General features: G+C 45.5%; 43 protein-coding genes (1 of these 43 cut by a window edge). 20 read left to right on the top strand and 23 right to left on the bottom strand.

Going from position 1 to position 57671, the window contains the following annotated elements; all coding sequences use genetic code 11:
- The first annotated feature begins 3 nt into the window (after positions 1-3).
- The 7 genes from recG (at position 4) to O9X84_RS05195 (ending at position 8226) form a co-directional block, all read left to right on the top strand.
- Positions 4-2076, top strand: a complete 2073-nt coding sequence (gene recG, locus O9X84_RS05225; protein WP_269518564.1) for an ATP-dependent DNA helicase RecG — start codon at positions 4-6, stop codon at positions 2074-2076.
- A complete protein-coding gene (locus tag O9X84_RS05220) occupies positions 2069-2905 on the top strand; it encodes a class I SAM-dependent methyltransferase (protein ID WP_442864508.1) in 837 nt (278 codons plus the stop codon). Before recG ends, O9X84_RS05220 begins: the two co-directional genes overlap by 8 nt.
- A 9-nt stretch (positions 2906-2914) precedes the next feature.
- Positions 2915-3388, top strand: a complete 474-nt coding sequence (locus O9X84_RS05215) for a peroxiredoxin (RefSeq protein ID WP_269518562.1) — start codon at positions 2915-2917, stop codon at positions 3386-3388.
- Positions 3389-3815: 427 nt separating this feature from the next.
- Positions 3816-4625: a hypothetical protein gene (locus tag O9X84_RS05210; protein WP_269518561.1), complete on the top strand. Its 810-nt coding sequence runs from the start codon at positions 3816-3818 to the stop codon at positions 4623-4625.
- Positions 4626-4634: 9 nt separating this feature from the next.
- On the top strand, positions 4635-5669 hold the full coding sequence (locus O9X84_RS05205) for an extracellular solute-binding protein (protein ID WP_269518560.1): 1035 nt from the start codon (positions 4635-4637) through the stop codon (positions 5667-5669).
- Positions 5666-7186 (top strand): ABC transporter permease, encoded by a 1521-nt coding sequence (locus tag O9X84_RS05200; protein ID WP_269518559.1) that lies wholly within the window; start codon positions 5666-5668, stop codon positions 7184-7186. The genes O9X84_RS05205 and O9X84_RS05200 overlap by 4 nt, the downstream gene beginning before the upstream one ends.
- Positions 7186-8226 carry an ABC transporter ATP-binding protein gene (locus tag O9X84_RS05195; RefSeq protein ID WP_269518557.1) on the top strand — a complete coding sequence of 347 codons (1041 nt, stop codon included), beginning with the start codon at positions 7186-7188 and terminating at the stop codon, positions 8224-8226. Before O9X84_RS05200 ends, O9X84_RS05195 begins: the two co-directional genes overlap by 1 nt.
- A 138-nt stretch (positions 8227-8364) precedes the next feature.
- On the opposite strand, the gene O9X84_RS05190 is transcribed toward O9X84_RS05195, so the two are convergent.
- Together O9X84_RS05190 and O9X84_RS05185 are read right to left on the bottom strand one after the other, a co-directional pair.
- Positions 8365-10269, bottom strand: coding sequence for a putative bifunctional diguanylate cyclase/phosphodiesterase (locus tag O9X84_RS05190; RefSeq protein ID WP_269518556.1), 1905 nt, complete (start codon positions 10267-10269; stop codon positions 8365-8367).
- 28 nt (positions 10270-10297) lie between these two features.
- Positions 10298-10510 (bottom strand): YgaP family membrane protein, encoded by a 213-nt coding sequence (locus O9X84_RS05185; RefSeq protein ID WP_269518555.1) that lies wholly within the window; start codon positions 10508-10510, stop codon positions 10298-10300.
- 265 nt (positions 10511-10775) lie between these two features.
- Between O9X84_RS05185 and O9X84_RS05180 the strand changes: the two genes are divergently transcribed.
- Positions 10776-11957: an NAD(P)/FAD-dependent oxidoreductase gene (locus O9X84_RS05180; protein WP_269518554.1), complete on the top strand. Its 1182-nt coding sequence runs from the start codon at positions 10776-10778 to the stop codon at positions 11955-11957.
- Between the two features lie 62 nt (positions 11958-12019).
- On the opposite strand, the gene O9X84_RS05175 is transcribed toward O9X84_RS05180, so the two are convergent.
- Together O9X84_RS05175 and O9X84_RS05170 are read right to left on the bottom strand one after the other, a co-directional pair.
- Positions 12020-12652 carry an MCP four helix bundle domain-containing protein gene (locus tag O9X84_RS05175; RefSeq protein ID WP_269518553.1) on the bottom strand — a complete coding sequence of 211 codons (633 nt, stop codon included), beginning with the start codon at positions 12650-12652 and terminating at the stop codon, positions 12020-12022.
- A gap of 211 nt (positions 12653-12863) precedes the next feature.
- The gene (locus O9X84_RS05170) at positions 12864-13091 is read right to left on the bottom strand and encodes a hypothetical protein (protein WP_269518552.1); all 228 of its coding nucleotides are present in this window, start codon (positions 13089-13091) and stop codon (positions 12864-12866) included.
- 210 nt (positions 13092-13301) lie between these two features.
- Here O9X84_RS05170 and O9X84_RS05165 point away from each other — a divergent pair, with 210 nt between their 5' ends.
- Both O9X84_RS05165 and O9X84_RS05160 read left to right on the top strand, forming a co-directional pair.
- A complete protein-coding gene (locus tag O9X84_RS05165) occupies positions 13302-14768 on the top strand; it encodes a RimK family protein (RefSeq protein ID WP_269518551.1) in 1467 nt (488 codons plus the stop codon).
- On the top strand, positions 14758-16014 hold the full coding sequence (locus O9X84_RS05160; protein ID WP_269518550.1) for a peptidase C39 family protein: 1257 nt from the start codon (positions 14758-14760) through the stop codon (positions 16012-16014). The genes O9X84_RS05165 and O9X84_RS05160 overlap by 11 nt, the downstream gene beginning before the upstream one ends.
- 122 nt (positions 16015-16136) lie before the next feature.
- Here the strand turns inward: O9X84_RS05160 and O9X84_RS05155 are convergent, their stop codons facing one another.
- The 9 genes from O9X84_RS05155 to O9X84_RS05115 form a co-directional block, all read right to left on the bottom strand.
- Positions 16137-16739: a PEP-CTERM sorting domain-containing protein gene (locus tag O9X84_RS05155; protein WP_269518549.1), complete on the bottom strand. Its 603-nt coding sequence runs from the start codon at positions 16737-16739 to the stop codon at positions 16137-16139.
- A gap of 18 nt (positions 16740-16757) precedes the next feature.
- Positions 16758-20786 (bottom strand): ExeM/NucH family extracellular endonuclease, encoded by a 4029-nt coding sequence (locus O9X84_RS05150; protein WP_269518548.1) that lies wholly within the window; start codon positions 20784-20786, stop codon positions 16758-16760.
- A gap of 438 nt (positions 20787-21224) precedes the next feature.
- The gene (locus O9X84_RS05145) at positions 21225-21419 is read right to left on the bottom strand and encodes a hypothetical protein (RefSeq protein ID WP_269518547.1); all 195 of its coding nucleotides are present in this window, start codon (positions 21417-21419) and stop codon (positions 21225-21227) included.
- 78 nt (positions 21420-21497) lie between these two features.
- Positions 21498-21974, bottom strand: a complete 477-nt coding sequence (locus tag O9X84_RS05140) for a hypothetical protein (RefSeq protein WP_269518546.1) — start codon at positions 21972-21974, stop codon at positions 21498-21500.
- 189 nt (positions 21975-22163) lie between these two features.
- Positions 22164-25043, bottom strand: a complete 2880-nt coding sequence (locus tag O9X84_RS05135) for a M14 family metallopeptidase (RefSeq protein WP_269518545.1) — start codon at positions 25041-25043, stop codon at positions 22164-22166.
- A 299-nt stretch (positions 25044-25342) separates the two neighbouring features.
- Positions 25343-26164, bottom strand: a complete 822-nt coding sequence (locus tag O9X84_RS05130; protein ID WP_269518544.1) for an alpha/beta fold hydrolase — start codon at positions 26162-26164, stop codon at positions 25343-25345.
- 18 nt (positions 26165-26182) lie between these two features.
- A complete protein-coding gene (locus tag O9X84_RS05125; RefSeq protein ID WP_269518543.1) occupies positions 26183-26806 on the bottom strand; it encodes a chalcone isomerase family protein in 624 nt (207 codons plus the stop codon).
- Between the two features lie 134 nt (positions 26807-26940).
- On the bottom strand, positions 26941-29019 hold the full coding sequence (locus O9X84_RS05120; RefSeq protein WP_269518542.1) for a TonB-dependent receptor: 2079 nt from the start codon (positions 29017-29019) through the stop codon (positions 26941-26943).
- 238 nt (positions 29020-29257) lie between these two features.
- Positions 29258-29968 (bottom strand): DUF1499 domain-containing protein, encoded by a 711-nt coding sequence (locus tag O9X84_RS05115; protein WP_269518541.1) that lies wholly within the window; start codon positions 29966-29968, stop codon positions 29258-29260.
- 203 nt (positions 29969-30171) lie between these two features.
- On the opposite strand from O9X84_RS05115, the gene O9X84_RS05110 reads away from it, so the two are divergent.
- From O9X84_RS05110 to O9X84_RS05085, 6 genes are all read left to right on the top strand, one after another.
- On the top strand, positions 30172-30951 hold the full coding sequence (locus tag O9X84_RS05110; RefSeq protein ID WP_269518540.1) for a DNA-J related domain-containing protein: 780 nt from the start codon (positions 30172-30174) through the stop codon (positions 30949-30951).
- Between the two features lie 352 nt (positions 30952-31303).
- Positions 31304-32455 carry an efflux RND transporter periplasmic adaptor subunit gene (locus tag O9X84_RS05105; protein ID WP_269518539.1) on the top strand — a complete coding sequence of 384 codons (1152 nt, stop codon included), beginning with the start codon at positions 31304-31306 and terminating at the stop codon, positions 32453-32455.
- A gap of 21 nt (positions 32456-32476) precedes the next feature.
- Positions 32477-35578: an efflux RND transporter permease subunit gene (locus O9X84_RS05100; RefSeq protein WP_269518538.1), complete on the top strand. Its 3102-nt coding sequence runs from the start codon at positions 32477-32479 to the stop codon at positions 35576-35578.
- A 66-nt stretch (positions 35579-35644) separates the two neighbouring features.
- On the top strand, positions 35645-36145 hold the full coding sequence (locus O9X84_RS05095) for an alpha/beta hydrolase (protein WP_269518537.1): 501 nt from the start codon (positions 35645-35647) through the stop codon (positions 36143-36145).
- A gap of 213 nt (positions 36146-36358) precedes the next feature.
- Positions 36359-38200, top strand: a complete 1842-nt coding sequence (locus tag O9X84_RS05090; protein WP_269518536.1) for a bifunctional acetyl-CoA hydrolase/transferase family protein/GNAT family N-acetyltransferase — start codon at positions 36359-36361, stop codon at positions 38198-38200.
- Positions 38197-39162 carry a histone deacetylase family protein gene (locus tag O9X84_RS05085; protein ID WP_269518535.1) on the top strand — a complete coding sequence of 322 codons (966 nt, stop codon included), beginning with the start codon at positions 38197-38199 and terminating at the stop codon, positions 39160-39162. The genes O9X84_RS05090 and O9X84_RS05085 overlap by 4 nt, the downstream gene beginning before the upstream one ends.
- On the opposite strand, the gene O9X84_RS05080 is transcribed toward O9X84_RS05085, so the two are convergent.
- The 3 genes from O9X84_RS05080 to O9X84_RS05070 form a co-directional block, all read right to left on the bottom strand.
- Complete coding sequence (locus tag O9X84_RS05080) at positions 39159-39947, bottom strand: glutaredoxin (RefSeq protein ID WP_269518534.1); 789 nt, start codon at positions 39945-39947, stop codon at positions 39159-39161. The two genes, O9X84_RS05085 and O9X84_RS05080, sit on opposite strands and share 4 nt — an antisense overlap.
- A 146-nt stretch (positions 39948-40093) precedes the next feature.
- Positions 40094-40615, bottom strand: a complete 522-nt coding sequence (locus O9X84_RS05075) for a DUF6436 domain-containing protein (RefSeq protein WP_269518533.1) — start codon at positions 40613-40615, stop codon at positions 40094-40096.
- The gene (locus O9X84_RS05070; protein WP_269518532.1) at positions 40612-42096 is read right to left on the bottom strand and encodes a methyl-accepting chemotaxis protein; all 1485 of its coding nucleotides are present in this window, start codon (positions 42094-42096) and stop codon (positions 40612-40614) included. The genes O9X84_RS05075 and O9X84_RS05070 overlap by 4 nt, the downstream gene beginning before the upstream one ends.
- Before the next feature lie 192 nt (positions 42097-42288).
- On the opposite strand from O9X84_RS05070, the gene O9X84_RS05065 reads away from it, so the two are divergent.
- A complete protein-coding gene (locus tag O9X84_RS05065; protein WP_269518530.1) occupies positions 42289-43155 on the top strand; it encodes an ATP-grasp domain-containing protein in 867 nt (288 codons plus the stop codon).
- Between the two features lie 137 nt (positions 43156-43292).
- Here O9X84_RS05065 and O9X84_RS05060 read toward each other — a convergent pair whose 3' ends face one another.
- The 4 genes from O9X84_RS05060 to O9X84_RS05045 all read right to left on the bottom strand — a co-directional run bounded on the left by O9X84_RS05060 (position 43293) and on the right by O9X84_RS05045 (position 49306).
- Positions 43293-44813 carry a DUF3300 domain-containing protein gene (locus O9X84_RS05060; RefSeq protein WP_269518528.1) on the bottom strand — a complete coding sequence of 507 codons (1521 nt, stop codon included), beginning with the start codon at positions 44811-44813 and terminating at the stop codon, positions 43293-43295.
- 170 nt (positions 44814-44983) lie between these two features.
- Complete coding sequence (gene ribA, locus O9X84_RS05055) at positions 44984-45598, bottom strand: GTP cyclohydrolase II (RefSeq protein ID WP_269518527.1); 615 nt, start codon at positions 45596-45598, stop codon at positions 44984-44986.
- 315 nt (positions 45599-45913) lie between these two features.
- Positions 45914-48850: an EAL domain-containing protein gene (locus O9X84_RS05050; protein WP_269518526.1), complete on the bottom strand. Its 2937-nt coding sequence runs from the start codon at positions 48848-48850 to the stop codon at positions 45914-45916.
- Positions 48851-48973: 123 nt separating this feature from the next.
- A complete protein-coding gene (locus tag O9X84_RS05045) occupies positions 48974-49306 on the bottom strand; it encodes a hypothetical protein (RefSeq protein WP_269518525.1) in 333 nt (110 codons plus the stop codon).
- Between the two features lie 442 nt (positions 49307-49748).
- Here O9X84_RS05045 and O9X84_RS05040 point away from each other — a divergent pair, with 442 nt between their 5' ends.
- Positions 49749-50417 carry a glutathione S-transferase gene (locus tag O9X84_RS05040; protein WP_269518524.1) on the top strand — a complete coding sequence of 223 codons (669 nt, stop codon included), beginning with the start codon at positions 49749-49751 and terminating at the stop codon, positions 50415-50417.
- 12 nt (positions 50418-50429) lie between these two features.
- On the opposite strand, the gene recQ is transcribed toward O9X84_RS05040, so the two are convergent.
- Positions 50430-52268 (bottom strand): DNA helicase RecQ, encoded by a 1839-nt coding sequence (gene recQ, locus O9X84_RS05035; RefSeq protein WP_269518523.1) that lies wholly within the window; start codon positions 52266-52268, stop codon positions 50430-50432.
- 241 nt (positions 52269-52509) lie between these two features.
- Here recQ and O9X84_RS05030 point away from each other — a divergent pair, with 241 nt between their 5' ends.
- Both O9X84_RS05030 and rarD read left to right on the top strand, forming a co-directional pair.
- Entirely contained in the window at positions 52510-53847 is a 1338-nt protein-coding gene (locus O9X84_RS05030; protein WP_269518522.1) for a magnesium transporter, read from the top strand.
- A gap of 148 nt (positions 53848-53995) precedes the next feature.
- A complete protein-coding gene (rarD, locus tag O9X84_RS05025) occupies positions 53996-54976 on the top strand; it encodes an EamA family transporter RarD (protein WP_269518521.1) in 981 nt (326 codons plus the stop codon).
- Positions 54977-55046: 70 nt separating this feature from the next.
- Here the strand turns inward: rarD and O9X84_RS05020 are convergent, their stop codons facing one another.
- Entirely contained in the window at positions 55047-56309 is a 1263-nt protein-coding gene (locus tag O9X84_RS05020; RefSeq protein ID WP_269518520.1) for a GGDEF domain-containing response regulator, read from the bottom strand.
- A gap of 40 nt (positions 56310-56349) precedes the next feature.
- Positions 56350-57671, bottom strand: partial view of a DNA helicase II gene (gene uvrD / locus O9X84_RS05015; protein WP_269518519.1) — the 3' portion only. Its footprint extends 850 nt past the window's final position; the window shows 1322 of its 2172 coding nt (coding positions 851-2172); its start codon lies off the right edge, out of view — the gene reads right to left on this strand; the stop codon is at positions 56350-56352.

Genomic DNA, 57671 nt, shown 5'->3' with positions numbered 1-57671 from the left:
TGCATGCAAGCACTCGCCACCACACCTATCACTGCCCTTAAAGGGGTAGGCGCAAAGGTGGCAGAAAAACTCAACAAAATCGGCTTGTTTACGCTGCAAGATATTCTATTTCATCTTCCCCTTCGCTATGAAGACAGAACTCGCGTTTACAGTGTTGCTGAATGCCGTCCTTTCACCCATGTAAGCGTGCAGGGCGAAGTGATGAATGCCGATATTCAGTACGGCAAAAAGCGAATGCTGGTAGTCAAAATTAGTGACGGCACCGGCACAATAACACTGCGCTTTTTTCACTTTGGTGCAGTGCAGCGAACAATGATGACCCCTGGCAACGTGGTTCGCTGCTTTGGCGAAATTCGCACGGGCAAATGGGGCATCGAAATGATGCACCCCGAATTTAAAGTGGTAGATGAAGACGCGCCGCCAATTGAAGAGTCGTTAACCCCTGTTTATCCCACGACTGAGGGCATTAAACAGCTTACCCTTCGCAACTTAACCGAGCAGGCATTAGCGCTTTTAGATAAAGGCGCTTTAACAGATTTATTGCCAGAGGGTATCTACGATAATCAAGTTTCCCTTAATGAAGCCCTGCACACAGTGCATCGCCCGCCTCCAGATGCCGATGTGCATGAAATAGAAGAGGGGCTTCACCCTGCTCAATACCGCCTTATTCTTGAAGAGCTATTATCTCACAACTTAAGCGTACTTAAAGTGCGTAAGCAGTCAGACGCCCAGCCGGGCATTGCCATAAAGGTAGACGACAACCTGATTGAAAAAATGCTGGCACAGCTGCCATTCTCGCCTACCGGCGCACAGCAGCGGGTAGTGAAAGATATTCAGCAAGACATGCAGCGCGCCAGACCTATGATGAGACTGGTGCAGGGCGATGTAGGCTCAGGTAAAACCTTAGTGGCAGCCCTTGCTGCTTTATCAGCCATTGGCGCAGGTCATCAAGTGGCGTTAATGGCGCCCACTGAGCTATTAGCAGAGCAGCATGCTAACAATTTTAGAGGATGGCTAGAGCCATTAGGTATTGAGGTAGGCTGGTTAGCAGGCAAGCTTAAAGGCAAAGCTCGAAGCGAAGTACTAGCAAGGCTTGAAGCCGGTGATGTGCAAATGCTGGTGGGTACCCATGCTGTTTTCCAAGAAAGCGTAAATTACCAGCAGCTGGCATTAGTTATTGTTGATGAGCAGCACCGATTTGGCGTGCATCAGCGACTTGCACTGCGAGATAAGGGCGAGCAGCAAGGGCGCTTTCCCCATCAGCTTATTATGACGGCAACGCCCATACCTCGTACCCTTGCCATGACGGCCTACGCCGACTTAGACACATCAATTATTGATGAGCTACCGCCGGGGCGAACCCCAGTTACTACCGTTGTCTTGCCCGATACCCGTCGCGCGGATGTTATAGAGCGGGTGCGTCAAGCATGCAAAGACAACGGCAGGCAAGCGTATTGGGTGTGCACGTTAATAGATGAATCTGAAGTATTAGAATGCCAAGCCGCCGAAGAGGCTGCTATTACCCTGCGTACCGCACTGCCAGATTTACAGGTTGGTTTAGTGCATGGGCGTTTAAAGTCTGCTGAAAAAGCCCAAGTTATGGCCGACTTCAAAGAAGGAAAGCTTGATTTACTGGTTGCCACTACGGTTATTGAAGTGGGCGTAGATGTACCCAACGCCAGCATAATGATTATCGAAAATCCCGAACGCCTTGGTTTAGCACAGCTGCATCAGTTGCGCGGTCGAGTAGGGCGTGGCGCGGTGGAAAGCCAGTGTGTGCTTATGTATCAAAGCCCGCTATCTAAAACCGCCACTCAGCGACTAGGTGTATTAAGAGAAAGTAGCGATGGCTTTTATATCGCTCAGCGAGACTTAGAAATACGCGGGCCGGGTGAGTTTATGGGCACGCGGCAAACCGGCATGGCAGAGCTTAAAATAGCCGATTTAGTACGCGATGCGGCTCTCATCCCTAAAGTACAAGAAATTGCTTATACCATGTGGGATAAGTACCCCTCCCATGCGCAGGCCATTATTAATCGGTGGATTGGTCATAAGGAGCAGTATGGCAATGCCTAATAATAAAAACATTAGCGCGTCAGACCGCTCGCTCCCCACTTCCTCTGTGCTGATGCCGATAACGGTTACTACCGACACAAGCAGTAACTTATATGAAGGTGACAGACTGCTATTTAACCATGTGGCCGCAAAGTGGGCCAAGGCGATACGTATAGAAGAAAACAAACCCAATGAGGGGTTGTACTTACAGATAAAAGACAATGTGTTGGGTTTAGCCGATGCCAGTGAGAAAAAGGTACTGCCCGTAGAAGTTGATTTTGCCTCTCCTGCCAGCATGTATCGCAAGCAGCATGGCGGCGGAAGGAAAGAGCCCATAGTGAAAGCCATTGGCCTAAAAGGGAATGACAGTTGGCATGTTGTAGATGCCACACCTGGGCTTGGCCGCGATGCCTTTGTGATGGCAAGTGTGGGGTGCAAGGTTACCATGATAGAGCGTTCGCCCATCGTTGCCGCGTTATTAGAAGACGGTATTCGGCGACTAGCGATACATTTTCCAGAACTTGCTGAGAGAATTTCACTTCAACATGGAAATAGTGCAGAGGTGATGCAATACTTTGAAGGTGAGAGTGTGAATGCTATTTACTTAGACCCAATGTTCCCACATAAAAAGAAATCAGCCTTGGTGAAAAAAGAAATGCGGTTGTTTCAACAATTGCTTGGTCACGATCCAGATGCAGATGCTTTATTACCGCCGGCCCTTAAGCTTGCTACACACCGCGTGGTGGTTAAACGTCCAAACAGTGCAGATGTATTAGCAGGTGAAAAACCATCAATGGCTATCGAAAGTAAGAAACACAGATTTGATGTGTATTTGTGTCAAAATAAATAGGAGAGCAGCATGTTACGAGTTGGAAGCACTTTACCAGAGGTCGATTTTAGCCTTTTAGTTGACGGAGAAATTACCAATCCTGGTACTAACGAGCTTTTTTCTGAAAAACGCGTGGTAGTGTTTGCCGTGCCGGGAGCGTTTACGCCAACCTGTTCACAATCTCACTTGCCAGGCTACATCGCATTAGCTGATAAAATAAAAGCTAAGGGCGTAGACAGCATTATTTGCCTTTCGGTAAACGACGCATTCGTTATGGATGCGTGGGGTAAAGCAAATAATGCGGAGCATATTACTATGCTTGCCGATGGAAATGCGTTTTTCACCAGCCAAGTAGGCCTAGATATGAATACAAGCAACTTTGGCGGCGTGCGTTCGTTGCGCTACTCGATGCTTGTTGAAGACGGTGAAGTGAAACAGCTTAACGTTGAAGATCCAGGCCGCTTTGAAGTGAGTGATGCAGAGTCGATGTTAAAAAGCTTATAACCACTGCAAACACTACTTATCCATTAAAAAACCCGCTTTTTAGCGGGTTTTTGTTTTCTAGCGTATTTGTAAGAAAGAGTTAATGTACCTGAGACTCATTTTTATTAATATAACGCCACTCTCGTAATCTATCGCACAAATAAGTGCGCTAACTTACGCAAAACGCGATGACTATCAGTGCTTTTTACCGCTTGGGCAACCAGTCTGCAACGATTATGTAGCTAGGCTGCAACAAGCCTTTAAGCAGTGCGCAAGGCGGGTAAGTCACTTTGAACCTGTGTTAAAACTGACCAGTATTGAATGAGTTCATGCTCTTAAGCATAGGTATACAACCGGTAGCCGAGGTGAGTTGCCTTTACTTAGTTAATGATAATAAGTATCATTTGCGCAGATGCCAACGTTATAGAACAATGTTTTAGGAACAAGTATGACAATAACATTGAAAAAAATGAGTGCTCTTTTGGCTGTATCAGTGATGTCACTATCTATGGTGATAGGACACGCGATGGCAAATGGAGCTATAGGCGACCATGTCAATAATCTGCACGCTCATATCGGTGAATACACTGAAGAAGTAGAGTGGTTGGAAAGCAAGTTTGGCGGTGTGGTAGATGCCTACGCTAACAAAGATAAAAGCCTTAAAACAGACGTCCTAATGGAATATTGGGAAGAAGTGGATTTTCACTCGGCAATTGAAACTCAGTATGTACCTATTTATGCCTCAATTTGGCAGGGTATTTACGGCGTAAAAGTAGCCATTGATGAAGGCAAACCTGTTGATGTAGTGCGTCACGAGCAAGAGAAATTGAACCACGCCTTGTGGCAAGCGCTGGGCGCAGTTAAACTTGCGTCGCAATATCAAAAGCGCGGTCTGGTTGGTGAAGTGCAAACCACTGAAGTTGAACCTACCACCGGTCCTGCTGTTATCGACGATATTAAAACTCGACTAGATCGCGTTGTCGCCAAATATGCAGAGCAGCTTAACGAAGTGGCTACCACATTAGTTCACGATACTTACCTTCAGCGCTTTGAAGGGGTAGAAGGCGACCTAATTGCAAAAGATGCTGCATTAGTTGAGTCGTTGGAAAAAGATTTTAACGTTACATTGCCGCAAGCTATCTCCCAAGATAAAGGCGTAGACGGTGTGCGTAGCGTGGTAGAAACCATGCAAAGCAAACTAGACAAAGCGCGAGTACTGCTTGTAGAAGCAGAAAAAGGCCGTAAAGACGTATTTTAAGGAACCTAGATGCAACGAAGAACATTCTTACAAGGTTTAGCTGCCGCAGGTGTATTGGGCAGTGTACCTTTCAGTTTAGCCCAAGCCGCATCTGTAGCCGGTAGCGTTTCTGTAGAATCGCTACCCAAGTTAGAGGGCGACCTAACGCTGTATTTAGGGCGTGGGGAAGGCGGGCTTTACGAGAATGTTCTCGATGCGATTAGAAAGCGCAATCCTAAGTTAAACCTTAAAATTCGCCGCGGTGGCTCTGCCGCGTTGGCGAACACCATTGTTGCTGAGACTAAAGCAGGCGTGAAGCGGGCTGACTTATTCTGGGCGGTAGATACGGGCTCTATTGGTATGGTTACCGATTCGGGCGCAGCAAAGCCCCTTCCTGCAAGCATTACCAACCAGTTAAAGCCCGGTTTTCAATATCCTAGCTGGTCTCCGGTAACGGGCAGAGTACGTACGCTACCGTACAACACCGAGCGCGTTAAGCCCGAACAAATTCCTGATAGCGTAATGGCATTAGCCGACAGCGATTTGAAAATTGGCTGGGCGCCTGCATACTCTTCATTTCAGTCGTTCGTTACGGCAATGCGCGTGCTAGAGGGCGAAAAAGCCACTCGTATGTGGTTAAAAGGCATTAACCGCAATGCTAAGAAATATGCTGGTGAGCTTGGTGTCGTCATGGGCGTAGAGCGTGGTGAAGTGGATATTGGCTTTGCCAATCATTATTACACCTTACGCTTAAAATCGGGCAAGCCTGACGCCAATGTGGCGTTAGCCTACACCAACAACGATGCGGGCTGTTTGGTCAACGCATCGGGTATTGTAGCCTTAAGCGATGGCGATCTGCCTGTTAATTTCATTCGTTATTTACTGACCCATGAAGTGCAAAGCTACCTTGCTCGAGAAGCTTATGAAATTCCATTGGTGCAAGATGTGGCTGCACCAGAAGGGCTGGCGAGTTTGACCTCGCTGTCTCCCCCTGAACTCGATCTCCGCAAACTTGCAGACTTGCGCCCAACCCTAAATATGATGAGGGATGTTGGCGTACTGTGACAAATTGGCCAAAGTCGTATCCACTGGCACTACTCATTGCGCTGATGGCTTTATTGCCCGTCGGCGTTTTGTTTTCTCTAGCTCAAGACAGTGCGCAATTATTCGATACTCATAATTTACGAGTACTAGGCAACACGGTTGCATTAATGGTGCTGACCATTATTGGCGCGGTGCTCATTGGTGTACCGCTGGCAATGTTTACCGCCTACGTGCAGTTGCCGTTTAAACGATTCTGGCTAATTGTACTAGCCGCTCCGCTGGCGTTACCAAGCTATATTGGCGCGTTTGCCATGTACTTCTCGTTTGGTCGCGGTGGCGAAATTGAAAACGTGCTGGGTATTACCACGCCGCCTATCAGCGGCTTGTGGGGCTCGGCGCTTGTCATGAGCCTGTATACCTACCCGTTTGTTATGATGACCACGCGTTCTAGCTTACTCAGTTTAGACGCCAGTTTAGTGAATGCGGCTCGTACGCTAGGGCTTTCATTAAGTGCAAGCCTTTGGCGTGTAGTGTTGCCTCGAGTAGTAAACAGCATTGCGGCAGGGGCTTTGTTGGCCGCGCTTTATGCGCTTTCCGATTTTGGCACCCCAGCCATAATGGGCCTCGATACCTTTACCCGCGTTATTTTCGTTGAGTACAATGCGTTTGGTTTAAGCCAAGCTGCCATGTTGAGCTTACAGCTTATGGTAATTGTGGGGCTTATCCTATTTATTGAGAGTCGCATTAGTGGCGCAACAGAGCGCCCTGGCCGACACCTGTCACTTTTCCCAGCGCGTTGGAAGTGTAATTTGATGCTGCTGTCTGCCATGCCTATTGTGTTTATGGCAATTGTTTTACCTCTCGCTATATTTACCCTTTGGCTGGTGCGTGAGGGAACCGGTGGCTTCGAACTAAGCTACGCATGGAACTCTGCCCACGCGTCTTTCCTCGCGGCTCTTGTGGCGGTGCTATTGGCTATTCCCGTTGCCCATGCTGCTATTGCAGGGAAAGCAGGCCGTTTGATGGAGCGCATTACCTACTTTGGCTTTGGTGTACCTGGCATCGTTATGGGTACCGCACTGGTTTATGTTGGCCTGCAGCTTCCTGCGCTATATCAAACCCTAGGGTTATTAGTCATGGCTTACGTACTGCGCTTTTTGCCATTGGCAGTAGGCAGTGTAAGAACCACCGCCGAAAATATCGATTCAGGCTTAGTGAAAGCGGCAAGAGTACTTGGCGCAAGCCCCAGAGAAGCCTTTACACGAATTACGCTACCGCTAACCCTTCGTGGTATGATTGCCGGTGCTGCATTAGTCTTTCTAGAAGCTATGCGAGAGCTCCCGGCTACCCTTATGCTTGGGCCGACGGGGTTTGAAACACTAGCTACTTATATGTGGCGTGTTTACGAAGCAGGCTATTTTGGCCGCGCCGCTGTGCCGGGCTTGCTGCTAGTTTTATTATCAGGCGTTGGGTTAGTCCTAATGCTATCGGGCGAACGAAAAGCCCAATTTACCGTTACCGAGGATGAACGTTCGTAATGCTAAGTGTCAGTAATTTGTCAGTGAATTATGGGTCTACCCGCGTTGTCGACAAGTTAAATTTAGAACTTGGGCAAGACGAAATACTCATGTTAGTAGGGCCTACAGGCTGCGGTAAAACCACTATTTTGCAGGCGCTAGCGGGCCTAATACCTTTATCTGAAGGTGAAATTCGCCTAGGTAAGTGGACAAGCACGCCGGCTAAGCATGTTCCGCCTGAAAAGCGCAATGTAGGCATGGTGTTTCAAGACTTTGCGCTGTTTCCTCACCTTACTGTGCAGCAAAACGTATGTTTCCGTTTAAAAGACACCTCCCTTGCCGATCATTGGCTAACGCTGTTGGGGCTAGACAATTTTCGCGACGTTAAACCTGCCAGCTTATCTGGCGGTCAAAAGCAGCGCGTTGCATTGGCGAGGACCCTGGCTCACGAGCCTGCCTTTGTTTTACTTGATGAGCCTTTATCAAACCTTGATGCTGCGCTAAAAGACAGCTTGCGTTGGGAAATACGCGACGCCCTTAAAAAAGCGGGCGTACCGGCTATTTGGGTGACTCACGATCAAGAAGAAGCGCTCAGTGTGGGTGACAGAATTGGCATTTTGAACAAAGGCGTTTTAGAGCAGTTAGACACGCCAGAGTCGTGCTACTCAACCCCGAACAGCCGCTTTGTAGCGCGCTTTATGGGTGAAGCGAGTTTCTTAAAAGCCAGTTTCGACAATAGCGCGAGCAACACCGATAACACAGTGATCACCGACATTGGTCGCGTGCCGGGTACGCCGCTTCAAAACGCAAACGGCTTGGTAGACCTACTGGTTCGCCCAGACGATTTAAGTTTAGACGCTACTCATGCCTCGCCCAACGGCACGGTAGACTGGGTGCGCTATGAAGGTGAAAGCCGACTTTATGCTGTTACCCACGATAACGGCAGTCAGCTTAAAGTACGCGTAAGTCACGAAAACGCGATTAAGCCAGGTGAGCGTGCGCATATGCAGCTTATTACTACCCACCCGTTAGCAGTATTCCCAAGAGACGAAGAACGCTAACCAAACCCTACAAAGGGATTTACCCCTTACGGTGTAAAGCCTGAAAAGCAAAGAGCTGTGAAGTAAAAAGCTTTGAAGGAAAAGAGTTGAAGTGGAAGGCTGTGAAAATTTGAAATGATAAGCTTGTAGTATTGCTTTTTATAAAGCTAACGCGTCTGGCAAAATACCAGTTTCTATCAGCTGCTTCATTTCTTTTTCTGGCATGGGCTTGGCGTAATAATAGCCTTGGGCGATATGACAGCCCATTGATAGCAGCAGGTCGGCATGTTGCTTTGTTTCAACACCCTCAGCTACAACATTGCATTCGAATGACTTTGCCAGGTCAACGGCAGCAGATACTATTGCGCGGTGTCCTTTATTGGATTCTAGGTCTGAAATAAAGGTTCTATCAATTTTGATCGTGTCTGCTTTTAGCGTATCTAGATAGGCTAAAGAACTCATGCCTGTGCCAAAGTCGTCAATCGCTATTTTAATTCCTAACCGGCGTATTTTCTCGAGCGCTTCTTGAATGTAGTTAATATTTAAGCTTGTCTCATTTTCAGTCAACTCGATATGAATAAAGTGCGCAGACAGTTGAGCTTGAGTAAGAGTCTGCTCTATAAACGCGATTAAACCGGGGTCTAATAGATTATAGGGAGAGAGGTTGATAGCAATTGGTACTCTTATTCCTTCTTTTTGCCACGATGCGGCACAGCATATTGCCTGCTTAACAATATAACGTCCGAAGTCTTGAACTTTACCACTGTGTTCGATGAGGTCGATAAAGGCATAGGGCATTAAAAGACCAAGGCTAGGGTGTTCCCATCGGCATAAGCCTTCTACGCTCACTATTTCACCTGTTCTCATGTCCACTTTAGGTTGAAAATGCAGCACGAGTTCATTATTAGCAAGAGCCTCGTTCAAACCTGCCTTTAGCATAACATCGCGTTCGTTACTTAACACAATGTGCTCGTCATACACCTCCCAACCGCTTCGCTGTTTTTTCGCCTTATACATGGCAGAGTCTGCGCAGGACAAGAGTGTTTCTGGGCTAGTGGTATGGGTAGGGTAGTGAGCAAAGCCCACACTTGCGCCAGTATTAATCTCCAATCCGTTGATAGGGATGGTGGTGTCGCAAATATTCTTTAATTCTTGCGCGAGTATTTTACCCTGCGCGATAGTTAAGTCGGGAGCCCAGATAATAAATTCGTCGCCTCCTAAACGCATAAGCTCGTTTGGCGGTTGCACAACGGTTAATATTCGTTGTGACAAGGCCATGAGTAATTTATCCCCCGTACTGTGACCGAAAGAGTCGTTGACCTCTTTAAACTTATCTAGGTCAACACCGAATAAGCAGCCTTGTTGGGTATTATCTTCTTTCTTTTCAACGATAGAGCGTAGTATTTCAGTGAGATAAAGCCTATTTGGAAGTCCCGTCAGCGAATCATGGGTGGCAAGCTCTTCAAGTTTATCGTTTACTTCTTCCGCACGCTTGGCAATGATGGAAGACAATGTGAGCGCCAACCACACGGCTATCCAAAATACAATGACAGACGTTATCAAAAGGCGCTTTGCAACAAGGCGCAATGTTACATCTAGCAGTGTTGTTTCTTTTAAATAAGTTATGGTGTCTTCACCAAATGACATTCGAAGCCAGATAAAGCACCTATCATTCAGCATAATAATGGCATCGTCGTCGTCATTGCGAGAGGCCGTTATATCAAGTAATTGCTTACTCACCGAACTATCGATTCGAAAAGCGCTGGAGATACTATTTTGTGTCGACTTTACGTGTATAAATGATGCGACGTCTGTATTTACAATTTGAGATAAAACCTCTCGATCAGGAAGTGGAGAGCGTTGTTTATCAGAAAGGGGGATATTTGCTATAAATGATATAATCTGGCTCATTGCTCGACGCTCAGATTCTATATTTACATCGGCGGCCAATCGGTATGAAACAGTAACGTATATACCTGAAACCAATAGGGATACGGCAAGGCAGGCCAAAATTAAACGTGGTCTTATCGATGCCTGACGTGTAAGTTTTGGCTTGGTGAACATTCGTGTTTTATCCCGGAAGCTTTATCTATCAGCTATCTTTAGTGCTTATGCCTGCGAGCTGATAAACCGGGCACCAGCCGAATACGAGAGATATAAGATTTAATCCACCAAAAATGCCGAGTAACACTTCAATAAACACGTCATTGATAATGTCGCCATTAAATAAGGCGAAGGCAGTTACGCCAATTCCAATGAATCCACGAACTGACCGATCGAGCTTGTTGAGGTTCACTTTGAACATAGATATCTATCCTGGTGCCAATACAAAAGTGTAACGAAATAAGCCTAGTCTTGACAGTATACTTAAGACTTGTATTAAACAAGTCTGACTTCATTGTTGAGAGCTCTCTGCATAAGGTATTTGCAAATCAAATTAAATTTTTGAAAAGCGAGTGGTTACCGTTGAGCGTGTGAGGTTATTACGTATAATTCCGGCTCGTTTCAGGTATGCACGCCTACCTCAGAAATTTTTAAAACCGGTAAATTGAATAACAGGGTGAAAAATAGTGATTAAACGCGATGTGATCGTTCTTGGTGCGGGTGCTGCTGGACTTTTTTGTGCCGCGCACGCTGGTGCACGAGGGCGTAGCGTAGAGGTACTTGATCACGCCAAGAAAGTAGGCCGAAAAATACTTATGTCTGGCGGTGGGCGCTGTAATTTTACTAATATGTACGCAGGGCCAGAGAACTTTTTGTCTCAAAATCCACACTTTTGTAAGTCGGCTTTAAGCCGGTATACGCAATGGGACTTTATTTCACTCGTTGCTGAGTACGGCATTGCTTACCATGAAAAAACGTTAGGGCAGTTGTTTTGTGACGATAGCGCTAAAGATATCGTTGATTTACTGCTTAAAGAGTGTGAAAAAGCCAAAGTGACGATAACCACACGCTGCGAGATATTGTCGATAGAGAAGCGCGAAAGTAAGTACATACTATCCACTTCAAATGGTGACTACGAATGCGAATCTCTTGTGGTCGCTACTGGCGGCTTAAGTATGCCGAAACTCGGAGCAACGCCTTTTGGCTATAAAATTGCTGAGCAATTTGGGCTAGATGTGCTGCCAACGAGAGCGGCCCTGGTACCATTTACTTTGCATGACAAAGATAAAGAAACCCTTGCCGATTTAAGTGGTGTAGCGGTAGATGTTTACGCAAGCTGCAACGACACCACCTTTAAAGAGGCCATGTTGTTTACTCATCGAGGGTTAAGTGGCCCTTCTATGCTGCAAATTTCCAGCTACTGGGAAGCCGGCGATACATTAAGTATCAATACGACTCCCGATAATGACCCTCACGAGCTGATAAATAACGCCAGAGCACAAACGCCTGACGCACTGCTTGCTACCTGCTTAAATAAAATTTTTCCCAAACGCGTATCGCAAAGTTTTATTGAGCTAAATGAATGGCGCAACGTGCCGGTGAAGCAACTGTCTCACGGGGAATGCGAGAGTATCGCAAACACGTTAGAAAACTGGCATATCAAGCCAAACGGCACAGAGGGCTACCGCACAGCCGAGGTCACTATTGGCGGCGTGAATACCAATGAACTGTCGTCTAAAACTATGATGGCTAACAATGTGGAAGGGCTGTACTTTATAGGCGAAGTGGTTGATGTAACAGGCTGGTTAGGGGGCTATAACTTCCAATGGGCGTGGAGCAGCGGCTGGGCAGCCGGGCAGGCGGTGTAGTTTGTTTTGTTGGTGTTTTGCGACAATAAAGTGTGCAACCAGCTGCCCGTATAAACTGAATCTTACTCAGACACAAACTCATCTTTTTCCTTCGAAGAAGGCAGTAAAATAATGATAAAGATGAGCACTGCCGTGATGATTAAAAAGTACTTCTCCAGCGATCGGTAGGTTTCCATTGCTTCAGCGGCATTTTTACTGATTGCTAGCTTGTTCTTTCCTTCGGCTAGCTGAATATCAGATAGTTTATCTAAATCACTATTTAACGCCTTGAGGTCTAGTAGCAGTGTTGCGATGGCTGCGGTGTCAACTGGCGGCTCTTCAGCAAATGAGACTCCTTTTTCTAAAGCCGCAAGCTCATGAAAACTAGTTTCAAAATGATTTAGCGTGAAAGCTTCAATGTCAGTTAAATAGGTTTTCTTAAACGCATTAATAATGGCGAAGGCTTGCTTGTTAACCTTTTCATTTTCACTCGTGAAAAAAGTATAGTTTTGTGAAGCGAGTGCGACTTCCTTCTCATGCAAGAAACCAGCGAGTTCATAAATCATTCCGTTAACCACAAGGCGATCTTCGTAAATCTCCTCAATAGAATCTTTCACATTATTAAAGCTATTTAGGTTGGTCTCGCCCATGGCATATACCAATGCAAGCGACGTAAGAAAAACAACGGTACATAGCCCTTTACTTGCCCAGCTCATGATCCCTCCTTTCACGCTATATTACAGGCACGCTGAACACCTTTGATACTTCGTTAGCCGTTTACGGGTCTGTAAGTTTTATGTTTACTATTTGTAAAATGATAGGTGGAGCGGCGCAGAGATACAAGGTTGCTAATCGCAATGTTGTCGCTGTTATAGGAGATGCGCCTAACGTGTAGGCGCAAAGACAAGGAAAATGCAGTATATCGAATTAACGTGGAACAGACTTAACAGGTTGATAGCCCTCTATGTCTAGCTCTTCATTGATACAGCTAAGCAAATAATCGTCAAGTGATAAGCCGTCTGTGCCTTCATCTTCGGCAAGTTCTGCACAATACGCTTTATACTCAAGAACAAGTTCCTTGCTCGCAACTGGTCTTTCGTCAGCAAACGTAGTTGCAGAAAAAACTAACCCTGCCACTAACCAAATATATTTCATGTTATCTCCAAATAAGTTCATTCAGTGAACGGGTTAAGCTTAAAATTAATTGGCCAAAATACGAGCAAAATAATATGACCGTTAAGGACAAATTATTTCGTTCAAATACTGCTGTTCATCCATTGATATAGCATCAAAAAAGTCTATATTCCGCGCGATGAACTTTATGCGTTACGCAGTATGCGAATGCACTTTTTTTGGAACTAAAAAATGATAACGACATTAATTGTTGTCGACTCACTAAACGATGTTAGTCAATTGGCTATTCGCAATTGCGAAGTAGTTGATTTTGAACAGTACCTTTCACAATTTCCCAAGCGTGGGGAAGGCAAAATGCGCGTTATCAATTTGTGCGCAACCGACCGTTATTTAAGTAAGGGTTATTATTGTTCTTTGCTAGCTGAAGCGCGCACGCACAAAGTACTGCCAAGCGTGAATACCATCAATAATTTGATTATTGAAAGTGAAGAGCAGTCGCTTCAAATGAAAACCGTTACGCTGCCAAAATCGTTGAGCGATGAATCCACTGATGGCAGTCGCTGTGATGTGTTTTTTGGTACCACTAAAGCAGCATCGATGAGCGCAATCGCCAAGTTTGCCTTCGAACGTTTTCCAGCGCCCTTTTTGCGTGTGTCGGTAAGTAAACAATCAAGCGCTACGGTAATGACGGTAGGTTTTGGTGACTGGTGCACCGCTAACGTTGAAGATAAATCAACGTTAGCCAATGCGCTTCAAAGCTACGTAGAAAAAACCTGGCATCGAGGAAGTAAGCAAAAGCTTGCCCGTTGGGACATGGCGATTTTATGTAATGAAAACGAAGCGACACCGCCTAGCGACGCTAAAGCGATTAAACATTTTATTAAAGCGGCGAAGCTCGTGGGTATTAACGCCGAAGTGGTAAATGCAGCGCAGGCCGCAGCAAATATTACGCATTACGATGCGCTTTTCATTCGTGAAACTACGGCCATTAACCACCCAACCTACCACATTGCTCGTAAAGCCGAGCAGGAAGGGTTAGTGGTAATAGACGACGCGACCAGTATTTTGAAATGTTGTAATAAGGTGTATTTGCACGATGCGTTTAGCTATCACAAGGTGCCCTCGCCACGCAGTCACTTTGTGTCTGATAACACGGAATCAACGTGCCAAATGCTAGCGGATGAGTTTGGTTTTCCGATGGTACTGAAACTGCCAGAGAGCTCATTTTCAATGGGCGTATTTAAAGTAAAGGATAATGACGAGCTGAAAGGTAAGCTTGAAGCCATGCTAAACGAATCTGCACTGGTGTTAGTTCAAGAATATATCTTTACCGAATTTGATTGGCGCATTGGCGTATTAAATGGCCGGCCTATTTACGCGTGTCGATATCATATGGCTCGGGGGCACTGGCAAATATATAACCATGACGCAAAAACCAATACGTCAGGTGGGTTTGAAACACTGCCAACCTTTGAAGTGCCAAAGCCTGTGTTAGATGCAGCGATAAAAGCATGCTCAATGATTGGTAAAAGCCTGTATGGCGTTGATATTAAGCAGGCCAACGGCAAAGTGTATGTCATTGAGGTAAACGACAACCCCAGCATCGAGGCTAAGGTTGAAGACCTGTACTTAGGTAAAGAGCTTTATATGATCATTATGCAGGAGTTTGTGAACAGGTTGGAAGCCCGTGGACGCTAGCTTAAAAAGCCAGGCACAACACTGCCCATCTGTGGTTAGTTTTCGACTGGCAAAGACAGGCGATTTAGATGCCCTAGAGCACATAGAGCAGCGCTGTTTTGAAAGCGACAGACTTTCGCGCAGGCGTATGCGCTATTGGATAAAGGCTGACCATGGCATTTTACTGCTAGCTGAAAGCGGCAGCAGTATTGTGGGTTACGGCCTTGTTATTTTGCGTAAGGGCAGTCGTTCTGCTCGCCTGTATTCTCTAGCGGTACTTGCTGAAGCTCGGGGGCAGCGTATAGCGCCATCGCTTTTGCAAAAGCTTGAAGCGTTAGCGGCCGAGAAACAAAAGTTGTTTATTCGTTTAGAAGTTGCCGAAGATAACAAAGCGGCAATTAAAATGTATAAGCAGTTAGGCTATCGCAAGTTTGGTATTTATCGGCAGTACTATGCAACAGGTGCCGATGCGCTGCGCTTTCAAAAGCCCATACAGTATGCAAGCGCTATTGGCCCTCAACAACACTACCCGTGGTATAAGCAAACTACGGCGTTTACGTGTGGGCCTAGTGCCTTAATGATGGCGATGAAGCACGTGCAAGAAGATACGCGGTTTGATCAAACCACTGAAATTGCGATTTGGCGACAAGCTACCACTATTTTTATGACCTCAGGCCATGGTGGTTGCCATCCGTTGGGTTTAGCGTTAGCTGGACACCAGCGAGGGTTCGACGTTGAGGTATATTCCACACAAATAAATGATTTGTTTGTAGATGGCGTGCGCAGTGAACACAAAAAATCGATTATGCGCATTGTAGAGCAGGATTTTATTGAACGCGCTTTAAAGGCCAACATCGAGGTGCATAAAACAGACATTCAGCTGGCCGAAATTGAAGCGGCACTAAGCAAAGGTTACGGCGTTATTTGCTTAATTAGCACGTATCAGTTTCACGGGATAAAAGCGCCTCATTGGGTAGTAATAACGCATGCGGATGAACGTTGCTTGTATTTACACGACCCCGATGGAAGCGAAGGGTTTTATGATGAGGCTGGCGTGAGGCTAGATAGTACGAATCACAATAGTGGCATTGGCTTAAACGGCGCAGCTGTGAATGACGCAGATACAGCAGACAGCGAAGACATTGATTTAGATTATCAGCACCTGCCTATTCTAAAGCAAGACTTTGCATCATTGTCGGTGTTTGGCAAAACAAAGCTACGAACGTGCTTGGTGATTAAGCCTCGAGAAATTGCTTCAACACAATAGTAGAAATAAAGCCGTATTCAGCATCACTGGTACCTTTTAAAATACGAAGCAAACTAAAATAGAAAGTAGTTCTAACAAAAAAGCCCAGCAGACGCTGGGCTTTGTATTTATAGGTTTATTTCTTATGCGTTAGCACGTCGACGGGATAGCGCAAGCCCCGCGAGAGCAAGTGCTGCAAGTAGACCTGTGCTTGGCGCAGGAACTTGTGCAACCGAAAAGCTAGCATTTTGAGTTGGCACTATTGTTGGTGGTGAGAACGGATCAGAAGGGGCAGAGATTGTGCTTACCCCCATTGTTAATACCGAATCACCAATAGCATTAGCAATAAAGTTAACGGTAAATAACCCAATAGTATTTCGACCTAGCTGGCTTGCTTCAATAAAGTTAATTGAACTGGACATTACTCCAACACTACTTCCAGATTCAGTTGGGGTGAAAAATGGTTCTGCTGGGAATGGACTTAGAGCTAGATCTGGTCCATAGGGCGAGAGTGACATGGTGCTTCCAGTCATAAGCTCGAGTATGGCAGCATCAAAGGTAAACATTGTCGTATAAGCGCTAAAAAGCGTTTGCTCAGAATTAGCGTTAAACAAGTCAGAAATACTGACCGTTGCAGTTACCGTATCGCCCACGTTATAAACTGCTTTGTCAGTGGTTACGCTAATAATTGCAGCGTTTGCGTTAAAGGTTGCCATGGCAACAAGTAGTAATAATAGTTTTTTCATCGTAATACTTCCTAAAAATTAAATTGCACAACCAGCGCGAGTACACATTGCCATTAGCGCTTGAAGGTCGAAAAAGTTGACGGTGCCGTCGTTGTTGAAGTCATAGCTGCTATCAAGGGGTTGACCCGACAAGAAGGCTTGGTAAAACGCCATAATGTCGTTGTAATCCACATAGTTGTCGCCGTCTAAATCACCCACTGTCACTTCTTCTGGGAAGTTAAGCACCACTACCACAGGGTCGTGATCTGACGAGCGATATGCATCCGGCGCATAGTAGCTTGAAAGCTGCGTATCTGATTTAAACTCAACGTTGTAATCGAATACCCGAGGTTCATCGGCATTGATATGCCATACGGTAGCATCTACCACAAACTCGGTTAGCGAGGCGCTTGATAAGGCATGGTCTAAATACCCAATCTCACCACCAAAGCTGTATGAGTAAGCGCCGTCACCATCAAACTGGTTTACTAAGTTGCTGTAGCCTGCAGACTCAATGGCAAGAATAGGCTCTTCTTTTGCGTATGCGTTTAAATCACCCATTACGAGTACACGAGGCGAAAGAACATCGTTATTTTGCTCAACAAGAGATAGTAAGGCTTGAGCCGCGTCGGTACGAAGTGCATTCCAGCACCCTTGGCCATCGCCACTGTCGGCATTGTCGCCCGTTGCGCTTCCACAGCTTCCTTTAGACTTAAAGTGATTTACCGCTAAGGTGAAGTCTTCTCCATTGCCATTTACCGTAAAGCTTTGTAGCAGAGGCTGACGATTACCAAAGTCGAATGGCGCTTCAGAAGAGGTTACTGGGCTGCCACTTGGTGTGACTACTGAAGGTTTGTAGATAATACCAACCGCAATAGCATCGCCACCTAGTTGAGACCCAGAGGCAATATAGCTATACGCGTCATTGCCAAGTTCTGCATTAATGCTGGCCACCAATGAAGCAATAGCTGATTCGCTGCTGTCGCCGTCATTTTCAATTTCAACTAACCCAAGCACATCGGCGTTCATGCTTAAGATAGCAGACACGATTTTTGCTTGCTGACGGAGTAACTCAGCTTCAGAGTCTGCACCACGAGGAGTAGGAAAATCAGGACCGTTAAAGTAGTTAAGTACATTAAAGCTGGCTACTTTTACATCACCTACGGCGTTGAGTATTGGACTGGGTAGTCTTGGGCTCGTTCTTACGGTTTGCAGGTCGCTTACCGGTATTAAGTAATACGAACCAAATCCATAGTGAACTACACCTTCTAAGTTTTCTACGCTATCGCCCAAACGCAATGGGTTAGTATGCGAGAGGCCACCTACGGGGAAAGGAATATCATCGCGGTTCTGTGAATTTGCACCATCATCTACAATCAGTGAGTTGCGCGCGTTTTGCTCGGCAAGGTCAATTGCTGCTTGCGAGCCTGCAACAAACTGGTTGGTAGGGATCATGAGTCTTTCAGATGCCACGTTGAATTGTCCGAAACGCCCCAAGTTATAGTTGTCCGTTACTTTTAGCGTTTGTTCGAAACTAATCTGCATACCTTCGAGCGCTTCTAAATCAAATTCAGCTGTAAAGGGCATGGACACTGTAGTGTATGAAACACTGTCACCTGTACCTATCACTTCTACGTTCTCGGTTAATGCAAGCTCGGTTAAGCCATTAAACTCGACAACATCAGCACGCAACCGCACCGCATCGCCTGCCGTTGGCATTTCAGTAAAGGTTGTTGAGTAAGCAAAAACCCCTTCTGATGTGGCATTATTACCGTCTGAATCGCTGGCTTCCTCTTGAACAAAGAACCCATTCATTTCAGGCACTACTTTAGTGACGACCGCTTCAACTAATACCGTTGAGCCTAATAGAGGTGATGAGTCGCCTTCTCCCTGTATGGCGCTAATAAGCGTTACTTCAGTAGTAGGGTCAGTTGGGTCCACAGGGTCGGTTGGATCTGTGGGGTCTACTGGGTCAGTTGGATCTGTGGGCTCGCTAATATCGCCATTATGAGCACCGAAATACTCAAGTGTGTCTTTGGCGAAAATATCCCATTCAACACTTGCGTCAAAGTTAGCATTGCGATTTGGGTTGCCAGCAGTGACGGTTGCTTTTCTAACCAGTGTTTTGTCTTTACCCCAATTTGTTTTAACGCCAAAGGTACCTACTGCATCAATCACGCTTCCTTGATAAGTAAGCTCTATATAGTCATCACCGTTAAAGTTAATAACAAAGCTGTTTGAAGTTGTGCCTTCACCAACCATTGCTGGGTCTGCACTATTGTGAACATACGTGGCTACGTCACCAGACGCTATAACGCCTTCTAACGGAAGCTCTTTGCCATCACTATCGGCAGTGGCGCCGTTTGAGTAAAGGCGAAGGGCATAGCCAGTCAAATCTACAGACTCTGACGAACTATTGAAAAGCTCGATACCCTTATTGAAACCACCACCTTCTATATATTCTGAAATGTAGACACTGTTAGTAGACACGTCACCCGCATCGCCGCCGGTACCATCATCTGAGCCGCCGCCGGTACCATCATCAGAGCCGCCACCTGTATCGCCGCCAGTCTCTCCATCAGAGCCGCCGCTGCCATCACAGCTTTCGTTAAAAATAAGAGACGCAAGTTCGGGCTTATCAATAAACGGATTACGGTTACCTTGGAATTCATAAACACGATTGTTACGCGTGCGCTCAAATTCATCAACTGGGTCGCTTTCGTGCCACTGTAGCAGTACGCAAAGTTTGCCAAGTGCTGCTTCATCTGTAGTGGTTAAGCGGTCTAGTAATACTAAGTCGGCTTCAGCATCGCTGCTGCTTGAACCATCGTAGCGTACGTCCATATACATTAATGAGCGAGCTACATCGCCTTTAACTGCGTTGCGTGGTTCAAACGAATCGCTGTCTACACGGTTTGCTGGAGCTTCAGACAGTTCGCTATCACTGAAGTCAAAATCAAGATTGCCCCGAGAGCTATTTACTGAAATGTCTGTAGGGCGCAAGTGTAAAATATCGCTATATGCCGTAAGGCTTGAGCTAGAGAAACCATGGCTTTTCGCCCATACATGTTCTCTATTCCAGTTGTTTTGGTTAGTACTTTGTGAGCCGCTGCCGTTGGTAAATTTAGACTGTGACGTCCCTTTGTAAAAAAGAATAACGTTGTCTGTATTTGCGGGGTCTTCATCGGTATAAGTAAGTGCAGTCCACACTTCCGAATAAGACAGCTTGCGATGACCGTTTGAAATGATGTCTTGTGTAGTCGCTTTTAACGATTCAGCGCTTTCTTGATTCGATAATGCCGTATTGAGAGAGGCGTAGTAGGTAGAATCAACAAAATCATCAGCTAGGTTAATAGCCTGAAGATCAGGGCAGTTAAAGCAGGTTTCAGACAGTATTCTAAGCTCAGTAGTTGTGGAGTCATCGTCACCACCACCTGTATCGCCACCATCGTTATCAGTATTGGATGAAGTTACCGTTACGCTATCCAGGTTTAAATATTCGCTGCCTGCATTGTTTGCCATTGCAACGCGAATAACTAGGCTTGAACCTTGAGGAATAGATGCCGTCACAGTTGCTGTGCCAAAGTCGTCTTTAACCGTATTTCCATCACTATTGGCTAGAGTGACTAATTCAAAGCTTTGTCCATCTACTGAGTAAAATACGTCGATATAGTCGGCACTTTCAAGCGTACCGCTTTGGGAAAGCAGAACGTCTAAGCTAACGCTTTCCTGACTACTAATATCAATAGTCTCAGATTCCCATACTACTTCACCGTCTACGTCTCTGGCTTGAAGGGCATTCGCCGTCACTTTAAACCAGTCGCTTGTGGCGGTTAATCCAGCATTTGATACATCGATGTTCCAACGAGTCACGCCTTCCATATCAATTGTGACAGAGCTCTCGTTCACGCCTACCGCACCTTTATTTTGAAGTGCGCTTGCTTCAAAATTTTCTTGCCAAATCGTGTCGGCCATAACGTTAAAAGATAATGCGCTACCTAGTAGTGCGTTTATCATCATTGCTGACTTCATTAACGTTGGCTTTTTACTTCCACTCTGCTTCACCATCTTGTTGCCCCGGCATTTTTTATAAGAAGGTATAAATTCGTATACATAGGTATTAGCAGCAAGTACTTAAGCAAAATAATAATAAAAACGTCACATATGTTATTTTTCAGTAACTTATGGCTTTTAAATAAGTTTATTTAATGAATAACTTACCTGTACCCCTGTTCAGGTAAAGCTAAACTGTAACATTAGGCATGTTTTTGGGATTTACGGGAGTGTCGATAAAAATCACACGTACCAAAGGGGGGTATTGAAAGCAACTTTGTGCAAGGTGATAGTTGAAAGTTAATAAAGGGAAAGGGGATGGCTAGCCTTGCGTTAACATTTCTGCGTCGTGCAAGGCGCAATAACAATAGCGGTGCTAAAAAGCAAGACGGTTTGTCATGGTTAGTCGTTTAAAAACCAATTAATAAAACATTGTCGTCGATGGCGTACCTGCTAATGAATAACCGATGAGGTACTCTGCTTGCATGGCTTGACGTTGTTGTCATGGCTTAAGTCGACCGTGGCGGCATCCTCAACTAAAGCAGTCATTGCATCGATAATATCGAGAAAACGCCCAAGTTGAGCTGGAGACAGGTCTTTAGAAAGGTGTTCAATTTTATTGATGAGTTGCTTAGTGGGTAAACGCATAGTCAAATTCTCGTCGTTTTAGCTCAGGTTTAAGTTAACTAAGCATAGACTTACAATTTGCTTGCCAAGTTTTTGTTTCTAAAACGCGATGCCAAAGGCGAGGCCCGCCACAATGGCATCGTCGTGATCGTGATGGTAGTCATAATGAAGTTGTGGTGAAAGCGTAAAACCCGATAACTCAAACTCGTAAAGCAAACCCACACGCGCCACAGGAATTTCCTCGCCGTCAAAAAACTCTACACCGGGGCCGACTTGGGCAATAAAGTTATTGGTAATATGTAAATCGGCAACCGCTAAATAGGTGAACGCCTCTATATCTCCAAAGGCATATTCTGCGACTAGCCCTATTCCTAAAAAGTCATTAACGCGATATTCATAATCAACGCCTAGCGTGAATGCGTCACCGTGTTCATCGGTATTCGTTGTTGCTACTAAAAGCGACAAGTGGTGGGGAGACTGTTGCCAATGGTGATGCTCTTCATTTGCTGAGCTTGCAAATGCCAGGTTAGAGAATATCAAAGAAACAAACACAAAAAATTTAAAATCTAGACACATATTTGCGCACTCTTTACTAGTTACTAATAAACAATAGTTAAAAGTTTTCAGCTTTGCCTTATCAGTAGGGGGTTTTTTATCACTGTAGGTTGGAATGACCATCGCAGTTTGGCGTGCGCGCTAAAAAATTTACGACGTCGAGGAAAAAGAAAGGGGCCATTTTGCCCCTTTCTTTTTTTGTTACTTCTTTTACAAGCTTACGTGTTTTTGACTACCCAAGCCTGGACCATAAACAATAGCATTAAGCAGTAACCTGTTGGTACCTAATGCAGCGCCACGGAAGTTAGGTTGGCCTGAAAACAAAATAATTTGCCCTTTACCACTGCGTTCGCGAGTTAAGTAAGCCGTATTCGCAATACGCTGCTGAGCTTCTGGCCACAGTAAGCCACTCATGCGAACGTTAAGCGCTTTATCTTGTGGCAGTGTGAACCAGCGATCGGCGTTTTTCTTACTCTCACTATCCTCTTTTTTCTTGTTAGGACTTGGGCTAAATACGCCCGCTCTAACCACAGCTTCGCTATTATCTGCCGACATAAGTAGCGGTTGATTGCTGTAAAGTAATGGCAATACTTCAGGGGTGCCGGCTGTTAGCCAATGCTGTTGGTCGGTTCTGCCGGCTACCATAGCGCCACTTGGCATAAAATGGCTTAACCATTTATCGCGGCGGGTTAGCTCTTCCTCTTTAAGCGGTTTAGGTAAATCGTCCCATGGAAAGGCAAAGTCTGCATTTAAGGTATGAGACATTGCTGCCTTGGTATCTACCTTGTTTAAACTCGCCATATATTCACGGTTTAAAGAAATATCGTAATCGAGCGCCTTCTCAAAGCTATTCTCAATGATTTTCACATTGGCTATGCCATCTTTACCCGCTAACGCTGCCGCACTTCTGCCGTGAGCGATAAGCGTTCCGCCGTTGTTAACCCATTCATCTAAAAGCGCCTGCTTAGATTTATCTAGTGCTCCATAGCTGGTGGGAAGAACAATGACATTGTAACGACGCAAGTCAGTACGATTTAAAGAGTTAACGTCTATTTGGCTGTGGCGAATGCCCAAATTAGCATCGATGCTGTACCAAGTTGCGCCCACATCATAGCTAGACATATTGCCGTGGCTTAAAATAGCCACCTGGGGCCGAGTAAGAAGATCAAAATGCTTGCCTCCCCACTCAGGTAACTCGCCCTCGCCAAAGCCGCTTGTTGTGGCGGTTACCGACACCATAAGCTCATCGGCGGTTTGCTTTAATAGGCTTGCAAGGTTTTCTGTATTGGGGTTATCGGTGACAGTTACCGCAATAGAGCCTCGATTGAAAACCGTGTTTTCAAACTCTGATTCGCGGTCTATATAACGAACGTGGATGCCGCGTTCCATCAACCTTGCAGCAAAGGCGACAGATCTATCGTCTGCACCGTCTACCATCCATGCAATAGCATTATCAAGTAATGTATGCGTGTGGGTACTTGGCTTATACAGGCTCATATTACTAGTAAGGTGCTCTGGCACAGTGACACTTTCTAGACCGTACATCATGGTTAAATTCCATGCAGTGGTGTCATACATTAGCGATGAACCGTCACGCAAGGTTTTCTGGCGCTCTTCCAGTAATACGGCGTTGTTGACACCTGCGTCAAACTCCATGATGGCAGCAATTAACGGCGCCTCGGCTTGACGATTAGGCACAACAATACTGCCTTTGGGAATAACAATATCTTCTTTTACGTCGCCTAAATGCGTGGTGGCCTCGTTAACTTCCATATCTTTATCGGTAATATACACCTTGATATCTTGAGCCAACAAACGGCTTACCAATGCGTCGGTTCTGCCAATGTTGTCATTCGCCATGATCACGTAGGTGCGGTTGGCAAACTTCCCTTTAGAGGCAAGGTTGTTCTTACGGCCCTGCCAGTAATCTTGGTACATGGCTTTACTGTTTTTATCCAACGTCTTGAGGTTGGCAAGGGTGGATATAAACTGATGATGCACCGATTCGATGTAGGTTTGCACGGTGCCTTCAGGTCGACGCACGCCGTCTTCAGCCATACGAGATTGCTCGTAAAGAATGTGCATGGTGCCGCGATATTCAGAGTAGTTTGAATAGCCTGGGTACCAGTTTTCAAACCATTCGCCGGTGTAGTAGCGCCAGCCTTTCTCATCAAAAGCGGCAGACTGATCACGGGCAAAGGTTTTTGCCCATTTTTGCAAATTAGGGTCGATGTTTTGATTTAATGGTTGGCGCGGTGGGCCCATCAGATAGGTGTCTTGGCTTCCCATTTCATGACCATCAATCATGAGCTGGGGCCGCCAGTCGTTGATCATTTCAACGCGACCGACGGTTTCAGGCTGCGTTAGATAAAAGAAATCTCGGTTTAAATCAAAAAAGTAGTGATTTGTTCTGCCGTAAGGCCAGTCACCACGGTGCAACAACGACTGGTCGTCAACATTGGGTGCCGTGCCGCGATACTGCTCTAGTGATTTGGCAAATCGAGCGCGGCCGTCAGGGTTCATCATAGGGTCAATAACAACCACCATGTCATCAAGCAGCGCTTCTACGTCTTTGTCTTCGCTGGCAATCAGATGATAGATAGCGGTTAATGCTGCATCTGCGCCTGATGTTTCATTGCCGTGAATAGAGTATGCCATCCAGGCAACGGCGGGCAGTGAATCGATGATGTTGCTGGCTTGGCTATCGCTGGTATTTAACGGGTTAGCAAGCTTATCGATATTACTTTTAATAGTATCAAGCTCACTGAGTAACGCCGGTGTTGATATAAACGCGGCAATCAGTGGGCGACCTTCATGGGTGCGCGCATACTCGACTACATGCAACCTATCGCTTTGCTCAGCCCAATGCATCACAGCACTGTGTATTTGCGCTGGGTCGGCAACACGAGAGCCAATGGGAAAGCCGAGCAAGGTATCGGGATGGGTTATTTGCTGATTATAAGTGCCAGAAAGTAACTCGCCAGAATACGCTAAATCTGGGTCGTTAATTGGTTTCATTAATATTGCTGAGTAAGCGGGCATAACGGCCAGCCCTAGCAATAGCGTGAACCACTTTGTGATGGATTGCATGAGTGTTCCCTTATCGTTTTTGATCTTATTGTTTATGGCGACTTCTCGCTAACATGTCTTATTAGAAATTTTCGAGATAGCTTTTCTCTTCTTTGATGCTCTTATACTGTAGCGTGTAAATTGAACAGTCAATGAGGCTGCGATGAACGCAGGGGTTATCACGATTTAGTTGTTCTGTGAATCAAGAATTTGTTGAGGGTTCAGTGTCGAGAGATGAGTGCAGCGGTGGTAACCAAAAAAAAAGGCGTAATCCCTGAAGTTAAGTGACCCCGAGGCTTCGCCTTTCATTGCGGTAGGTTTTACGCACTTTCTGTAGAGTGAAGAAAATTACTGTAAGTGTCTAGAATTGATGGCTTTTCCCAATGCAAGAAGTGGCCAGTATCCGGTACGAGTTTATACACGCAATTGGGAATTTTAGTCACGGCCGCACGAATACCTTCGTGGTCTAAAATGGTGTCATGCTCACCGCAAATAACGAGGGTTTTTGCTTCAATTTCACGTAAGTTAATTAGCTTGCTAATGTCTCGACTGGTTTTTACAAACTCACAGTGCTCGTAGAAATTGAGCAATTCTTTCTCATTCATATTTGAGAATTGGCTGATCATTTGTTGCTTCTGCGATTCAGGAATATATTGACCAAAACACTCAATCATCAAAGGTGCAATGTTTTCAACATCACCGGTTTTAAATGCCGATTGTCCGCGGTGAATAAGCTCTAAAATAGTGTCGTTGGTAGAGACACCAAAGCTTCCCAATATCATTTTTTCAATTTTAGTTGGATATTTTGCTGCAATGTATGCCGCTAATATAGTGCCCCATGACGCTGCGGCAAGTACCACTTTGTCAGTTTTCGCGGTGTCTTCAATAACATCAAGCAGTACTTGTTGCTGCTCTTCAAAAGTCACTTGTGGAGCGCCTGAAAGTATTTCTGCGCGACCGGTGCCGGGCAGATCAAATACAACGACAGAGAAAGAGGGTACAAAGCGCTTAACAAAACTTCGCCATACTGCCATGGTTTGTTTTGCACCGCTAATGCATACAATAGTATTTGGCTTGTCTCCATAAATGCGGTAGGGAACAAGGAATCTATTACAACGTATACTGCCTTTTACAACCTTCACTCAATCGCCTCATTATACTTATTGCAGTTGATTTGCTATCAATGCTTTATTATCTACTATTGGCTCTTGACCAAACCATATTGACCACAGGGCTCTTGTAAGCTCGCTGTTATCTGTTTCAACGATTTTTCGCTCATTGAAATATACTATAAGTTTACCCACATTCACACGCGATAATACTAACCGCGAATTTTCAGTAATATCGTTATCAAAACCATCTGATAATCGCATTATTTCGGTCTTGATGTTACTCAAGTCGACATCAGGGTTATTGCGCTCTATGCCGTCCATTAACGCCTCTTCAACTTGTTCGCGAGAGACATCTCGCAGAAATTCTATCTCTACTCGCTGTGAAAACTGCCCAGAAGCAATCAGTTTGATGAGTTCATCAGGATTATCGGGAGTCTCTAGAGGCCAAGCCATAAAGTGGCTAATTTTATACACACTAAAGAAAAAGCGTTTTCTCACCGTTGCGCCACTAAACGCTAATGGCTCAGTCGGCTCAGCATACTGAGTCGAAGAGACGGTTTCAGCGTGAGCCACAGCACTTTCGTTAACACTTGCGGCTATCGTAGCCCATGAGGCAGTGCTCAAAGCAGCCCAAATTAAGGCTAAAACGCCGTTACGACATATCCATTTCATAGCTAGCCTATTCTAATAATTAACTTCTGAATCCAGTGCGAGAGTACGTGGTTCAGTCACGTTTAAAAAGCATATTAACAAATAATTAATGTGAGTGAGAGAGCGGGGTAGTGTTTTCCGTTTTAACAGGGCTTCTAATACCGCAAAGAGAACGTAACGCGCACGTTGCGAGGCTCTACGGGGTGATAATGCAAATCTTCAATGCCTTCTTCAGGTTCGCCAGGTAGCCGTGATGCATAGAAATAGTCAATATCGTGATCGTCGCTATCCAATGCGTTTAACACTTCAAGGGTGACGTCCCACGTTGGCTGGCGGTAGGCGACTTGGGCATTGAGTAAAAACGTTGCTGGCGGAGAAACTTCATCAAAGCTTTCTACCGTTCGCGAGCTTAAGTAGCGAGCGCGAAGTGTATAGCTCATTCCCAATTGGTCGCTATTTTGATAGTAGGTCGCCCCTGCGCTAACCACGCCGGGAACAGTGCCATCAATATGACGTCCTTCGCCCTCAACCCTATCGCTGAAGCGGGCATTGGTATAGGCCGCTTCAATATCGGTGGTAAGGTGGTGGCTTATCCAGTAGTACGCGCTTATCTCAATACCGTGGCGCTCTGATGGACGGCTTGGCTCGGTAAAGCCTGCATCACCTACATACAGCAACTCGCTGTCTAGCTCTAATCGCCATAATGCGGCAGATACGTTGAAGGTTCTTCCGTCTGTATAGTTAATACCTGTCTCATAACCTAACGATTTGACCAATAATGGTGATGCCGGTATTGGCTCTGAACTTACAGGGTCGATGGTAATGGTTGCACCGCGGGCGTCATTAGAATGAAAGCCTTGACCAATGTTAGCAAACGCTGTGATGTCGTCGGTAACGGCGTATTTTAGCGCTGCTTTTAGCGTGAATAGGCCATCACTTTCTTCACCGCTATTTGCCGCAAGGTCGCTTGTAACATCCACATCTAAGTAATCGTAACGACCACCGAGAGATAGGCTAAGAGCGTCTGAAAGCAGTATGTTTGACTGTGCAAATAAGGAATAGCTACTGCTTTTTATGGCGTCTTCTCTAATCGTGCCTACACGTTGCAAATTCTGTGTGCGATAAAGGCCTACATTCTCAATATCGTCGAAGCGCCATTGAGCGCCCATGGTAATGGTACTGCCATCGGTTACCGCCAGTGGTACCGTGGTAAATATTTCACCACCATAAATTTGCCGATCGTCTGCTTGTTCGAACTGGTCTCCCGTTTCTGGGTTATCTAAGAAATAGGTAAAGTTAGAAAAAAGCGTCAAATCAGTATCAATGGCATAAAACGAGGCGTTAATGCCATCGCTGGTATAGTTTGCCGACAGTGAATAGCGTGAAGACTCTCCACCAACGTCGGTGTCAATAGAGCCAAGGCGGTCGATTAGGCCGCTCTCGATAGCGCGGGCAGGTACTTGGTCGGCCCCGTTCCAGCTGTTGTCGTATGCCATTCCCGTTACCGTTAACTCACCGTCGAACAAGGGCGTAATATAGCGAATGTTGGCATTCTTTTTTCGCACATCTTCGTTGATATCAGTCCATGGTCCATCGTATGTCTGGTACTCAAACGCGGCAATAGCCTTACCTTCGCCAATGTCGGCGTGGTTTAGTGTTGCAAGTCGCTGATAGCCGTATTTACCAAGGGTAAAAAATAGACGATTGTCGTCAAGAGAATCTTTTAAATTGAAAAATGCACCACCGGCACTAGAGAAGTCGCCAATATTGGCATAGTAGGTGCCTTTAAAGTAACTCAAGTTATCCACCATTTCGGGGATCACAAAGTTAAGGTCGCTGTAGCCTTGCCCATGACCATGGCTACGCATATTGATAGGCATGCCGTCAACGCTAACAGTAAAGTCGGTGCCGTGGTCTAAGTTAAAACCTCGCAAAAAATACTGATTCGCTTTGCCCGAGCCGCTATGCTGAGTCACCATCATGCCAGGTATGAATTCAAGCATTTCGCCCGTGCGCAACATGGGGCGCTCAAGTAACGTATCGCCTGAAACCCAGCCTTGGGATGCAGACACAAATTCGCCACTTTTCTGAGACATATCACCGTTCACGCGTATGTGTTCGATATCGCCTTCTGCTGGATCATCGAGTGCAAAGGCGAGTGCAAAAGAGGGGGGCGCGTATAGTATTGATGCAACGCTTAGAGATAGCGCTGAAATTGCATAACCTGAGGCCATGATTATCCTTAAAGCAAAAACAAGTTCAGTAGTAAAACGTCTGATGCGATGCTTTAGATGCAAATAAAATGTGTTTGTTTTACTCAGCTTAAAACGCACAGGCCTGTACAACAGACATTAAAAAAGCCCGCCTTGCTGAGCAAACCGAGCTTTTATAGATTAGCTATTATAACGCTAAACTTATTTTAATGCTTATATTTCAACTATTTATTCTAGGTTAGTGCGTTCTGTCACTGGCTTAGCCAAGCTGCTTTCTAAGCTCTGCCATAAAGGCATTAATGCGTTCTGCATTTTTACCTAAGTCACTTTTGCCTACTCGAGACTTACTACGAACATCAACAAGCGTGTTGTCGCCTTTTTCTGTCAGCCTGATTACTACATCGTCTTTAAAGCCAAACCATGTAGTTGTATCGGTGGCTTCAAGCGTGTTAGGCAGGGCGCCAGCGGTAACGTTGTCCCATCCGAGGGTAGCAATGGCTTTTTCTGCAGCAACGTATACTTCACTTACAGGCTGCGGAAGTAGCTGCGTTTTAATTTCTGGATACGCTTCTAATTGCTGCTTAGTAATATCGCCGCCTTCGTAATTAACATCGTTTGGCGCGCCTTCGCGAAGTGGTGCAATAGCAACAAACTCAGGTGGATTTGTAACATCAGTGGTAATGTCGTGAATAGGCGGAACAGTGCTTGCCTTGCTCATCATGCTGACTGGCATTGCAACCGCAATTAACGCTAAAACAGCATATACGATAGTGCTACCCCAGCTAATATTTTTACGATTTATGATCACCTGCAGCACGATAAGGATAAGAGCGGCACCGCCAACATAAACTCCGTAACGTAAAGATGTAAATGCTGTACCTAAGCCTACACCTGCGTACTGATACAAAGGGCCAGGCAATACAACCATCAAAAAGCCAAGGATACTGGTTAACGCGACTAATATTTTCAAGGGAACTCCATTATTTTTGTTTTATATTTTGGACTACTTTAACAGGCATTTTGGCGTTTTGGATTACTTTGTGGAAGATAAATATGTAATGGAGTACTACATACTTAATTTGTTAAGGTAATTCCTTATTCAACTGCAATGCCTATCGTAATGAGTTTTTGGACAAGACCATTCTCAAAGAGAGTTATTTAGAGAGTAGTAGATTGAAGGCCAATACTGTGACCAAAGCGCAAGACACCTCGCCACTACATGAATACCTTGCAGATATGCTGGTGGATATACTATCGACTATGACAAGTCTGTTTGAGGAGGGGGTGACTGAGTACACGCTAATTTCAATGTTAAAAAAGCCGCCTTACGCGGTTTTTGATGAAGAGGCTCTGCGTGACCCGCTTATGCTGTTTAAAACCCACTTCATTTTGTTTAACGCGCTCTATCAACTGCGTTCGATATGGCTTAAGGACGGGGTAGGCAAGCTTGATATACATACGCTTAATATTCGCCTAGATTTATTTGCAGGTGCAGATGCAGATGTGGATGTAGGTGCCGCTGCGCCTAAACAAGAGCTTGCACCGGAGCCTACACTTGCATCTGAAGATGAATCGGCAACGACAATAAATGCGCACAAGGTAGGCCCTCACGACGCATTGGCTTCTTACTACTTAGATTGGAACAATTTCGAACAAACTGACGAAGAGAGTGTTGAGGCATTACTAGCAAGCTTTTGGTCAACAATGGGAAAGGTCCAATACGCTTCTTTCAACGATGGCGATATTGAAGCAGCCCATCGCATACTTGGGCTCACCTGGCCCTGCGCTGCATTACCACGTAAAGAGCATGACGCCTATTCTTTGAAAGAGATTAAAAAACACTACAGAAAAAAGCTACAGCAGCTGCACCCCGATAAAGGAGGAAGTCGCGAACAAGCTCAGCAGGTCATTTCGGCATATCAATTATTAGTACGCTTCTATTCGTTTAAATAGAACGTGAACAGATAAAACCGGCGTAGTGATAAGGATAAATGATATGTCATTAGTTATTTAACGACGACATTTGTAAACTCGGCTACTTAGCCTTTTAATCTTTAGTATAAGAGCGCAGAATAGAGCCAATAAGAACATAGGTTCGTATATATTCGAATTCCAAACTATGTCACATCAATACCGGTACTCAACAGCCACTTTCGCCTCGCCAAAAGTGAGTATCCCGGCACAGTAAAATAGACAAGCTTTGCAAACATTCATTGCGTTATTGCAGATGGCATATCGCAGATGACGTATTTCAGATGGCGTTCGGCCGTCTGCATTTAATTAGTTATTGGGAAATAGAAGATTTATGAGTCGCATTTTTTACCTTACTGCAGCGTTACTGACCTTATTTGCACTTTTAGGTGTTGCAGCATGTTCAAACGAATCAGCACAATCGCCAGACTCGCAGCAGTCAATGCCTGCGCCTTCTGTTTCTGTAGTAACCCTCAAAAGGCAGCCAGTGCAGCATGAAATGGTGTTGCCGGGCCGAGTGAGTCCATCCCGTCAATCACAGGTTCGTCCGCAGGTAGATGGTGTTATCACAGACCGTCTTTTCGAAGAGGGGGCGCAGGTAAAAAAAGGCCAGCAGCTTTACCAAATAGATCAGGCTAGATATCTAGCGCAACTCAACAGTGCAAAAGCAGATTTGAAAAGTGCCCAGGCCAACTTAAAAACCTTAGAAGCAAAAGCTCGTCGATACGATGACCTGGTCGAGAAAAATGCCGTTAGCAAACAAGAGTACGACGATGTTATTGCGCAAAAAGAGCAGGCCGAAGCTGCCATAAGCGTTGCTGACGCAGCAGTTGACGTTGCCAAAGTGAATATGGGCTACACCAAAGTATACGCACCTATAAGCGGGCAAATCAGCCGCTCTTTTGTTACCGAAGGTACTCTTGTTACTACTAATCAAGCCCAGCAACTTGCCATCATCACACAGCTCGACCCTGTATTTATCGATATGCAGGAGTCGGGGGCTTCCATTCTCACTTTACGCCAATCTATGCGAAATCAAGGCGCACTCGATGTAGAGCTAACGGTGGATGAAGTGAGTGGAGAAAAGTACTCACACACCGGTAGCGTTAAGTTTTCTGAAGTCACCGTTGATGAAAGTACCGGCTCAGTGACGTTGCGCGCCGAAATGCCTAATCCCGACAGTATCTTGTTACCAGGTTTATTTGTTAAAGGTCATGTGATCACGGGGCGAGAGAATGCGTTGCTTGTGCCACAGCGAGCTACAACTCGCCAAACCGACGGTTCGCTTTCAGTATACGTAGTGAATAGCCGCGGTGAAGTTGAGGGTCGAACCCTCAGCGTTGGGCAAATTTATCGCGACCAATATGTGGTAAACGATGGGGTAAGCGAAGGCGAGCAAATCATTGTTACCGGTTATCAAAAGGTAAAACCAGGTGCGAAAGTGAATGCATCTGAGTGGCAACCATCATCACGCGGCTCACGATAAGCAAGCAAGGAATTTTTAGTTATGGCTCGCTTTTTTATAGACAGGCCCGTGTTTGCATGGGTATTAGCAATTATTACGATGATGGCAGGTGTACTTGCCATCTATACACTTCCTATTGAGCAATATCCCAAAGTAGCTCCCCCTACAGTAACCATAAGTGCTGCGTACCCTGGCGCATCAGCCGAGACGGTAGAAAACTCGGTTACCCAAGTGATTGAACAGAGTCTTTCGGGCATTGATAACATGCGCTACTTTTCCGCTAGTAGCTCAAACAGCAGTGTTTCTATTAGCCTCACCTTTGAGCCTGGTACCGACCCTGATATTGCACAGGTTCAAACCCAAAACAAAGTGCAGGGTGCGTTACCTTTATTACCTGCTGAAGTGCAGCAGCAAGGGGTGACGGTGTCGAAGTCAAACAGCTCTTTTGCCTTAGCCGTTGGCTTTTATTCTGAAGACGACTCGATGAACCAGTTCGATTTAAGCGACCTTCTGGTTTCTCAGTTTCAAGACCCTATATCACGGGTTAATGGTGTGGGCAGCGTACGCGTGTTTGGTGCCCAGCGCTCTATGCGTATTTGGTTAGATCCTAACAAGCTTTACAGCTACAACCTTACCCCTGTCGATGTGCAAGCGGCGGTTCAGGTGCAAAATACCGATGTATCTGCAGGACAGTTAGGCGGTTTGCCAGCCATTAATAATCAACAAATCAACGCTACTATTCAGGCGCAAAGCCGCTTACAAACTGAAAAAGACTTTGAAAATATTGTATTGCGGGTAAATACCGACGGCTCTCAAGTGCGTGTGCGCGACGTAGCTCGCGTTGAATTGGGTGCGCAAAGCTATGATGTCATTGTACGCTACGACAGAAGGCCAGCGTCTGGTATGGCGATTAGCCTTACCTCTGGCGCCAATGCTCTCGATACCATTGAAGCGGTAAAAGCTCGGGTAGAAGAGCTGCGCGCTAACTTGCCAGACAGCGTAAAAGTGGTGTATCCGGTAGACAGTTCGCCTTTCATCGAACTGTCTATTCAGTCGGTGGTGGAAACCCTAATAGAAGCTGTGGTGTTGGTGTTTTTAGTCATGCTGCTTTTCTTGCAAAACTGGCGAGCAACGCTTATTCCTACCATAGCCGTTCCGGTGGTTCTGCTAGGGACCTTTGCTGTACTGTCGCTGTTTGGTTTTAGTATTAATGTTCTCACCATGTTTGCTATGGTATTGGCCATTGGTCTTCTCGTTGATGATGCCATTGTCGTGGTAGAAAACGTTGAACGAATTATGGAAGAGGAAGGGTTGCCGCCTGCCGAAGCCACCAAAAAGTCGATGACACAAATTACCGGCGCGCTGGTGGGCATTGCCGCGGTGCTTTCTACCGTGTTTATTCCCATGGCCTTTTTCAGCGGCTCGGCGGGGGCTATTTATCGCCAGTTTTCGGTAACCATTGTGTCTGCAATGGCGTTCTCTGTGTTGGTTGCTATCGTTCTGTCGCCGTCTCTTTGCGCCACATTATTGAAAAAGCACCCAGAAGATCAGGATAAAAACAAAGGCTTCTTTGGCTGGTTTAATCGTAACTTTAACAAGGGGCGTGACTCTTACCAGCGCACCACTACGCACATGGCGAAACGGGTTAAACGCTATTTTGTGGTCTACGGATTATTAGTGGGAGGCATGGCGCTTATTTTCAGTCAGCTACCAGGCGCCTTTCTACCCGATGAAGACCAAGGGCGAATGATGGTACTAGTGAGCACTCCCCCAGGTGCTACCGCTGGCAGAACGCTGGAGTCGATTAAGCAAGCAGAAGACTATTTCCTTAACGAAGAGCAAGAAGCAGTAAACGGTCTGTTCTCAGTTGTTGGTTTTAGTTTTGCAGGCCAGGCGCAAAATGCAGGTATGGCATTTATTAACTTAAATGACTGGAGCGAGCGTGATGATGACAGCTCGGCCTTTGCTGTGCTAGGAAGAGCCTTTGGTGCCTTTAGTCAAATTGAGGATGCCTCTGCGTTTCCAATTGTACCGCCGCCTATTATGGAATTAGGTAATGCCACAGGCTTTGACATGCAGCTAGTCGACAGAGCGGGCAACGGCCATGAAGCCTTGATGAATGCGCGTAATCAACTGTTGGGAATGGCGGCGCAAAATCCGAAGCTGGCAGGTGTGCGTCCTAACGGGCTTAGCGACGTGCCTCAGTTCAAGATAAAAATTGATAGCGAAAAAGCCTCTGCCCTTGGACTGAACTTGAGTGACATTAATCGTACGCTTCAAATTGCATGGGGCTCAAGCTACGTGAATGACTTTATTGATAAAGGTCGTATAAAGCGAGTGTATATGCAGGGTGACGTGCCCCATCGTATGACGCCAGATGACTTAGAAAAGTGGTATGTGCGCAACAGCGACGGTGAGATGGTGGCGTTCAGTACCTTTGCCACCACAGAGTGGGTATACGGTTCACCTAAGTTAGAACGCTTTAACGGCATATCATCGGTAAACATTCAGGGTAGTCCTGCTGAAGGTATATCCTCAGGGGAAGCGATTACCGAAATGGAAAAGCTTGTTGCACAACTTCCGCCAGGCTATGGCATTGAATGGTCGGGTTTATCTTTTGAAGAGCAGCAAGCGGGCTCGCAAGCGCCAATGTTATACGCTATTTCAATACTGGTGGTATTTTTATGTCTTGCTGCATTGTACGAAAGCTGGTCGGTGCCTTTTGCGGTAATGTTGGTTGTGCCGTTAGGTATTTTAGGCTCGGTGACAGCAGCGTTTATCTTTAATTTAGCCAACGATGTCTATTTGCAGGTGGCATTTTTAACCACCGTAGGCTTGGCTGCAAAGAACGCTATTTTGATTGTGGAATTTGCCAAGGAAGAGTACGAGAATGGCGTTGACCTAATGACCGCGGTTTCAAATGCAGCGTCTCAGCGCTTTCGCCCTATTCTTATGACTTCAATGGCCTTCATTTTAGGCGTAACACCACTGGCCTTAGCGAGCGGTGCAGGTGCGGCGAGTCAAAATGCTATTGGTATCGCTGTAATGGGCGGCATGTTTGCGGCCACCTTCTTAGCTATCTTCTTTGTGCCTATGTTTTATGTAATGGTTGAAAAACTGTTTCATAAAGAAGACAAACAGTGAGGATTTACGATACAGTAAATTTTCACCTATCGTACTTTTAAACAAAGATGCAATAAGGACATAAGAATGACAACCGTTGTATTCTCGCACGGCAAAGAAAGCGGCCCTTGGGGCAGTAAAATTACTACGCTTTCGAATGTAGCAACTGATATGGGCTTTGGCGTAGAGAGTATTGATTATCAAGACCTTGATTGCCCAGAAGCCCGTTTAACGCGCCTTAAAGAAACCATTGCTGAAAAGTGCAACGATGTCATTTTAGTGGGCTCTAGTATGGGCGGCTATGTGTCGCTGGCGGCCGCGAGTCAAATTTCTGCTCGCGGTGTGTTTTTAATGGCGCCTGCTCTGTATATGCCAGACTACGAAATTCAGCGCTATCCCTATGACGGGTACGTAAGCTTAGTGCACGGTTGGAATGACGATATTATTCCAATTGAAAATAGCCTTAAGTATGCTCGTCATCAAAAAGCGCAGTTGCTGCTATTAAACGACGGCCATCGCTTGGCCAATAGTAAGTCGGTGATTTCGCCCTTTTTTAGAAACTGGCTGGAAAAGTTCCGTTATCAGTAAGCCTTAGAACTAGCCGAAGAGACAATAGTCAAAAAAGCCTAGGCAAAAATAATCATGTCATACGCCCACGTTAGTGGGCGTTTTTGTAGATAGAGTAACGGATTCTCTAAGACTAATCGCTTAGGCGGATATTCGTTGATTGAGGAGGGAAAGTCGCTGAATTTATGGCATTATTGATGTATTGGCTTCGCTAGCTCATAGAGGCAGAAAAGTATGGCATTACGCTTACCCCCAGCGCCAGATTGGCCCGCGTTGATAAAATCAGGTTGTCGTGTTTTTGTCGGCGGTAACGCATCAGTCCCCCATGCACTGGTGCAGCACCTCATTGATAATAGTGAGGGATTCAGCGACATTGAATTAGTGCATATGCTGGCGCTAGGCGATACCCGCTGGGTAAAACAAGAATACAAAAACCTATTTAAGGCAAATACCTTCTTTATTGGCGGAAGTGCCATGCGCAAAGCGGTTGATGAGGGGCGTGCCGACTATACCCCCGTGTTTCTGTCGGAAATATCCAGCTTATTTAGCGACGGAACATTAGCATTAGACGCTGCAATGGTAAATGTCAGCCCTCCAGACGAGTTTGGCTACTGCTCGCTAGGTGCATCGGTTGATATTGCCATGTCTGCCATACGCCACAGCAAAAAAGTGATTGCCCAAATCAACCCGCAAGTGCCGCGAACAGCGGGTCATTCCTATATTCATATTAGCGAGATACACGCCTGCATTGAAGCTGATGAACCATTGGTAGAAGTGTCTACACCACCCATAGATAGCGTAGCTGAGCGAATTGGGCAGTATGTAGCCATGCTGGTGAATGACGGCGCCACACTGCAATTTGGCATTGGAAAAATTCCCAGCGCTACCCTTAAGTACCTTTGTACCCATAAAGATTTGGGTATTCACAGTGAAATGCTCACCGACAGTATTATTGAATTATTGGCTTCAGGCGCAGTAACCAATAAGAAAAAGACATTCCACCCCGGTAAGGTAGTGACAAGTTTTGCCATTGGCACGCGTAAGCTGTACGAACTGATTGATAACAACCCACATATAGAATTCTATCCGAGTAGTTACGTCAATAAGCCCACCAATATTGCGAAAAATGACAATATGGTAGCCATTAATAGCGCACTTGAGGTAGACCTTACTGGGCAAGTTGTTGCTGACTCTTTAGGCTATGACTTTTATAGCGGCATAGGGGGGCAGGTGGATTTTGTCACTGGCGCATCTATTAGCAAAGGGGGCAAGGCCATTATTGCGCTGCCTTCTACGGCCCAAAATGAAACTATTTCCCGAATTACACCGCAAATTAGCGAGGGCGCTGGCGTCGTCACGTCGCGGGGTAACGTGCAATATGTGGTAACGGAATACGGTATCGCTTCGCTAAAAGGAAAAAGTATTCGAGAGCGTGCGCTAGAGCTTATTCGAGTAGCCCATCCTAAGTTTCGTTCGGCGCTGTTAGAAGAAGTTAGGCAGCACTACTGGGTACCGCATTATCAAGAAAAGTACCCTACCGACATTCCTGAGTTAGGCGCTATTCAGCTTAAAAAACTAGATATACGGGGCGAACGTTTTTATATGCGACCGCTCAACCCTGCCGATGAACGACGGCTGCAGGAATTTTTCTACTCTCACACTAAAGAAACTTTACGACTGCGCTATAACTACGATCCAAAGCAAATGTCCCGCGAGAAGTCCTGTAATTTAGTCAGTGTGGATCAAAGCTCTGATGCGGGGCTTTGTATTGTGCGTCAAGAGGGCTCTCGTATCACCATTCATGCAGTTGGGCGATTCTATTTTAATCCGTCAGACAATACCTGTGAGGCTGCCTTTGTTACTCGTGAGACTCAGCAAGGAAAAGGCATGGCAAAACTACTGTTAAAAGAGCTCATCAATATTGCGAAAAAGCGCGAGATCAGCAAGATGATGGCCTACGTTCGCGGGGATAACATGCCCATGATTGCTATATTTGAACAAGCAAAGTTTAAACGTAAATTTACCGGTGACCCGAGTGATGTTGAATTGGTCCTTGATGTGGCGTCGCTGACATGACAATAAAAATTTTCCGTGGTAAACACGGCACTAAACACGACCTAGGAAAAGAGCATCCGGAATCACCAGACCGCCTATTTGCTATAGACGATCAGTTGTTATCATCTGGGCTAGAGATGATTTGTGAGCATGGGGATGCTACGCCAATCCCTGAGGCATATTTATCATTGGCCCACGACCCTTACTACATTAAAAGTGTATTCGACCGTGCTGCGCAGGTGTCTTTCAGTGATGATGAAAAAACAATGTACGCTAGTGACACAACGGCTACAGCGTGGCTCGACGAAGATACAGGGTTAATGAAGCACAGTTTAACGGCAGCGTTGGAGTCGGCCGGTGCTGGCTGTAATGCCGTAGACTATGTTATGGCGGGTACAGAGCGGCAGGCCTTTTGCGCCACTAGGCCCCCAGGGCATCACGCTACCTACGATAGCGCGATGGGCTTTTGCGTATTCAATAATATTGTGTTGGCAGCGCGCTATGCACTGCAAAACTATAATCTACAGCGGGTAGCCATAGTGGATTTTGATGTTCATCATGGTAACGGCACAGAACAGATAGTGGCGGGCGATCAGCGCATTATGCTGTGTTCAAGCTTCCAACATCCTTTTTATCCCCATAGCGGAGCACCGGTTTCCGCGAGTAATATTTTAGCAGTGCCCCTTGAAGCGGGTATAACTGGCGATGTATTTAGAGAAAAAGTACAGCATTGGTTTAATGCGCTCTCTAATTTTCAGCCTCAGCTCATTCTCATTTCGGCAGGTTTTGATGCTCACGCTGAGGATCCCATGGCTCATTTGCGTTTGGTGGAAGACGATTATTTTTGGATAAGCCAAGCATTAAGGCGTGTGGCTGATAGCTGCTGTGAAGGACGAATCGTAAGCATGCTAGAAGGCGGCTATGACTTGAGCGCATTGGGGCGAAGTGTGGTTGCGCATCTCAAGGGCTTAAGTCAACCTTAGCCCAGCCAACGTCCTAGCATATAAACCCCGGCACCTGCCATGGCGAGGTTTTCCGTTAATGAAATAAAGCCTAGGGGGAGGTTAGAATTACCGCCTACACAGGCGCATTTAAGTTCTCGCTTATCAATATAAACAGCTTTAACCACCGATATTGCTCCCACTGTACCAATGCACAATGAAATAGGAGCAACTAAATATGCTGGAAAACTTGCTAGCATTCCTAACCCTGCATATGCTTCGGCAAATGGGTAAAAATAGGCATAGCGAACATGTCTCATGGCAAAAAGGTCGTAGGTAATAAACTGATTTGAGAATGCCACGAGATCTTGCAGTTTTTGCATAGCTAACAATACCATGGTAATGCCGATAAACGACATAATGACTTGTTCTGGACTGAAAGAGAGCCCTTCACCGCTATCATTGAGCAGCAGTGCAATTACCATAAGAGCCGCGAGTGAAAATGTGACAATGATTGGGGTGTACCGCGAGCCTTTCTCGTCTTCCTTCTTTAAATTGAAAAAATCTCGGAGCTCGTCGTAGCCGCCAATGCGCTGACCATCGATAAAGGTTTGGGGCGTGGTCGTGACATCATGCTTTTCTTTAAAAGCGTCGGTTTGTTCACGAGTGCTGAGATGATGGTCTTCTACCGTGTAACCTTTGCGTTCAAGTAAATCTTTAGATTTCAAGCCAAATGGACAGATATGCTCATCTGTCACCATTCTGTAAAGTGTTGCGACTTGGTTTTTGCTATGTGCGGCATACTTTGTATTTTCATTGGCTTTCATAAACGCGAACGCTCCCTATAAATGTTACAAACTCTATTAATGCATACGCAAATTATTCACAGCCATGCGGCGCATTAGGTCGCTTTCTCATATACTTTGAACAATGGGTTACATATTGCGTGCCAAATTACATGTTACCTGCCAAATCAACAAAAGCAGCCTGTGGCGTCGCTGTTAATAATAGCGCCATTATAGGGAAGTTGGTGCGTGTAGCTTACCACTTGGTCCACTAAGTTTTTACCAGTAAAACAGCCATAGCCTGTGGCGTAAGGACCTACGTAGCGCAACTGGTAGTTCTCATCAATAACAATCAATGCAGGAACGGTAGTGATTATATTGCTTAGCCCTTTCACGGTGTCTAGCGCAATGTCGACAACGCCGTACTGTGATTCACCAAGGCGATTGAGTAACTGCGTTTGATGGGGTGCGGTGAGTGTTTCGCAGTAGCAACTTTCAGATGAGCCAACGTGAATAATACTGGCACTGGGGACATTACTGTCTTTAAGAAGCTGCAAAAGTTCACTGTCAAATGTGGGTGAGGTTGAGTGATGAAGCAGTATGCCGTCAGGGTCGAATTCTGACAGCTGGCGCTGACTGTACACTAACATGGCGGCCAGCAGGCCGCTTGCCCATAAGGCAAGCAGCGCCCAAGAAAGACCTTTTGTCATTGCAGTTTAAAGCGCTCGATGGCACCGCGCATTTTTTGCGATATTTGTGTAAGCACCTGCACTTCGCCAGCAAGAGACTCTGCGGTAGCGAGCTCTTCAGAAGTATATTCGCTTAAACGAGCGGTACTTTCGGCAATGGATGCAGACGCTGTTTCTTGCTCTACCGCAGATGTAGCAATTTCTGTCATGCTTTCACTGGCATCGTTCATCTGAAGCATAATGTCTGCCATTGCATTGGTTGCACTTTCACTCGACATAACTGCCTCATCAACAAGACTGATACAAGACTGCATTTGATCTACCGAGCTTGCCGTTTGAGAAACTAGCTGCTCAGTGATACTTGTGATTTGTTCCGCACTTTCTTTTGAGCGAATGGCAAGTGTACGTACTTCGTCTGCAACCACGGCAAATCCTCTACCATGCTCTCCAGCTCGGGCCGATTCAATAGCAGCATTAAGAGCAAGCAAATTAGTCTGCTCCGCTACCGCAGTAATCGAGCGCATGGCGTCTGAGATATGAGAGCATTGTTCGTTTAGTGCAGAATTTGTTTTTGCTGCGCTATTTAGCGTGCTTCGCAATGAATTGATCGTATGGCTAGTTGTAGAAATAGAATCTCTAGTATTTTGTGACGACACCTTAGCTGCCGACGCTTTATCACTGGCAATCGTGGTTTGCTCTGTCGACATCTGCATGGTTTGCGCAATTTCTTCTGACGAAGCTGACACCATAGCTAACTCTTGATCTGTTTTGTGGCTTATATCGAACATGTTGTTAGCAGCTTGCTCCATATTTCCACAGCCCCTTACAACGTCGTCAGTAAGTGACGAAGCCAGTTGAACTAACTCTTTAACTTGGTCAATCAATTCGCCAAAGGGACGAAGAATTTTATTGTCTCTGTCGACAGCAACAGTTAAGTCCAGCTTGTTACTTTCCTTTTGCATATCGTGAATGGCTAAGGATAATTCAGCTGCTCCAGCGCCTTCTTCATGGGCAATTTTCGCCATGTACATCAACACGCCACCTTCCGCTACGGCAAACGCAGCGTGCAAAAGCAATATGGTGAATGTAACGTGACCTTCTTCAAATATCACAAGCGGTGCGCCGCTAGATTGTAAAAGAAAGAAGCTAATGTGATGCACCGCGACCACTGCCGTACCGGTGGCAACCACTTTCCAGTCTCTAAATACCGATAAGAAAGCAAGTAGCACAAAAATTTCAAAATGGATTTCAATAAGGCCGAATGACTGATGGATATGCAGTGCGGTTAGCAGCTGAACACCAATAGCCATCGCGTGGCGGCTTAAGGCAGAATAGGGAGACTGCAAGCTTAACATTAGGGGCACCGCGGCAATGGGGATACCAAAGATAAATGCGGGCAGAAGTTCCCCTGTAATAAGACCGATAACAACTGCAATAACCAGCTGAGCGATTATTACTACGCGAAATATTTTCTGACCTTCTAAAAGCCAAGGGTATTGCATATAGGTCTCCGCCATGTGTTTAAGTAAAGTGTAGAAGAAATATCAGCTTCCTGCTAAATTGACCGAATAATAGACTATTTTAGATAACGACGACATGTGACTTTGGTCTATATTTTTCTCTTTTTATCAGTTGGTTATAGTTATTAAAATCGCTAAGCTGGTATTAATTTTTAAACCATAAATAAGATATCTATGTCACATATAGTTTTTCTCTCTACCGACAATTTAGACGATTTTTTTGTCTATGACGAATTGCTCATTCCTCATTTTGAGGACATAGGATGGTCGGTAGAGACAATCTCATGGCACGAACAGAACGTGAATTGGGACCAGTACGATTACGTCATTGTGCGCAGTACGTGGGATTACCAACAGCATCCTGATACCTTCCTCAATACATTAGGAAACATTAATAAGTCTTCGGCTATCTTGTTAAATCCTTTAGAGTTGATTAGATGGAATATAGAAAAGCAGTATTTGAAGGACCTCGCAGGGGCTGGGATCCCCATAGTAGATACTAGTTGGGGAGAGCGTTTTGCGGCGCAAGATATACATAATGCTTTTGCGCGGTTTAACACTGAAGAAGTTGTTATTAAGCCAACATTGAGTGCAAACGCCGATGACACCTTTAGAGTCTCTTCCTCAAATATCGCCGAGGTAATGCCCTCACTTACGACTAGCTTTGCCGCTCGTCGGTATATGATTCAACCCTTTTTATCGAGCGTGGTTGAGGAGGGGGAATACTCTCTGTTTTACTTTGGAGGGTGTTACAGCCATGCCATATTAAAAGTGCCTCAACAAGGAGACTTTCGAGTTCAGGAGGAGCATGGCGGGCAGTTACTGGCCGTAAAAGCAAATATTGCTCAGCAAGAAATAGCACAGCGAGCACTAGATGCAATGCCGGCTCAAGCTCTGTACGCACGTGTCGACCTGGTTCGCCAAGAAAACGAGTGGGCAATTATGGAACTAGAACTTATAGAGCCTTCACTGTACTTCAATCTAGATCCGGCTTCTCCTGCTCGTTTTGTAAAGGCGTTATTGTCTTATTCGAAAGCTTAGGTTTAAGGCTAATGGCTACTACTTTTTTCAACGCTCTAGTAGTAGCCGCCGTTAGTCAATGCTCTGGGGATGATTGAGCGATTGTTTCTTGTGCCTTATTTTCAAAGCATTTTGTTTCGAAGCAGTCTGTTTCAACGCTATTTGTCTCTCGATAGCCTATTTTGAGACTGAACATTTCTGCTTCGTTCGTAATGGCTCACATTTCTTTTGGGCGATACGTTACGAGAAACCGATTGCTTACTTGTTCGAGTCACAGTCTGCCTATTCGCAGTCCGTTTGTTAGAAGCTTTGCCTGTTTTAGCTACTTGAGAAGCCCGGTTTTGTGACGCTTTGTCGCGGTATGCGTCTGTCTTGTAGGTTCGCGTCTTATCTATTGCTGACTTGTTCGTCCCTGTTCTGCGTAAGGCTGAATCTGCTTTAATAGACTGTTTTTTTGTCGGTTGGGGAGTCGCAAACCGATTGTCTTTAACCTGCTTTTTCTGTGCTCTGTTCGAAGTTTTAGCATAGTGGCGCTCATTAGTATCGAGCTTATGCAATAGGGCGGCTCTCGTTACCTGGTTATTCCTTTTTACCGGTTTGTGGTACTGCTTTTTCTCATCAAACCTTCTATTTGCTTTGCTTATGCTAAGACTTCGATCATTTGACAGTGCAGTGCCTTGTTTCGGCGCTTTTAACTGTGCATTTGAAATAGACCGCGATTTTGATATCGACCTTGAGCCGGGCGAACTAGTAAGATGCCTAGTAGATACACTTCTATCACTACTGTGCACAAAACGTGTAGGCCTTGTTTGCACTACGCGCGGTGAGTAACGGGCTCGCCTGTGATCCACACGATGCTCCCAGCGTTGATAATCATTGCTGATCACTCGTTTACGCTGACTGCCTCTGTAGAACCTGCGCACTGGCTGGCGATGCACAACCACATGGCGATTACTCCAGTGCACAGCTCCGAAAGAGAAGAAAGCCGATATTCTCACTCGCGGTGACCAATATACGTTTCTATGACGGTGATAATTAACGTGGTGAGACCAGAATATCGGCGCAACAGGGTGCCACCAATTTCCGTACACAATTTGAGGGTCGTAATAAGGTACATACACCACCTCTCGCTGACGAGGAGCGATATAAATAATCTCTCTGGAATTGTTTTGCTCTGTTTCTACTTCAATGTAGTCATTGGTATCCAAGTTCCCGGTGTTTCTTGCGTGTTGACGCAACACTTGAACGCGGTCGAGTACCCTGTCTTGGCTTATCAATACACTGTCGCCAAGTTGTTGCAGCCAGTCTAGATCATTAGCCATAGTGTTAAGTAAGTCTGCAAACGCGGCCAGCGCCTTCACACTTGGATCCCAATCCACACCTTCTAATACGTCTTCAACCTGCTCTGGGGTAAGGTGCTTATTACTTTGTCGCCACCTATCCGCTGAAACCACATCAAGGGGATAGGTGGAGGCAATGAGTATGTGTGTAAGTAAGGTATCTGGGTACAAAGCAATAGGGGCTAAAAGGCTGTCCAATTGCGCATCTGAGACTTCAGTTTGGCTAGTGGCCAACGTTTGATTGGCAGAAGTATCAACGGTTGACTGTTGAGCCATTGTCGGAAATCCGACTGCAGCGCCGCCAAGGGCAATCACAATAGATAGGGCTATGTTTTTCATACATTCTCCTTACATTGTCACTGTGCGCTTACTGTAGCGAACAAACAATGTTGGTAAGTCTGTATACGTTATAACTCCAAGATAATTAACCTAAGCTGAATAAAAAAGCCCGCTGACTGAAGCGGCGGGCGTTTTCTTGGTTGTGCAATTTAATTTAAACAGGATTCAGGTTACTTAAAAACGTGAGGATCGAATGCGTGGCCCAGCTTTTCCGTTTTGGTTTTTAGATAGTTTTTATTGTCTTTTGTTACGCCATGATCGATAGGTTTGCGAGATACAACATCTATTCCGAGTGCTTCAAGTGCCGCAAGCTTCTTAGGGTTGTTCGTCATTAACTCTACGCGGGTAACATCTAGTGTATCTAGCATGAGTTTACAGATGTCGTAACTACGAAGGTCAGCATCAAAGCCTAAATGTTCGTTAGCTTCTACCGTGTCCATGCCGCTGTCTTGAAGATTGTAAGCACGTATTTTATTAAGCAGTCCAATGCCGCGCCCCTCTTGGCGAAGGTATAGTAGTAAGCCAAAGCCGTTATCGACGATGTTTTGCATGGCTTTTTCTAATTGAAAACCGCAGTCGCAGCGGGTGCTAAAAAGGGAATCGCCGGTCAAGCATTCTGAGTGGATACGAATTGGCACAATATCGCCTTTCTTCCAGGTGCCGTATGACAAGGCAACGTGTTCTTGACCACTGGCTTCAACGAAACCGTGTATTTTGAATTCACCAAGCCGTGTTGGCAATTTTGCTGAACTGACAAATTCGTATTTAGGCTGTTTGCTACTCATGTTACTTCTACGCTTAGGACAGTAGGCCATATGTGGGGATAATCACAGCTTTTGCAAGCCTGATATCTGCACTGATCGCTACCGAATTTGGCAGCATCTTTTTTAGGTCGTCTTTACAATATCATTCTAACTATAAAGTGTTACATTGTATCATTTATAGAGTGTAATGGTGTACGTTAATAACAACGCGTTGCTACTAACGACCTATGATTATACGCATTTCATCCGGTTTTGGGGTATTTGCTCTATCACTCTTTTTTATTTGTTATAAATCAAAAGCGAGATCAACGATATGAGCCCAACAGAATAAGGGCGTTACAGCGGGGTGAAGTCGGCGAGAGGGGCTGGCACTGCTACACCATAGCCCTGAGCGAAATCGATTCCCATATTTCCTAATTGGGTCATTGTGGCTTCATTCTCCACAAATTCTGCCACTGTTTGCATGCCCATGGCCTTTGCCACATCCTTTATCGATGCAACCATAGCTGTGTCCACGGCGTCGCTGAGCATATCCTTTATGAACATGCCGTCTATTTTCACCTGATCCACAGGAAGGCTTTTAAGATAGTTATAGGATGAAAAGCCGCTGCCAAAGTCATCAAGAGAAAATGTGCAGCCTAAGTTTTTGAATGTGTGCATAAAGGCCAACGTGTCGTCCATTTTTATAATGGCCACTGACTCAATAACCTCAAAGCAAATTTTGCTATACGCAATACCGAAGGTTTCAAACGCATTCAGAATGAACAGCGTAAAATCTCTATCGGCCAGGGAGTGGCAGTTTAAGTTGATGCTACAGCGCTTAAGATTGTTCAAATGCTCAGGGTTTTCTGATAGCCACTTAAATGTATTTGTGACTACCCACTTGTCTACGTTCACGTTCATTTCGAAACGTTCCGCAGTAGGCAAGAAGTTTGCCGGCTCTACAATTTTACCATCGCTTTCTCGCAAGCGAAGCAGTACCTCGTAATAATACCCTTCATTGGCTTGGCTGAGTGGTCGCAGCGGTTGGTAATACAGTTCGAATCGATTTTCTTCTAACGCGTTGTTAATGGTCGATACCCAATCTAATTCGCGCTGATAGCGCTGGGTGCTCTCTTCATTACTGTTGTATCGATGAATTTGATTACGGCCTTGGTCTTTGGCGAAATAGCACGCCGCATCTGCCATGCTTAAGTACTGCCCAGCACTTGTGGTATTTTCATCGCATACCACCATGCCAATGCTCACGCCTAAATTGAAAATGCGGTTGTTCCACATAAAGCGGTAGTCTTGTACTGCATTGAGTATTTTTTCTGCGTTCTCAAAGACACTTTTCTCATCATAATCTGAGTAAATGATACCGAATTCATCGCCGCCTAAACGGGCGAGAAGGGCATTCTTTAAAAGCGTGTTTTCTATCAATCTGGCTATGTCTTTTATGAGAACGTCGCCAGCTTTATGGCCGCAAGTATCGTTCACCACCTTAAATCTATCTAAATCTAAGTATAGAAGGCACACAGGCGGGTTTGAAACTGATGCCACCTTACTTTTAAACTCGGATTCAAACTGGCGACGATTGTAGGCCCCTGTAAGAGAGTCATGGGTAGCTAAATAGCGTAAATTAAGGTCAGATTGTTTTTTCTCGGTGATGTCGATAATTGAGCCAAAAATATAGGGGCCATCACTATTTTCTTGCAAACGGCAAGACAACGAAATCCAAAACTCTTCACCATTTTTTCTTTTTGCTCTTATTTCTTTGCCAGTTAAGTGACCGGTTTGAGACAGTTCACCTAAGAGAAGTTGCCTGTCATCAGCGTTAGCATAGAAAACCGATGTTTTTGCGCCTGTTTCCAGCATGTCGTCCTCATCGGTATACCCAAAAAGCTTATACATCGCGGGGTTTACAGACACTAAATTACCTTCCCAAGTTGAGGTGTAATGTCCTTCTGCTGAGTTTCTAAATAAATGATAGAAATGGTTTAAGTTGGTAATAATCTCTTCTTTTTTAACCAACTGCTTTTTGTTGTAAAACCGTTCTTTTATTGCTGCGGCCATGCCTAAGCACAACAGCCCAAAGGCGGCAAAAAACAGCATAACTAAATAGACACTGAAGGTATAAACCATGAAGTGATAGAGGCCTTGAATCGATATTGCAAACAAGACAAAAAACGAGAGCCATCCAATTGAGAACAAGCGACTTGTTTGTCGATTTTCTTTAAACGTTAGCGCCAAAGCAACTTGGCTTACACCCATTACCGCAATAGTGCTAAGTAGAACTACAATTGCCACAGTGGACTCGATGAAAAAGCAATACAAGCATATAAAAGGAATGACAAAATTAATTGCTTTGAGGAACGCGGGCACTCGCGGAAATAGATGATGGGTTACTTTGGCAAAGCACAGCAACAGCAAGGTTGATGCAATTATGAATGCCGCTTCAGTAGTGTTGGTTAAGCTTGGCCACAAACCCAGTCCGCTGTGAAAAATGAAAAATAGCGTCAACATGGCCAGTGATGACATAGAAAGCCAAAACCGGATGGCAATACGCTGGTTAAAATAGGAAAGAAGAAAGTAAGCAATAATAAGAGTGAACACGCCAAGCACCGCACCTAGTGCAACCAGCATATTTGTATCGTATTGCTCTAAAACATCTCGTTCCCACAGCATAACGGGAATATGGTTTAGCCCAACATCCTTAATGCCAATGAGCAAGCGTACATTCTGATAGGGTTGAAGAGTAAAAGGCAATCGAATAGTGGGCACAGGTTGCGGTAGAGAAAGGTCTCCTTTTCCCGCTTGATAGCGATACGTTTTTATGATGCGCTCATTGTCGTTAAGCAGATAAAGCTGAAGGTCGTCAATGTTTAAGCGATCTACCTTTACCACAAGGGAGATAGGACTATAGCCGTCGTGACGTATATGGGTAGACAGCCACTTCCTCGTGTTTGCGGATGTGATCTGTTGACCTGAAAATGTATTCACTCCATCAAGCACATCAAAGTAGGTTGCCGAACCAGAGGCCTGAGTGATATCGCTGTTCTTGTTGATAAGCGCATGTTCAAAAGATTCATCAATGTAAATACTGTTTGCTTCCGCAATGCTTACTGGACCAAACAAAAGCGCGATTATGATGAAAATGAATGACAGTGTAGAGCGAATTGTAAGCCTGTTTACAGTAGGCTCGTTACTTTGGTAAACCGCAGAACGCAAATAAAGCTTGCTCAAACAGCCTTTGTCTACACCAGTAAAAGCGCGAGATAGCAAAAATGTCAAAGCGCTCCACACTAGCGTGTTAGAGCGAGTGATAATAAACGGTAAGAGTAATAGCGATGTGGCGTTCATTTCTTAATAGTAATTCATAGGTGACAACAAAGAAATGTAAGTTTGCAGTGAAGTTTATAAAAGGTCATCGCCCTGTTCTTTAAGATAATTGCTAATGATTTTAGGATGTTGTTCGCTGCCGACAGGCTCAAGCCATATCGCTTCGCATAGCCATTCTATACATAATAAACACTGAAATGGCTGTTGTCCTTTTAAAGAGGTTAACACCACTTGAAACCTATCAGCACCCCAATCAGCTTGTGAAGCTTGAAAATGAAATAGTGACACAAACTGAGTCAGCCATTGCTCGGTTTTTAGCGGCGTAGTAGGCAGTTGAAGGGCAATCTGAACGCTTGACTCAGTATTGTGAAGCGCTGCGATGACACTTGATGCAAGTAACTGCTGCATAATTTGAAACCCTGCTAGTTTAATCTGTTATCTATGTAAGGTGCACGTATACGGTGCTGTTGAATGAACAGCTGGCGCAATGCTAATGCTGATTTTCGGATAGCTAATTCGCCGCGCTTCAATTTACTGTAAGCCTAATTAATAGTGATAATATATCGACATAGTTAATGAAAAGCAGACTTTATCCTCAATTACATGCAGCATGAATCTAGGGCGCTTTCAAATCCGCTTTACGCAAATTGCTTTAAGGGCATGATAATTATAGATGTAAGCAACGCAAATTTTTGAACGGCACTTACAAGTTCAGGCATTTGCGAGAGATTATATCGATGAATAAAGGTCTAGTTAGAAGTAAACCTGCCGTTGATTATCCATGTATACACTACAACACAACAATAATAATTTTTATATGCGTTATGACAACGCACATTAAGGAAGGGGTATGTTAACACTACATCATTTAAATAACTCTCGCTCTCAGCGTATTCTGTGGTTGCTAGAGGAGCTCGGTGTTGAATACAAAATCGCGTTTTATGCGCGAGACAGTCAAACTAATTTGGCGCCCGATTCATTGCGAGCAGTCCATCCCCTAGGACGTTCACCGGTACTCACTACGCCGCATGGTGCCATCGCTGAATCTGGCGCTATCGTCGAATATTTAGTGCGTAATCATGCTGAATCTGGCTTTACTGTGCCTGAAGAGGGCAAAGCGTTGCAAGACTACCTATTTTGGCTTCATTTTGCTGAAGGGTCTTTGATGCCGCCGCTAGTGGCTAATCTTGTTTTAGAAAAAGCGCGTCAGAAAGGCTCTAAGCCGTTTTTCATAAAGCCCATCACCGACAAGTTAGTGGATGGGATCATAAACGCGTATTACGGCCCTAACTTGGCGCAGAGCCTTCGCTATGTAGAATCGTACCTTGCCAGTAACACATGGTTTGCGGGTGAGGAACCAACGGGAGCTGATATACAAATGATATTCCCGTTAGAGTCTCTCGTTGCGAGTGGTCGAGCTGATGATTTCGCAGCAATTCGCGGGTACGTTAAGCGTGTACATGAAAGACCAGCCTATCAGCGAGCTCTAGAAAAAGGAGGCGAATACGCCTACGCCTAGCCATTTCGGTTTTTAATCGTTGCGAGAAATGTAGTCGTCGATAAGTTTGATAAACGCGTCGCCGTAGCGCTCTAATTTGGTTTGCCCAACACCGCTTACTTCAAGCAAGGTATTGCGAGTGACGGGCAGTTTACAGGCCATATCGACCAAGGTCGCGTCACTGAATACCACATACGGCGGCACTTCGTTTTCTTCGGCCAGCACTTTGCGTAAATGCTTAAGTCGCGTAAACAAGGTGCGGTCGTAATTGGCAGGCGCTTGTTTGGCTTTTTTGTCAGGCTTAAATTCAAGTCTCGGTACGGCAAGCTGTACCGGTACTTCGCCTTTTAGTACAGGGCGAGAGGCCTCTGTAAGGCGCAGCGACGCATGTGCAGTAATATCAACGCGTATCAGCCCTTTATGAACCAGCTGATTCAAAATGTTATGCCAATAACTGTCTGATTTGTCCTTTCCTATTCCATAGGTGGAAAGTTGATGATGTCCTGCCTCTTGAAGCCTGCGAAGCTGTTTGCCTCGTAAAACATCAATGACGTATTGGCTTGATGCCTGTTGAGATAAACGCAAAATGCATGATAAGGCTTTTTGGGCTATTACAAGGCCATCCACCATTTTGGGGGGATCTAAACAAATATCACAGTTACCGCAGGCACTATCGCTAAATTGAGAAAAGTAATTAAGCAGAACTTGTCGTCGACATGTTTGCGCTTCTGAAAAGGCTTCCATAGCAGCAAACTTTTGAAGCTCTATGTGATTTCTATCACCGCTTTCGCCTTGTTCAATCCACTGCCTTACTCTGGCGGCATCTTTTTCGTCGAACAATAAAAGCGCTTCCGATTCCAGTCCGTCCCGTCCAGCGCGTCCGGTTTCCTGATAATAGCTCTCGACACTGCGAGGTACATCGTGATGCACCACGTAACGTACGTTAGACTTGTTGATGCCCATGCCGAAGGCCACGGTTGCTACCACAATATCAATTTTGTCATTGAGGAACTGACGCTGCACCAATTCTCGTTCATCGCTATCCATGCCGGCATGGTAGGCAGCGCAGCGAAAACCCAGCCTGAATAGCTTGGCGTGTAAATCGTCAACTTTAGCTCGGCTATTACAATAAATAATACCGCTGCCTTCTTGCTGCTTTACATAGCTAACAACCTGATCGAAGGCTTTGTATTTCGACATAACCCGGTAGCGAATATTGGGTCTGTCGAAACTGCCTTTGTACACTAGCGGCTCATGTAACGTGAGCTGACTTAAAATGTCGGCTTGAGTGGCGGTGTCTGCAGTAGCGGTTAAGCCAATAACGGGAATATGTGAAAAACGAGATTTTATTTTACCTAAAGCGCGATAATCTTGACGAAAGTCATGGCCCCAATGAGATACGCAGTGGGCCTCATCAATGGCAAATAAGGCAATTTCCGCTCTGTTGAGTAATTGCTGAAATGAATACTGCATTAGGCGCTCAGGAGACACGTAAAGTAAATCTAGCTTTCCTGCAATGAGCGCATCGTTGATATTGGCCTGAGCTTGTGCGTCTAGTGTGGAATTGAGATAATCCGCCTTAACGCCAAGGGCTTTAAGCTGCTCTACTTGATCTTGCATTAGGGATATCAGTGGCGACACCACAATGGCGGTACCGTCGCGAACTAATGCGGGTATTTGATAACACAACGACTTTCCACCGCCGGTAGGCAGTAGTACAAGTGCGTCACCACCGTTACACACATGGTGAATGACTTCCCCTTGGCCATCGCGAAATTCACCGTAACCGAAAACGTTTTTGAGTACGTTTTCTGGCGATACAGTGTTGTCAGGCCGAGGTGATAATTCTGTGGTGGCTAATGCAGTTGTCATGGTTGGGGATTTTACGCTTTTTTTGCTCTGTCTTCACGGAGCATTTGCAAAAACTAGACTAAAATTCAGCGCAAGCCCCTAACATCAAACCAAGCGATAAAGCATAACTACCTAAGAAAGAGTGAATAAACAAAAACGTATAAGCGCGTGTACAAATCAGTCCGTCATATTCTCATATGCAGCAACATGATAATCTAAGGGCTGTAGGATTGAGAAAGAATGTGTCAACAGGAGGTATAGTGTGGCTGACCAATTACCAGATTTAATCGAAGAGATTGTTACCGAAGGTATGGCTGATGACCCAGCGTCGTTATTAGCGGCGCTAAGTGGTCAAGACAATGTGTATATTGCTACGCTGTTAGAATCGTTGCCTGTTGAACCACGACTTGTGGTGTGGGAGGGAATTCCGCGAGAGCAAAAGCTGAACGTATTGGTTGAGATGCGTAGCGACCCCCGTGAAATTCTTATCGATAATACGCCGCACAACGAATGGGCGTCCATTTTTGCCGACATTTACGCCGATGATTTACTTGAGCTTCTCGACTCTTTACCCAAACGTCTTGTTGATTTGGCCTATGAGTCACTCGACTCCAAAGAGCGAAAGTACTTTAGAGAAGCCTCACTTTTTCCCGATAATCAGATAGGTCACTGGGTAAACCATGAGCAGCTTGTGCTGCCTTCTAACGCTAAAGTTAGAGAGGCATTGCGTTTATTGAAAAAAGATATCCCTCAGCACTGCGACAGTATTTACCTTGTTAATCGAACGGGGCAGTTTGCGGCACTCGTTAAAATAAACAACTTGTTTTCTGCATCAGAGGACAAGGCGTTATTGTCTCTTGCAGAAGAAAATATCACTACCTTTAAAGGCGATGACGATGCCATGAATGCATCGCTAATCGTGCAGCGCTCGGGGCTAGCGTCACTGCCCGTGGTGGATGAAAATAATACCTTGCTTGGCAGGTTAGATATTACTGCGGCCAGCGAATTAGTGAATGAGTTCTACGAGCGTCAGGTCATGGCTTCAGCAGGTATGGATGAAGACGAAGATTTGTTCTCTCCCGTGGCGAAAAGTGCCAGAAATAGGGCGCTTTGGCTGGGTATTAACTTACTTACTGCATTTATGGCATCGTGGTTTATTGGCTTGTTTGAAGCCACGCTTCAGCAGGTGGTTGCACTGGCAGTACTTATGCCTGTAGTAGCAAGTATGGGTGGTATTGCGGGTAGTCAAACGCTAACCCTTATAGTGCGAGGTTTGGCATTAGGGCAGGTGACTCCAGCCAATATTAAAGCATTGATGATCAAAGAGCTAAAAGTGGGCGGCGTTAATGGCGTTATATGGGCCTTGGTTATTGGTATTGTTGCCTATTTTTGGTTTACCGATGTGATGCTGGGCGTGGTTATTTGCTTAGCTATTTTATTCAATATTGTGGCGGCGGCTATTGCCGGTGTATTTGTGCCGATTGTTTTAGATAAATTGAAAATAGATCCTGCGCTGTCGGGGTCGGTTATTTTAACAACGGTAACAGATATCGTAGGCTTTGTGGCCTTCTTGGGGCTTGGTACATTATTTTTGCTCTAATGCACTAAACCATACTCACTGGCAGGGTTAACGGTGTTTAACCCGTTTATATAACACTTTGGGCCGCAAGCACAACTGAGCGCTTGTGTAAAATAGCGTTGTACTAAACAATAGCGCGCTTATAGCCTGTTTCGTTTTGGAGTTATCATTGTCTAAGCCAGCTTCTGCCGCCCAAGTGGGCGTTATCTGTGCGATAGCCGCTTACAGTATGTGGGGCGTCGCACCTGTTTATTTTAAACAGTTAATGGTACTTCCCGCTGCCGAAATATTAATGCATCGCGTCATTTGGTCGGTGGTATTGCTTGTGGGGTTTATCGCTGTACTCAAGCAATGGCCTAAGGTGATATCCGCATTAAAAAATAAGCGGGTGATGGTCATTCTTTTTTTCGCTGGCCTATTGCTAGGGGCTAATTGGTTACTGTTTATTTGGGCCATAAACAACGACCACCTACTCGACGCCAGCTTAGGCTATTACATTAATCCGCTTATTAATGTGTTTTTAGGGCGGGTATTCTTAGGCGAACGGCTTCGCAATCTGCAGAGAACGGCGGTTATTTTAGCGGTAGTGGGCGTCGGTATTTTGGTGCTTTCCTATGGTGAAATACCATGGATTGCGCTGGTATTGGCATCAAGTTTCAGTGTGTATGGCTTGCTGCGTAAGCAGGTGGCAGTAGATTCTCTGCCAGGTTTATTTATCGAGACACTCATGCTATCGCCGCTGGCCATAGGGTACTGGGTGCTTTACGGGTCACAATACAGCAACTTATTTAACAATAGCATCGACTTAAACCTGCTTATCTTCGCCGCCGGTATCGTGACCACTGCGCCGCTATTGTGCTTTACCGCTGCGGCAAGGCGTATCATGTATTCCACCTTAGGGTTCTTCCAATATATTGGTCCAACACTGATGTTTATTTTAGCGGTTTATCTCTACGGCGAACCGCTGGAAGAGGCAAGGCTAACCACCTTTGCGTTTGTGTGGCTGGCACTGGCTGTATTTAGTGCAGACTCTATTTACAACTTTCGCAGACAGCGACAGCAAGCGCGAGCTGCTGCGCTTCAAGCGGCAGAGCTTCAAAATTCAGAACTTCAAGCTTCAGAGCTTCAAGTCGCAGAGCAAGATAAATAGGCTATGCGTGAAGTATAAGAAAGGTGAAATTCGTGGGCGTAGATACGTTAGTGTAATGAAAAACCAGTGGCTACTGATGGATGGCGTGTAGCGACTCGTCAAACATCACCTTGTTACGGCCACTGTTTTTAGCTGCATAAAGCTGCTTATCGGCGTCGCTGATGAGGTTATCGATTCGCTGGGTCAAGACGCCGCTCATACCAATACTGCATGTGACGTGGGTAGTCCCCCTTGGAAGTTCGATAGATTCATTTTTCACTACTTTTCTAAAGTCATCTAAGCGTTTGCAGGCCTCTTCGAATGGTGTATTTGGTAAGTAAATACAAAACTCTTCACCGCCAAATCGCGAAATGATTTCGTCGGGAAAATAAAACTCAATGAGTGCAGCAACGGCTTTTAATACCGCATCTCCAGCGTCATGCCCATGAGTATCGTTAATTGCCTTGAAGAAATCTAAATCAATGAGTGCCAGTGCATGGTTGTCGGACAGCTGCTGGTGCCCCATGGTAACGGTATAAAAGAAATGTCTTCTATTTGGCAGGCCGGTTAAATAATCGGTATTTGCAGCGCGCCTTATTGCTTCAACGCTTTCAATGTATTCCACATTTTGCATAACCCGGCATAAAAACTCTTCGTGACAATAGGGGATACGCAAAAAGTCATTGGCTCCGCTTTTAATAAAGTGGGCAGACATCAGCATACCCTGACCGCCGGCAATGCCCATCACCGCTAATTGCTCTTTTGAAAATGCTTTACGAAGACTGGCAACAAATACGGTACCGGACATATCAGGAAGTGTATTGTCGGTAATAACAAGTCTAATGTGTTTGTGTGTCGACAGGGTCGTCATGGCCTCACTGGCGGTAAGGCATTCGTATACCACAAAGTTATGGCGCTCAAGTAACGATAAGGTGCGTGTTCGTTGCACTCTATTGGTACTGACTACCACTACGCCGGTAGATTTATTCTTTTCAAGACGAGATATTAAGCGAATGAGGTAGTCGTAATTCTGCGCGTTTTCTTTAGGGATGTAGTCGACCACATCCCTTTCAAGCACTTTGTCGCGAGTAAGGGTGTCTAAGCTTTCTGTTGTGGCAATGGTAGGGACATAAGCGTCAATGGCAAAATCGATAGCTTCGCCTTTTGGCGCGTCTGGCAATGAGTACGCTACGATGGCGCATAAAAAGGTTTCTGGTGTGTTTTGCGCAAAGCGGGCTCTGCCTTCGGTAAGCGATGTCGCGCCCACAGGCGTGAGTCCTGCGCGCCTTACGAGCTTGGAAATGATCTCAAGGTTGTTGTCGCCATTTTCAATGACCAGCACATGTTGCTGCATATAGTCCAACTTGGATATAGGCTACCTTGCCGAATAATTGCTACGCTTTATCCAATTTAGCGTAGGCGAGAACTAACCATTTACTGCCAAACTCATCAAAGTTTACCTGCACGCGAGCGTGCTCACCACTACCTTCATAATTTAGCACAATACCTTCACCAAATTTGCGGTGCACAACCCGTTCGCCCAACTTAAAACCGGTTTCCTCAAACGACGCGTGAGACGTCATCTGATTAAAGCGATTGTGGACAGGACGCGAAATAGTAGACTTTAAGCGCACTTCTTCAATGCAGTCCTCCGGCATTTCACGAATAAAGCGCGACGCGGTGTGGTATTTGTCTTGACCATATAATCTACGATTTTCTGCATAAGTGATATACAACTTTTGCATAGCACGCGTCATTCCAACATAGCAGAGACGACGCTCTTCTTCCATCCGTCCAGGCTCATCATTGGTCATTTGGCTTGGGAACATACCTTCTTCAACACCGGCCAAAAACACCAACGGAAACTCTAAGCCTTTCGCCGTGTGGATAGTCATCATTTGTACTGCGTCTTGATCTTTATCGGCTTGGGTGTCGCCTGCTTCAAGCGACGCATGAGCTAAAAAGGCCGCCAGTGGCGTCATTTCTTCTGCTTCATCGGGCACAATAAAGGTTTTGCATGCTGTAACCAATTCTTCCAAGTTTTCTAAACGGGCTTGCGCTTTCTCGCCCCGTTCAGACTGGTACATGGCATACAGCCCAGACTGGCGAATAGCTTTGTCTGCCTGTTGTTCTAAAGGATCGTCAGCGGTAGATTGCTCGAGCTCGGTAATAAGCAACACGAAGCTTTGAATAGCATTTAGAGCTCGTCCTTTTAACGAGGCCTCGTTGATCAGTAGTTGGCTTGCTTGCCACATAGAGCAGTTGTGGGTTCTGGCAGTGTCTCGAACTTGAGACAAGGTCTTCTCACCAATGCCACGACTTGGCGTATTCACCACACGTTCAAAGGCAGCATCGTCGTGAGGGTGACTTACCATGCGCATATAGCCTAGCGCATCTCTTATTTCTTGGCGTTCGAAGAAGCGCAGGCCGCCATATATACGATAGGCCAGTCCTTCGTGAAGTAATGCTTCTTCTAGCACACGAGATTGGGCATTGTTTCGGTATAAAATGGCGGTATCGCTAAGTGCATTACCTTGGTTAAGCCAGTCTTTTATTTTCGACACAATAAAACGAGCTTCATCCAGCTCGTTAAACCCGGCATACACCGAAATGGGTTCACCTTGACTATCTTCAGTCCAAAGCTCTTTACCTAAACGACCTGTGTTGTTGTCGATGACGGTATTGGCCGCTTTCAGTATGTTGCCCGTAGAGCGGT

This window comes from Alteromonas sp. BMJM2 (genome assembly GCF_027257845.1).
Taxonomy (GTDB): domain Bacteria; phylum Pseudomonadota; class Gammaproteobacteria; order Enterobacterales; family Alteromonadaceae; genus Alteromonas.
This window is presented reverse-complemented; position numbering and strand designations above follow the sequence as displayed.

Bases quoted from the DNA above. Each gene is read 5' to 3' on its own strand.
- recG (WP_269518564.1), top strand. From the start codon at position 4: ATGCAAGCACTCGCCACCACACCTATCACTGCCCTTAAAGGGGTAGGC.
- O9X84_RS05220 (WP_442864508.1), top strand. From the start codon at position 2,069: ATGCCTAATAATAAAAACATTAGCGCGTCAGACCGCTCGCTCCCCACT.
- O9X84_RS05215 (WP_269518562.1), top strand. From the start codon at position 2,915: ATGTTACGAGTTGGAAGCACTTTACCAGAGGTCGATTTTAGCCTTTTA.
- O9X84_RS05210 (WP_269518561.1), top strand. From the start codon at position 3,816: ATGACAATAACATTGAAAAAAATGAGTGCTCTTTTGGCTGTATCAGTG.
- O9X84_RS05205 (WP_269518560.1), top strand. From the start codon at position 4,635: ATGCAACGAAGAACATTCTTACAAGGTTTAGCTGCCGCAGGTGTATTG.
- O9X84_RS05195 (WP_269518557.1), top strand. From the start codon at position 7,186: ATGCTAAGTGTCAGTAATTTGTCAGTGAATTATGGGTCTACCCGCGTT.
- O9X84_RS05190 (WP_269518556.1), bottom strand. From the start codon at position 10,269: ATGTTCACCAAGCCAAAACTTACACGTCAGGCATCGATAAGACCACGT.
- O9X84_RS05185 (WP_269518555.1), bottom strand. From the start codon at position 10,510: ATGTTCAAAGTGAACCTCAACAAGCTCGATCGGTCAGTTCGTGGATTC.
- O9X84_RS05175 (WP_269518553.1), bottom strand. From the start codon at position 12,652: ATGAGCTGGGCAAGTAAAGGGCTATGTACCGTTGTTTTTCTTACGTCG.
- O9X84_RS05170 (WP_269518552.1), bottom strand. From the start codon at position 13,091: ATGAAATATATTTGGTTAGTGGCAGGGTTAGTTTTTTCTGCAACTACG.
- O9X84_RS05165 (WP_269518551.1), top strand. From the start codon at position 13,302: ATGATAACGACATTAATTGTTGTCGACTCACTAAACGATGTTAGTCAA.
- O9X84_RS05155 (WP_269518549.1), bottom strand. From the start codon at position 16,739: ATGAAAAAACTATTATTACTACTTGTTGCCATGGCAACCTTTAACGCA.
- O9X84_RS05150 (WP_269518548.1), bottom strand. From the start codon at position 20,786: ATGGTGAAGCAGAGTGGAAGTAAAAAGCCAACGTTAATGAAGTCAGCA.
- O9X84_RS05145 (WP_269518547.1), bottom strand. From the start codon at position 21,419: ATGCGTTTACCCACTAAGCAACTCATCAATAAAATTGAACACCTTTCT.
- O9X84_RS05140 (WP_269518546.1), bottom strand. From the start codon at position 21,974: ATGTGTCTAGATTTTAAATTTTTTGTGTTTGTTTCTTTGATATTCTCT.
- O9X84_RS05135 (WP_269518545.1), bottom strand. From the start codon at position 25,043: ATGCAATCCATCACAAAGTGGTTCACGCTATTGCTAGGGCTGGCCGTT.
- O9X84_RS05125 (WP_269518543.1), bottom strand. From the start codon at position 26,806: ATGAAATGGATATGTCGTAACGGCGTTTTAGCCTTAATTTGGGCTGCT.
- O9X84_RS05120 (WP_269518542.1), bottom strand. From the start codon at position 29,019: ATGGCCTCAGGTTATGCAATTTCAGCGCTATCTCTAAGCGTTGCATCA.
- O9X84_RS05105 (WP_269518539.1), top strand. From the start codon at position 31,304: ATGAGTCGCATTTTTTACCTTACTGCAGCGTTACTGACCTTATTTGCA.
- O9X84_RS05100 (WP_269518538.1), top strand. From the start codon at position 32,477: ATGGCTCGCTTTTTTATAGACAGGCCCGTGTTTGCATGGGTATTAGCA.
- O9X84_RS05095 (WP_269518537.1), top strand. From the start codon at position 35,645: ATGACAACCGTTGTATTCTCGCACGGCAAAGAAAGCGGCCCTTGGGGC.
- O9X84_RS05090 (WP_269518536.1), top strand. From the start codon at position 36,359: ATGGCATTACGCTTACCCCCAGCGCCAGATTGGCCCGCGTTGATAAAA.
- O9X84_RS05085 (WP_269518535.1), top strand. From the start codon at position 38,197: ATGACAATAAAAATTTTCCGTGGTAAACACGGCACTAAACACGACCTA.
- O9X84_RS05080 (WP_269518534.1), bottom strand. From the start codon at position 39,947: ATGAAAGCCAATGAAAATACAAAGTATGCCGCACATAGCAAAAACCAA.
- O9X84_RS05075 (WP_269518533.1), bottom strand. From the start codon at position 40,615: ATGACAAAAGGTCTTTCTTGGGCGCTGCTTGCCTTATGGGCAAGCGGC.
- O9X84_RS05070 (WP_269518532.1), bottom strand. From the start codon at position 42,096: ATGCAATACCCTTGGCTTTTAGAAGGTCAGAAAATATTTCGCGTAGTA.
- O9X84_RS05065 (WP_269518530.1), top strand. From the start codon at position 42,289: ATGTCACATATAGTTTTTCTCTCTACCGACAATTTAGACGATTTTTTT.
- O9X84_RS05060 (WP_269518528.1), bottom strand. From the start codon at position 44,813: ATGAAAAACATAGCCCTATCTATTGTGATTGCCCTTGGCGGCGCTGCA.
- ribA (WP_269518527.1), bottom strand. From the start codon at position 45,598: ATGAGTAGCAAACAGCCTAAATACGAATTTGTCAGTTCAGCAAAATTG.
- O9X84_RS05045 (WP_269518525.1), bottom strand. From the start codon at position 49,306: ATGCAGCAGTTACTTGCATCAAGTGTCATCGCAGCGCTTCACAATACT.
- O9X84_RS05040 (WP_269518524.1), top strand. From the start codon at position 49,749: ATGTTAACACTACATCATTTAAATAACTCTCGCTCTCAGCGTATTCTG.
- recQ (WP_269518523.1), bottom strand. From the start codon at position 52,268: ATGACAACTGCATTAGCCACCACAGAATTATCACCTCGGCCTGACAAC.
- O9X84_RS05020 (WP_269518520.1), bottom strand. From the start codon at position 56,309: ATGCAGCAACATGTGCTGGTCATTGAAAATGGCGACAACAACCTTGAG.